We start from the raw sequence: 47,397 nt of genomic DNA, 5'->3' as shown, positions 1-47,397 counted from the left end.
CCCTGCGCGCCCTGCTGCCGGGCCGGCCGGCGATGCGGCTGCTGCTGGCCGGATCGATCATGGGGCGCGTCGGCGGCCATGCCCGGGGTTATGCGGCGGTCAACGCGGCGGCGGCGGAAGCCGCGGCCGAAGCGGCGGCGGCCGGGCAGCCCGTCTCCTACCTCGCCTTTTCCTCCTGGCTCGGAATCGGCATGAGCGAGGGCCGGACGACCCAGGCCCTGCTGCGCGCGGACGGCCTGCTGCCGCTGGATACGGAAGCCGGCCTGGCCGTCATCGAGGCTGCCCTATGGCGGCCCGGCAGCCAGTGGCTGGTCGGCCTGGACGACAGGCACCCGTCCCACGCCGCCTTCGCGCTGGGCACGGCGATGCCGCTGGTCACGCCGGTCGCCTGGGTCGCCGGCGGCGGGGCGGAGAGCATCGAGCGCCATGCCGATGCGCTGGGGCGGCCCGGCTGGGTGCTCGTCCGCCCGGTTCCGGCCATACCGCGCGACGCCCAGGGCGCGCCGGATGTCGCCCGTCTTCTCGCCGGCGACAGCGGCGGCCGCATCGCGCCGCGCGACGAGGCAGAGCGGCGCGTCGCCCAGATCGTCGCCGAGGTGCTGTCGGTCGAGAACCCGGCCGCGAACGACGATTTCTTCCTGGCCGGCGGCACCTCGCTGCTGGCGACCCGGCTGGCCGCGCGCCTGTCCAAGCGCTTCTTCGTCGACCTGCCTACTGGGGCCGTGTTCCGCAACCCGACCATCATTGGTCTGACGCAGCAGCTCCGCGCGCTCGAATCCAAGCCGGGCCTGGTCGATGCGGTCGCCCGGCAACTGGCCGCCCTGGAGGGCATGTCGGCGGACGAGCGCGAGGCCTTGCGCGCCCGCGCCAGCGCCTGACGGGGGATGCATGGGCACCGGCACGAGTGAATGGGGCGATGACGAACTGCTCGCCCGGCTGTTGCAGCAGCAAGGCTTCGCGGTCGATATCGCGGTCGGTCCGGAACCGCGCCCATCCGCCGAGCCGGCGGCGGCGGGACCGAGCCAGCGCCGCTTCTGGCTGCAGGAACGCGTCGAGGACGAACCAGGGCTCAACAATCTCGGTTGCCTGATCCGCTTCCCGGCCCCGCTGGCGCAACCGGCGCTGCTGCGGGCGCTGGACCGGCTGAGCGCGCGTCACGAATCGCTCCGCACCCGGTTTCTCGAAACCGACGGCGATCTGGTCGAATGGGTGGGGCAGCCCAGCCCCCCGCCACTGCACCGCCTGCCCGCGACCGGCGACGCGGCGGCCCTGCGCGGTTTCGTCGAGCAGCCGTTCAGGCTGGACCAGGCCCCGCTCTGGCGGATCGCCCTGTTCGACGCCGCGGGTGATGCCGACGCGCTGCTGCTGGCGTGCCATCACATCATTCTCGACTGGTCCGGCGCGCATCGCTTCGCCGAGGAGCTGGCGCTGCTCTACCAGGCCGAAAGCGGCGGCCATCCGGCGACCCTGCCGCCGCGACCGCTGCAACAGGCCGATTACAGCCACTGGCTGCGCGGAGAGGCCCGCGCGCGCCAGGCTGGGCGCGAGCGCGATCATTGGCGGCAGCGCTTCGCCACGGTCCCGCCGGCGCTGGCTTTGCCGGCGGCGGCGAAGCAGGGCGGCAATCGCTGCCATGCGGTGGAGCTGACGCTCGACCCGGCGCTCACCGCCGCCGTGCGGCGCTTCGCCGCCGCGCGCGGCACGACGCCCTTCACGGTGCTGCTGGCGGCCTATGCCGCCACGCTCGGCCGCTTCGCCCAGAGCGAGGATGTCTGCATCGGCACGGCGGTCGACAACCGGGACCATCCGGGCACCGAGGCGATTGTCGGCTGCCTGACCGACATGGTGCCCTTGCGCTGCGACCTGGCCGGCGAACCGGGTTTCGGGGCCTTGACCCAGCGCCTGCACGCCAGCGTCGCCGAGGATTTCCAGCACAAGGCGCTTGGCCTGGCCGAGATGGTCGCGCTTGCCGCCCCCGATAGGCGGTCCAAGGCAGCGCCGCTTTTCCAGGCGGTCTTCAACCTGCTGCCGGAAGCCGGCGCTAGCAGCCTGCGCCCGGTGCCGACGTCCTTCGCTCGCGCCGACCTGATGCTGGAGCTGCGCGACGAGGGCGTGCGCCTCGCCGGCCAGCTCGAATATCGCGACGGGCTGCTGCCCGACGCCGTGGCAAGGGCCATCGCCGCCGCCCTGCCCTGCCTGCTGCGCCACGGCATGGCGATGCCGGACCGGCCGGTGCCCCATCTGGCGCTGCTGGAGGAGCGGGAGGCCGCCGCGCAGTTCGCGCGGCTGAACCCGCCGCTGCCCGCACCCGACGAGGAGACGCTGGCCAGCCTGTTCCTCGCCCGCGCCCAGCGCCAGCCGGATGCCGTGGCGCTGATCGAAGGCGACCGGCGGATCACCTATGGCGCGCTGCTGGAACGATCCACCGCACTGGCCGAACGGCTGGTCGAGGCCGGATTGCGGCCCGAACAGCCGGTCGCCATCTGCCTGGAACGCTCCATCGACCTTGCCGTCGCCCTGGTGGCGGCCGTGCGGGCCGGCGGCGCGATCCTGCCGCTCGACCCCGGCTATCCGGCGGCCCGCCTTGGCGCCATCCTGGCCGACAGCGGCGCGCCGTTCCTGATCGCCCGGGAAACGCCGCCCTGGCTGCCCGACGCGCCCGGCTGCACGCTTATCCGGCCGGATTCCCGCCCGGGGCGTAGCATCGCGCTGCCCACGCCCCGGCCCCGGGATTGCGCCTATCTGATCTATACCTCCGGCTCCACCGGCCGGCCGAAGGGCGTTATCGGGCTGCACCGGGGGGCGGTGAACCGGCTGCGCTGGATGTGGCGGGACTTCCCGTTCCAGCCGGGCGAAATCTCCTGCCAGAAGACCTCCATCGCCTTCGTGGATTTCGTCTGGGAATTCTTCGGCCCGCTGCTGGCCGGCATCCCCTCGGTGATCGCCGATGCCGAGACGGCGCGCGATCCCCAGCTGCTGACGGCGCTGATCCGCGACCGGCGCGTCAGCCGCCTGGTGCTGGTGCCCTCGCTGCTGCGCGCCTGGCTGGACGGCGTGGCGGACCTGCCGGCCAGGCTGGCGTTCCTGCGTGTCTGCGTCAGCAGCGGCGAGGCGCTGCCGGTGGAAATCGCCGGCCGCTTCCGCGCCGCAGCACCCGGCTGCCGCCTGCTGAACCTGTACGGCTCCTCCGAAGTCTCGGCCGACGCCGCCTGGCACGAAATTGATGGTCGGGAAGCCGGGCGCATGCCGATCGGCCGGCCGATCCCCGGCAACCGCATCGCCATTCTGGATTCCGCCGGCCAGCCCCTGCCCATCGGCGCGCCGGGCGAGATCGCCATCCAGGGCGTCGGCGTCGCGCGCGGCTATCTGAACGATCCGGCGCAGACCGCCACCCGCTTCGCCGCCACCGAGGATGCGGCGCGGGCGCTGTTCCGCTCCGGCGATATCGGCTTCTGGGACGCGGAAGGCCGGCTGGTCTATCTCGGCCGCCGCGACCGGCAGGCGAAGATCGCTGGCGTCAGGATCGAGCCGGGCGAGATCGAGGCCGTCCTGGCCACCCATCCCGACGTGCGCGCCAGTCACGTCCTCGTGCGCCAGGACGAGAGCGGCACGCCGTCGCTGGCCGCCTATCTGGTCGGCCAGCCGGGCGTGAGCGTCGAGGATATCCGCGCCTTCCTGGCCGACCGCCTGCCCCGCGCCCTGCTACCGGACAGTGTGATGCTGCTCGACCGGCTGCCGCTTACGGCCAGCGGCAAGATCGACGCCGCCGCCCTGTCGCCGCCGCAGCACCCGCAAGCGACCGCGCCCGCCGGCCCACGCGCCGCGCTGGAGCCGATGGAGGCGATGGTGGCGGCGATCTGGTCCGACGCACTGGGCCGTGCGATCACCGGGCGGGATGCCGATTTCTTCGCCCTGGGCGGCAATTCGCTGCGCGCCATCCTCTGCATGGGGCGGCTGGGCGAGGCGCTGGGCCGCACCTTGCCAGTGGCCCTGCTGTTCGAGACGCCGCGCCTGGCCGATCTGGCCCGCCGGCTGGGTGAAGCGCCGGACCGGGCCGACCTGCCGCCGCCGCAACCCCGCACCGCTGAGGGGCCGCCTCCGGCGACCAGCAACCAGCTCTGGCTGTGGGACGAGTATCGGCGGGAACCGGGCGGCATCGCCTATAACCTGCCGCTGGCCTACCGCCTGGACGGGCCGCTGGACGACGCCGCGCTGGAGACGGCGCTGGGCGCGATCTTCGCCCGGCACGAGGCGCTGCGCACCCGGCTGGCCCCGACGCCCTCGGGCGTGGCGCAGATCGTCGATGCGCCGCCGGTCGAACCGATGCGCCGGCACGATCTTTCCGGCGAAGCGGATCCGGATTCCGCGCTGCAAGCCCTGCTCGATGCCGTCAGCCGCCAGCCCTTCGCTCTCGACCGCGACCTGCCGCTGCGGGCAATTCTGGCGCGCCTCGCGCCGGATCGGCACTGCATGGTGCTGGTCATGCACCATGTCGCCTGCGATGGCTGGTCCGGCCAGATTCTGGTGCAGGAGCTGGCGGCGCTCTATGCCGCCGACGCTCCGCCGCCCACGCCCACGCCGCCCCGCCTGCAATGCGGCGACATCGCGGACTGGCAGCAGCAGATACGCCCGTTACTGGTCGACCGGCTGGAAACCTATCGCCAGTCGCTCGCCGAGGCCGATGCTCCGCATGTCGCCGGACTGCGCGCCGACGCGCCCCAGGGCGGGCCGGTCGGGCTGGTGCCGGTCGAGATCGACGCGGCATTGCTGGCGCGTTTCCTCGAACTTCGGCCATCCCCGGCCGTCACACCTTTCCTGCTGATGCTGAGCGCCTGGGCGGCCCTGCTGTCCCGCTTCGGCGATTGCGAACAGCCGGTGCTGGCCACGCCGGTGGCCGGCCGCAACGCGCCCGGCCTGCTGTCGGCCGTGGGCTTCCTGGCCAATCCGGTGCTGCTGAAGATCGATCTTCGGGAGCAGCCAAGCTTCGCCGGGATCGTCCAGGCGGCCCGCGCCGGATTGCTGGCGGCCCTGCGCCATCAGGAGGTGCCCGTCGCCTGGGTGCATGATTTCTGGCCGCTGGGCGCTGCCCTGCGCAGCATGTTCGTGATGGAGGATGCCTCGGCCTGGGCCCTGCCGCTGCCGGGCATCGAGAGCCGCCTTCTTGCCACCCCGGCCTCGCTGGAGGCGCGGGTCGATGTGGCCCTGGTGGTCAGCCAGCAGGGCGGGGAGACACGGATTCGCCTGGAATATGCCGAACGCCGCATACCCGCCGACCTTGCCGCCAGGCTCGCCCGGGGGCTGGCGGCGCTGATCGCCGGCATGGCGGCCGATCCGGCAACGCCGCTCGACTGCCTGCCGCTCATGGATCAACCGCCCGCACTGGCCCAGGCGACGTTGCCGATGCCCGCCGCCCACCGCCTCGACGCGCTGTTGCGCCTGCGCGCCGATGGGACGCCGGACGCGCCGGCCGCCACCGACGGGCGCTTGACGCTGAGCTATGCCGATTTGCAGCGCCATAGCGACGGACTGGCCGGCCGGCTGCATGCGCGCGGCGTAACGCCCGGCGCGCGGGTCGGGCTGGTCGCCAATGCCTCCCCGCTGCAACTGGCCGGGCTGCTGGCGATCCTGCGCTGCGGCGCCACGGCGGTGCCGCTCGACCCGGCCTACCCGCCGGCCCGCCTGACCGCGACCCTGGCCGATTCCGGCGCGGTGGGCGTGCTTTCCGACCTGCCACTCGACTATCCCGCGCCGCGCATAGCCCTGGACGACATCGCCGGCAGCGCGCCGCCCGCCCCTGTCGAGACACAGGCGCCGGCGGCGGTGATCTATACCTCCGGCACCACCGGACAGCCCAAGGGCGTGCTGCTGGCGCATGACGCGCTGTGCCGGCTCGGCAGCGCGCTGGCGGAAGCCTATGGGATCAAGCCCGGCGACCGGGTGCTGCAGGTGGTGTCGCCTGCCTTCGACGTGGCGCTGTCGGACATCGCGATGGCGCTCAGCGCGGGGGCCATGCTGGTCATGCCGGGGCGCGAGGCGGTGATGCCCGGCCGCGCCCTGCTGGCGACGCTTCGGGATTTCGCGATCACCCACATGCAGGCCCCCGCCGCCGTTCTGGCGACCACCCTGCCGGAGAGGCTGCCCAGCTTGCGCGCCGTCGCGGTCGGCGGCGAGACCTGCCCGCCGCTCGCCGCCCGCCGTTGGGCGGATGGCCGGCGCTTGTTCGTTGCCTACGGCCCGACCGAGGCGACCGTCACTGCAGCACTGGCCGAATACGACCCCAACGCGCCCGCCGGCAGCATCGGCCGGCCGTTCGGCGGCGCGCGCCTGCAACTGCTCGACGCCGCCGGGGCGGCGGTGCCGATGGGTGTGCCGGGCGAACTCTATATCGCCGGGCCGGGCGTCGCGCGCGGCTATCTCGACCGGCCGGCGCTGACCGCAGAGCGCTTCCTGCCCGATCCCGACGGCCCGCCGGGCGCGTACCGCTACCGCACCGGAGACCGCGCGAGGCTGGAAACGGATGGCAGCCTGACCTTCCTCGGCCGGCTGGATCGCCAGGTGAAGCTGCGCGGCTTCCGCATCGAGCCGGGCGAGACCGAGGCCGCCTTGGCGGCGCTGCCCGGCGTGCTCCGCGCGCTGGCCGCGGTGCGCGACGATGCGCTGGGCGAACGCCGCCTCGTTGCCTGGGTGCTGCCGCAACCTGGGGCCCAGCTCGACATGGCGCGGCTGCGCCAGACGCTGCGACAGCATCTGCCCGACCATCTGGTGCCGGCGCTGATGGCGCAGATATCCGAGATTCCCTTGACGCTGAACGGCAAGATCGACTGGCGGGCGCTGCCCACCCCGGCCGCCCTGGTCACCCAGCCCCCGCCGGCCAGGCCGCCGGGTCCGTCGAGCGCGGCGGCGGTGCAGCGCGATCTGGCGGCGCTGTGGGGCGAGTTGCTGGGCTGCGCCGACATCGGCCCGGACGATAATTTCTTCGATCTGGGCGGCCATTCGCTGCTGCTGGTGCGCCTCCAGGAACGGCTGTCCGAGCGTTTCGGCGTGGACCTGCCGATCGGCGAGTTGTTCGCCCACCCGACCCTGCGCGCGCTCGCCGCCCGCCTGCATGCCGCGACCGCCGAGCCCGCAACGGAAGAATTCACCCTATGAAGCCGCTCCCTCTTCTGTTCGCGGAGCTGTCGCGTCTCGGCGTCACCCTGGAGGCCGATGCCGGCGCGCTGCGCGTGCGCGGCCCGGCCGGCGCCGTATCGCCCGAACTGCGGGCCGAAATGGCCGCGCGCAAGCCGGAAATCCTGGCCCGCCTGACCGGCGCGCCGACGCCGCTGACCTTCAACCAGCGCCGGCTCTGGTTCGTCGAGAAGCTGAGCGAGAGCGGCAGCGACTTCACCATGAGCGCCGCCTGGGAGCTGCGCGGCGCGCTCGACATTGCCGCCCTGCGGCGAGCGCTTGGGGCCATGACCCGCCGCCAGCAGATACTGCGCGCCCGCATCCTGGAGCAGGATGACGAGCCCTATCTGGACATCGCTCCCTGGTCGCCGGTCGAGCTGCCGGAGGAAACCACCGACGACGCGGCGGCGGCCCTCGCGGCCGAGGCGGCCGCGCCGTTCGATTTGGCTGACCGGCTGTTCCGCGCGCGGCTGTTCCGGCTGCCGCCGACCGACAGCGCGCCGTGCTGGCTGCTGACGATCTGCCTGCATCATCTGATCGCCGACCGCTGGTCCATGGGCATCCTGTTCCGCGAACTAGCCGCCCTGATGCGGGCCGAAATGGCGGGCACACCGGCCGACCTGCCGGATTTGCCGCTGCAATACGCCGATTTCGCCGCCTGGCAGCGCGCCGGACAGACCGAGGAGACGCTGGCGCGGCAGCTCGATTTCTGGCGCGCGCGGCTGGCCCATGCGCCGACCGACCTTGCCTTGCCGCTCGACCGGTCGCGACCGGCCGCGCGCGGTTCGGCCGGGGCGGCGCACAGCTTCCCGCTGCCGGCCGGCGACGATCTCAGCCGGCTCGCCGCACGCCAGGGGGTCACCGCCTTCATGGCCGGCCTCGCCGTCTATGCCGCCCTGCTGGCGCGCTGGACCGGGCAGGACGAGCTGGTCATCGGCTGCCCGCTGGGCAACCGGGAGATGCCGGAGACGCACGATCTGATCGGCTTCTTCGTGAATACCGTGGCGCTGCGGCTCGACCTGTCCGGCGATCCCGATTTCCCGACGTTGCTGGGCCGCGTGCGGGCGGCCAGCCTGGAGGCTTTCGCCCATCAGGACGTGCCGTTCGACCGCGTGGTGAACGCGCTGAAACCGACGCGCCATCTCAATCGCGGGCCGCTGTTCCAGGCGATGTTCGTGTTGCAGAACGCAGCCATGGCCCCGCTGGCCTGGCCCGGAATCGACTCGACGCCGCTGAGCCTGCCGCCGATGGCCCCGGAGGTCGATCTGAACCTGGCGTTGGAGCCGCCGCAGACGGCCGGCGCGCCCTACACCGGCTATCTGGAATATGACCCGGCGCTGTTCGACGCCGCCACCGCCGAGCGCTTCGGACGGCAATTCGCCGCCCTGGCCCAGGCCATCGCGGCCGCGCCCGAAACACCGCTGTCCCGCCTGCCGATCGAGGATGGGCCAGCGACGGGCTGGCCTGGCAAGCGCCAGACCCTGCCGGCAACGCGAATCGACGCCGCGATCCTCGACCGGCTGCGGGGCAACCCGGATTCGCCGGCGGTTCTAACGGCCAACGGCGAAACCGTCACGGCCGGCGAACTGGCGGCCCAGGCCCTGGCGCTGGCCGGGCAAATCGCGGCGCGCGGGCTGCCGGCGGATGCCGTCATCGGCGTCGCCCTGCCGCGCGGACCGGGGCTGATCGCCGCCCTGCTCGGCACGATGGCGGCAGGGGCTGCCTTCGCCGTGCTGCCGCCCGGCCCCGCCGGCCAGATCGAGTATATCGTGCGGCTGAGCGGTCTTACGGTGGCCATCGCCGATGCCGATAGCGCCGCCACGCTGCCGGACGGGGTGGAGCCGCTGTTCGCCGACCGGCAGGCCGAACCATTGGCTGAGCCGCGTTCCGGCACCGGCGTCGCCTATATCTGCTTCACCTCGGGCTCCAGCGGCGCGCCCAAGGGCATAATGGTCGGTCATGCGGCGCTGGCGAACCACGCCCAGGCAATCGCCGACGCCTTCGCGCTGACGGAATCCGACCGCGCGCTGCACTTCGCCGCGCCGGCCTTCGACGTGGCGCTGGAGGAAATCTTCCCCACCCTGCTGCGCGGCGGCATTGTCGTCATACCGCCGGCCGAGGCGCTGGAATCGCTGGAGGCGTTCGGGCGCTGCCTGCGGGCGGCTGAGGTCACAATCGCCAACCTGCCGGCCCCTTTCTGGCATGCCTGGGTGCGCGAGCTGGCGGAGACCGGCGGCGAAGCGCCGCCGACGCTGCGCCTGCTTGTCACCGGCAGCGACCGGGTGCATGTCGCCGCCGTGCGGCAATGGCAGCGCGTCGCCCCCGGCATCGCCTGGATGAGCGGCTATGGCCCTAGCGAGGCGACGGTCACCGCCAGCCTGTTCGATCCCCGCATCGACGATCTGCCGGCCGGGGCGGCCACGGTGCCGCTCGGACGGCCGCTCGCCAATGTCGACATCCATCTGGTCGATCCCCAGGGCGCGCCGGTGGCGACCGGCATCGTCGGCGAGATCGTCATCGAAGGCGCGGGCGTGGCCGAAGGCTATCTGAGCGCGGCGGAGCCTGGCGGCTTCCGTCCCCGCCGGCCGGGCGGGCCGCCGGCCTACTGGACCGGCGATCTGGGGCGGCGCACCAGCGACGGCGCGCTGGAATTCATCGGGCGGCGCGACGGGCAGCTGAAGATTCGCGGCGTGCGGGTCGAGCCGACCTCCATCGAGGCGGTCCTGGCCAGCCATCCGCAGGCCGGCGAGGTCGCGGTCACCGGGCGGCCGGATGGCGGCGGCACCCTGCTGCTGTGCGCCAGCGTCACCGGGCCGGTCGAACCGTCCCTGTTGCGCCAATGGGCCGCCGACCGGCTGCCGGCGGCGATGGTGCCCGCCCTGATCGAGCGGCTGGAGGCCCTGCCGCGCACCGCCAACGGCAAGCTGGACCGCCGCGCCCTCGCGGCCCGGCCGCTCCCGGCCGGCGACGATAGCGCCGCCAGGCCGCTGGCCGACGACCGGCAGAAGCTGCTGGCCGGTATTTTCGCCGAGGTGCTGGAATGCCGCGATGTTGGCCCGGACAGCAATTTCTTCGCGCTGGGCGGCGATTCGATACGCAGCCTGCAAATCGTTTCCCGCGCCCGGCGCGCCGGGCTGGCGCTGACCGCGCGGTCGATCTTCCAGCACCAGACCGTCGCCGCCATCGCCGCCGCCGCGCAGCCATTGCAGCAGGAGCCGGAAGGCCCGTCCGGCGCCGGCCCCCTGCCCCTGACGCCGATCTATGCCTGGTTCGGCGAGCAGATGACCGGCAATTGGCGGCATTTCAATCAGGCCGTCATGCTGGCGCTGCCGCAGCCGGTCGACAAGGCGGCGCTGGAGGCCGCGCTGACCGCGCTGGTCGATTGCCACGACATGCTGCGCCTGGTCGCCCGGCGCGAGGCGGGCGCGGTCGACTACACGATCCCGGAGAAGGGTGAGCCGCCCGTGCTGGCGATCCTCGACCTGGCCGGCCTGTCGCCGGAGGATCGCGCCCGGCGCAAGGCCGAGTACTTCGCCGGCGCGCAGCGCAGCCTGGACCCGGCGCAGGGCCGCAACCTGGCCGCCATCCTGCTGCCGGACGAGGCCCGGCTGATGCTGACCATCCATCATCTCTGCATCGACGTGCTGTCCTGGAGCGCGCTGCTCGACGATCTGCAGGCGGCCTACGAGGCAGCGCGCCAGGGCCGGCCGCCGCGCCTGCGGCGCGCGCCCACCTCTTTCCGGCTATGGGCCGAACGGCTGCGAGGGCTTGCCGAGCGCGGCGATATCGGCGATCTGCCCTACTGGATCGGCCTGCTGGGCCATCCGGCCGACCGGCTGCTGCCGCAGGCCGGCGACGCGCCGGGGATGGAGCATGACGTCGCCGCCACACGGCTGACGCTGAAGCGGCACGTCACCGCCGGCGTCTTGCGCGCGGCCCCGGCGGCGTTCGGCGTACGGCCCGATACGGTGATATTGGCCGCCCTGCTGCTGGCCCTGCATCGGCGCGGCGGCCGCCGGCTGCGCATCGATCTCGAACGCAATGGCCGGGTCGGCCCGTTCGAGGATCTCGATTTGTCGCGCACGGTCGGCTGGTTCACCGCCGTGCTGCCACTGCTGCTGGAGGCGGAGACGGATGACCCAACCGCCCTGCTGCGCGCGGCCGGCAAGGCTGTGGCCGAAAGCCCGCTCGACGGGTTGGGATTCGGCCTGCTGCGCCATGTCGTCGACGGTGCTGCGGGCGCGGTGCTGGGCGCATTGCCGCCGGCCGAAATTCTGCTGAATTTCGTCGGCACGCTGACCGGATGGGAAGAAGAGCCGTTCCGGCCGGTCGATGAGCCCTGCGGCCCGACCATAGCGCCCGACATGCAACGCCCGCATCTGCTGGAGCTGAATGCCGGCGCGGTCGAGGGCCGCCTGCGGATGGAACTGAGCTATCCCGGCGCGGCCGGATGCGATGCGGCGGCAAAACAGCTTCTGGACGATATCGCCGAGGCGCTGGCCGACATCGCCCGCGCGGCGCGCGCGTCCCAGGCCGGTCTAGAGATGCCGCCGGACGTGGAGGCGCTGCTGCCGCTGACGCCGTTGCAGCACGGCATCCTGCTGCACAGCCTGCGCGAACCGGAGACTTATTTCGACCAGCTTCGCCTCACCCTGCACGGCCCGCTGGACGCGGCGGCGATGCGGACCGCCTGGGAGAGGCTATCCGCCCGGCACCCGGCCTTGCGCGCCAGCTTCGGCTTCGGCGCGGACGGCGAGGCGCTGCAACTGATCCATGACTCCGCCGCACCGGAATGGCGCGATCTCGACTGGCGCGAGCTGGACGAAACCGCCCTGGCCGGCCGCCTGCATAGCCTGATGGCCGCCGACCGCGCCACCGGCTTCGACCTTGCCCGGCCGCCGCTGATGCGCCTGCACCTGGTCCGCAGCGGCGAGGCAAGGCACGAACTGGTATGGAGCGCGCATCATCTGCTGATGGATGGCTGGTCGGTCTCGGTATTGATGACGGAGCTTTGCGCCCTCTATCGCGAGGCTGCCGGCGGCGCGCCCGCCGGCCTTGCCCCCGCTCCTGACTTCGCCCGCTATCTGGACTGGCTGCAGGAGAGCGACAGGGACGCGGCGGCCGCTTTCTGGCGCGACGAATTGCGCCCGCTTTCCGAACCCAGCCTGCTCGCCGGGCCGGGCCTGACGCCGGAAGCGGCGGAAACCGCCGCGCCGCATGCTGCCCTGCCGCTATCGGCGGCGGAAACGCGCGGCATAGAGCGGCTGGCCCGCGCCAGCGGCGTTACCGTGGGCAGCGTCCTCCAGGGCGCCTGGGCCCTGCTGCTGCGCCGCTATACGGGGCTTAGCGAGGTTGCGTTCGGCCTGACCGTCTCCGGGCGTTCGGCCCCCGTCGACGGCATCGAAAACATGGTCGGCATGCTGATCAACACGGTGCCGGTGCGGGTCAGCCTGCCCGGCGACATGCCGGTCACCGCCTTTCTGGGCGAGATCGCGGAGCGGGCGGAGGCGCGCGAGGCGTTCGCCGCCACGCCGCTACCCGACGCGCTCGCCGCCGCCGGCCTGTCGGCCGGCGACATGCCGTTCGACAGCCTGGTGCTGATCCAGAACTATCCCCGGCCGAAACGGCTGCAGGCCGGCGCTGTCGAGATCGCGCTGGCGCAGGTGGCGGAGGCGACCAATTTCCCCCTGACGCTGGTTGCCGAATGGGGCGGCGCGGAGGATGAGTCCTGCCGGCTGGCGATGGTCTACGATCCCCGCCGGCTCGGACAGGCGACGGCGCGGCAATTGCTCGGCCATCTGCGGCATACCCTGCTGGCGATGGCCGACGATCCGGCCGCCAGGCTCGATTCCATCCCGCTCCACGACACTGCGGAGCGCGACAGGCTGCTCGCCCTGGGCCGCGGCCGGCCTGTGCCGGTGCCGCCCGCGCTGGCGCATGAGATACTGGGCGAATGGGCGCAGATCGCGCCCGGCGCGCCGGCGGTCGTGTCGCAGGACGGCACCCTCACCTACCGCGCCCTGGCGGAGCGCAGCGACGCGCTGGCGGCGCGCCTGGCCGCCGCCGGCATCGGCCCGGGCAGCCGGATCGTGCTCGCGGCTCCGCGTTCGAGCGCCCTGGTGGTCGGCTTCATGGCCATCCTGAAAGCCGGCGGGGCTGTGGTGCCGCTCGATATCGCCTATCCGCAGGAAAGGCTGCGCTTCGTCCTGGAGGATAGCGCCGCCGACCTGGTGCTGACCGACGGCGCTTACCTGCCCCGCCTGCCGCTGCGCCCGGACATGCCGGTGCTGCTGCTGGATGGGGCCGACGCCGATGCGCCGCTGCCCTGGAGCCCGCCGCCGGTCGATCCGGAAAGTCCGGCCTATGTGATCTACACCTCCGGCTCCACCGGCCAGCCGAAGGGCGTGTTGTCGCCACACCGGGGCCTGCGGGCGCTGATCGCCGCCCAGCGCGCGCTGTTCGGCTTGCAGCCCGGCGACCGGGTGCTGCAATTCGCCTCGCTCTCCTTCGACGCCTCGGTGTGGGAGATCGTCATGGCGCTGGGCGCGGGCGCGGCGCTGCACCTGCCGAGCAGGGAAGACGCGCTGGCCGGGCCGGAGCTGGGCGCCTATCTGCGCCAGCACCGCATCACGGCGGCCACCCTGCCGCCCTCCCTGCTGGCGGTGATCCCGGAAGGAGCCTATCCCGATCTGCGCATCCTCGCGGTCGCCGGGGAGGCCTGTCCGCCGGCATTGGCACAGCGCTGGGTCGGCGGCCGGCGCTTCTTCAACGCCTATGGCCCCAGCGAGGCGACGGTCTGCGCCACCATCTTCGAGGGCGGCGGCAACGGGCAGACGCTGCCCATCGGCTGGCCACTGCCCAACGTCTCCGCCCATGTGGTCGACGACCGGATGGAGCCGGTGCCGCCCGGCGGCACGGGCGAGTTGCTCGTCGGCGGGGCGGGCGTGGCGCTGGGCTATATCGGCCGGCCGGAACTGACCGCCGAACGCTTCGTACCCGACCGCTTCGGCCCGCCCGGCACGCGCCTCTACCGCACGGGCGATCGGGTCAGGCTGCGGCCCGACGGGGCGCTGATCTTCCTCGGTCGCATCGACCGGCAGGTGAAGCTGCGCGGATTCCGCATCGAGCCGGGCGAGATCGAGGCCGCCATCGCCGCCCAGCCCGGCATTGCGCAGGCGCTGGTCGCGGTGCGCGACGACAGGCTGCTTGCCTGGGCGCTGCCGAAGCCGGGCGTCGCCCTGGATCTGGACGGGCTGCGCACGGCGCTGAAGACCGCCCTGCCCGGCCATATGGTGCCCGCCCAGCTGCTGGCGCTCGACGCCGTGCCCTTGACCCGCAACGGCAAGATCGACTGGGCCGCCTTGCCCGATTCCGCCGCGCCCGCGGCGGAGGATGGGACGCAACAGCCCTCGGCCGCCCGTCCCGGCGATAACGGCGCACCTGACGTGGCGCAACGGCTGGCGGCGCTGTGGTGCGACGTGCTGGGCCGGCCGAGCGTCGGCCCGGACGATAATTTCTTCGATCTGGGCGGCCATTCGCTGCTGCTGGTGCAGGTGCAGGGCCTGATCAAGCGGGATTTCGCCATCGCCGTGCCGATGGCCGTGCTGTTCGCCCATCCCACGCTACGCGCGCTGACCCGGCACATGCTGGCGCAAGGCGCCGCGACCAAGCCGGCCGAGGCGGCAGAACCTGCCCCTGCACCCGAGCCCCCGCCGCCCCCCAAGACGGCCGGTGATCCCATCGCCGTGGTCGGCATGGCGGGCCGCTTCCCCGGGGCGGCGGATCTGGACGCGTTCTGGCGATTGCTGATCGAGGGCCGCGAAGGCATCGCCCGCCTCGACCGTGACACGCTGCGCCAGGCGGGCGTGCCGGAGGAAATCATCGACAATCCCGCCTTCGTGCCCGCCGGCGGCCTGCTGGACGAGGCGGATGGCTTCGACCCCGCCGTATTTGGCCTGGGGCCGCGCGACGCGCTGGTGCTCGACCCGCAGCACCGCGTGTTCCTGGAATGCGCCTGGCACGCGCTGGAGAATGCCGGCTATGCGCCGGGCGCCACCCGCGATGTCGTCGGCCTGTTCGCCGGCAGCGGCCACAATACCTGGCTGCGCGAAATGCTGTTGCCGGCCGGCGAGAGCCTTGAGGGGTCGAGCGGCTTTCACCTGATCACCGGCAACGACAAGGATTTCCTGGCCACGCAGACCGCCTACCGGCTGGATCTGACCGGCCCGGCGGTCGCCGTGCAGACCGCCTGCTCGACCTCGCTGGTCGCCGTCGCCATGGCGGTGGAGGCGCTGCGGGCCGGGCGCTGCGACATGGCGCTGGCCGGCGGCGTCTCGATCCGCTTCCCGCAGGGGCGCGGCTATCTGCACGAGCCGGACATGATCCTATCGCCCGACGGCCATTGCCGCAGCTTCGCGGCGGATGCCGCCGGCACCGTGCCGGGTTCCGGCGTCGGGCTGGTGCTGCTGAAGCCGCTGTCACGCGCCCAGGCCGATGGCGACCGGGTGCTGGCGGTGATTCGCGGGGCCGCGATCAATAATGACGGCGCGCGCAAGATGGGCTTCACCACGCCGGGCGTCGCCGGCCAGGCGGCGGTCATCCGGCTTGCCCTCGACTCGGCCGGCCTCGATCCGGCGGACATCGACTATGTCGAGGCGCACGGCACCGCCACGGCACTGGGCGACCCGGCGGAGGCGACGGCCCTGGCGCAGGTCTATGGCGGCCGCGCCACGCCGCTGCTGCTCGGCTCGGTGAAGAGCAATATCGGCCATGCCGACGCGGCGGCCGGCATCGCCGGGCTGATCAAGACGGTGCTGGCGCTGCATCACGGCCAATTGCCGCCCAGCCTGCACAGCCAGCCAGCCAACCCGCGTATCAACTTCGCCGCTGGGCCGTTCGAACTGGTCGACCGGCCCCGTCCCTGGCCGCGTCCTTGGCCTTCTGGCGCCGACCGGCCGGCGCGCGCCGGCGTCAGCTCCTTCGGCATCGGCGGCACCAACGCCCATGTGATCCTGGAAGCCGCCCCGCCGACGTCGCAAGCGCCGGCCTCCATCGGCTCCACGCCGCAGGCCCTACTGCTGTCGGCCCAGACGAAGACTGCGCTGCAAGCGCAGGCCGCCCTGCTGGCTGCGCATCTGCGGGCGCATCCGGCGGACCGGCTGGAGGATGTCGCCTTCACCCTGCAATGCGGGCGGGCTGCCCTGCGCCATCGCCGCGCCGTGGTGGCGCGCGGCACGGCCGAGGCCATCGCCCTGCTGGAAGCGCCAGAGGAAGCCAGGCGGGCACCGGCGCAACCGCCGGCCATCGCCCTGCTGCTGCCCGGCCAGGGCAGCCAGCATCCGCGCATGGGCCAGGCGCTCCATGCCGAAAACGGCATCTACCGGCGCGAATTCGACGCCCTGTCGGACAGGTTGAACCCGATGCTCGGCCTGTCGCTGAGCGAGATGCTCTACGGCCCCGTGGAACCGGACGCAGAGACCCTGCGCCGCACCGAGATCGCCCAGCCGGCAATCTTCGCCGTCAGCCTGGCGCTGGCGCGGCACTGGCAGGCGCTGGGCCTGCCGGTGGAGGGCATGCTGGGCCACTCGGTCGGCGAATATGCGGCGGCCTGCCTGGCCGGCGTCTTCACGGTCGAGGACGCCCTGGCGCTGGTGGTCGAGCGCGGCCGGCTGGTCGCGGCCCTGCCCGGCGGTGCCATGCTGGCGCTGGGCGAAAGCGAGGCCGAAACGCTGGCGCTGCTGGCGGATAGCGGCGGGGCGCTTGCCCTGGCCGCGGTGAATGGCGCGCGAAGCTGCGTCGTCTCCGGTCCCGAGCCGGCCATAGCCGCGCTGGAGGAACGGTTGGAGCGGCTGGGCCGTCCCGGCCGCCGGCTGCAAACCTCGCACGCCTTCCATTCGCCGATGCTGGCCCCGGCGGCCGAGGCGCTGGCCGAGGCGGTCGCCCGCTTCCGGCCGAAAGCGCCGTGCCAGCCTTTCATCTCCAATGTCACCGGCAGCTGGATCACCCCGGCGGAGGCGACCGACCCGGCCTATTGGGCGCGCCACCTGCTGGCCCCGGTGCGCTTCGCCGATGGCCTCGTCACCCTGCGCCAGGCCGGCATCGACCTGGCGGTGGAATGCGGCCCCGGCCAGAGCCTGAGCGCCCTCGCCCGAGCGGGCGGCATGACCGCGCTGCCGAGCCTCGCCCCGGCAGCCGAGACACCGCCGGGCGGCACGCGCCTTGCCGCCGCCGCATCCGGGCTGTGGCTGGAGGGCGTGACGATCGACTGGCCGGCGCTGCATCCGCACCCGCGCCGCCGGGTCGAGCTGCCGCTCTACCCATTCGAGCGCCGGCCCTACCGGCCTGAAAAAAAGCCCGAGGCGACGCCAAAGCCGGCCCCGGCCGGCAAACGTCCTTCTCAGTCGGAATGGTTCTACCGGCCCGGCTGGATCGCCGCCGAGACCGCAGCGGCCGATCTGGCCGGCCCCTGGCTGATCCTGGCCGATAGCGGCGGCGTCGGCGCTGCCCTGGCGGCCCGGCTGCAAGCCGCCGGCGAGGCCGTTCGCCTGGTCGAGGGCGGTGAGGAAGCGGATTACCGTGCGCTGCTGCAAGCCGAGCACACGCCGCCGCGCCGCATCCTGCATCTCCGCACGCTCGACGAGGCCGCGCCGGAAACGCTGGAAGAACGCGGCCTGCACGATTTGCTGGCGCTGATGCAGGGGATCGGTTCGGTGCTGCCGGGGGCTGCCCTGCGACTGGATATCGCCACCATCGGCGCCGCCGACGTGACCGGCGCGGAAGCGCTGCGCCCGGACGTGGCCGCCGCCGTGGGGGCGGCCAAGGTGCTGCCGTTCGAATATCCGGATGTCACGGTGCGAATCCTCGATCTCGACCCCGCCCCGGCCGAAGCGATGGCCGAGATGCTGATGCGGGAGCTGGCGCTGCTGCCCGCCGACACGGCAATCGCCCTGCGCGACGGCATGCGATGGCGGCAAACGGTTGCCCCCCTGCCGCTGTCGGCGCAGCCAGTGGCTCTGCGCCGCGAATCCGTCATTCTGATCACCGGCGGTTTCGGCGGCGTGGGCACCGCCATCGCCCGCGACATGGCGCGCGAACCCGGCATGCGGCTGATCCTCCTGGGCCGTCGCCCGCTTCCCGAACCGGCGGCGTGGGACGGGCTGATCGCGGCGGACGATCCGGTCGCACCTCGGCTCCGCCTAGTGCGCGAGCTGGAGGCGCTGGGGGCGCAGGTGATGACCGCCGCGCCCGACCTTTCGGATCCCAAAGCGCTGGCCACCACTGTGCGGGAAGCGGTGGCGCGTTTCGGGCCGATCACTGGCGCGGTGCATGCCGCCGGCCTGGCCGACCAGGCCGGCATCGTGCAGAACCGCACCCGCGCGCAGACGGAAACCGTGCTGGCCCCGAAGATCGCCGGCACCCGCGCTCTGGTGGACGCGCTTTCCGGCCAGCCGCTCGACTTCCTGGCGCTGTGCTCGACGCTGGGCTCCTTCCTGCCTGGCGCCAAGTTCGGCCAGGTGGCCTATGCCGCCGCCAACGATTATCTCGACCTCGCCGCCGCTGCCATCGCCCGGCGCACCGGATGGCGGGCCGTCGCCATCAATTGGGACGATTGGGTCGAGGCCGGCATGACGGTGGAAGCGCATAAAAACTGGGGCGTCGCCCCGCCGATCCCGGAGACCGGGCTGACCGCGCGGGAAGGGGCTGCCGTTCTGCGCCGCATTCTGGCGGCCGATCATCGCCGGGTCGCCGTCTCGGTGCGTGACCTGCCGGCGCTGATAAACCAAGCCGCCAGCCATTTCGAGACGCCGCCGCCGCGCCGGCAACCCCTGGACCAGCCTGCCCCCATGCTGCCGGTCGTCGACGCCGAAGCCGACCCGCTGGTCGCCGAACTGACCGCCGCCTTCCGGCAGGTGCTGGACGATCCCGATCTGGGCGGCGACGACAGCTTCTTCGAGCGCGGCGGCCATTCGCTGCTGGCGATGCGGGTCATTGGCAGGCTGCGCGAGCGTTTCGGGCTGCCGCTGGGCATTGCCGTCATCTTCGACCATCCCACCCCGCGCCGGCTCGCCGGCCATTTGCGCGGCAAGATCACCGTGACGCGGGAAGCCTCATGACCGCCCCGCTTTACTGTCTGCGCCCCGATGTTGCGGTAGAGCCGCTGATCGCGCGCTGGCATGCCTGGCCGCATCTTGTCTCCCCGGCCACGGCGGCGCTGAACGCCGCCAACCGCCATCTGAAGGCGATGGAATCCTATGTCGCCATGCCGCAGCTTCATATGGCGGCGCTGCGCGATCCGGCGCTGGCCGGCGGGCCTTTCATCGATCTGGCCGGCGGCAGGATCGAGGAGATTCGCGCGCTGATCGCCTGGACCCGACAGCGCCAAGCCCCGGGCCTGGCGTTGGCGGAGGCGCTGAACGCCGCCTGGAAGCTGCTGGCGGCCAGGGCGGACGGCCATGGCCTGGGGCCGCTCTACGCGGAATTGCCGGAAGCGCTGCGCGGCGCGGTGGAACTGGTCTATACCCCGGCCGGGGCCGCCGATATCCGCGTCAACGAGGCGCTGCTGTATCGCGGCCCGTGCTACGATCCGACGCTGCAAGGCGTGATGCTGCGCCGCATCACCGGCGACGAGCGCCCCTTCACCATGAGCACGCCGAGGCTGGACCAGCCGGACAGCCTGTATCTGGAAATCCCGTTCGCCGATCCGGCCTACGATCTGCTGGGCGCGCTGCGCTCCCGGCCCCAGCCGCTATCGCGGATCGCCGAGACGCTGGGCGTCGGCCCGGACCGGATGGCGCTGCTGGAGAGCCTGCTGACCCTGGAGACGCCCCCGCCGCCGAAGCCGGCCGGCATCACCCGCTGGCGGTATTTCGGCCATGCCTGCGTGCTGGTGGAGACGGCGGGCGGCAAGAGCGTGCTGGTCGATCCGGTCATCGCCTATGAAAGCGGGGCCGAGCCCGCCCGCTTCACGGTCGCCGACCTGCCGGAGCGGATCGACTATGTCGTCATAACCCATAATCACGCCGACCATGCGCTGCTGGAAACCCTGCTGGCGCTGCGCTGGAAAATCGGCACCATCCTGGTGCCCGCCAGCGGCGGCAGCCTGGTCGACCCCTGCCTGAAACAGGCGTTGCGGGCCATCGGCTTCACCGATGTGCGCGCGCTGTCGACGCTGGAGGAGATCGGCGATGGCGACCTCGGCATCACCGCCCTGCCCTTCCTGGGCGAACATGCCGATCTCGACATTCGCGCCAAGGCGGCCTGGCTGGTCGACGCCGCCGGGCTGCGGCTGATGTTCGCCGCCGATTCGAACAATATCGACCCGCTGCTCTATGACCGGCTGCGGCCCATCATCGGCCAAGTCGACACACTGTTCCTGGGCATGGAATGCAAGGGTGCGCCAATGAGCTGGCTGTATGGTTGCCTGCTGCCGACGCCGCTGGAACGCGGCCGGGACCAGTCCCGCCGGCTCGACGGCTCGGACAGCGCCCGCGCCCTGCCGGCGATCCGCAGCCTGCAAGCCAGGCAGGTCTTCATCTACGCGCTGGGGCTGGAACCCTGGCTGCGCTTCATCACCAGCCTGGCCCCCGACCCGGACAGCGCGCCGATGCGCGAATCCGACCGGCTGATCGCGCTCTGCCGCGATCTCGGCATTCCCGCCGCCCGTCTATATGGCCGCGCCGAGGCTAGCTGATCGATCGGTTGGGCCGTATCACACCCTCAAGAGAGCTGTTGCCGCCGCAGCGTCACCGTGACCAGCAGGCCGCCGGCCGGTGCATCACCCAGCTCAATGACGCCGCCCTGGGCCAGGATCACGTCGCGCGCGATGGTCAGGCCAAGGCCGGTGCCGCCGGTTTCGCGGTTGCGTGAAACCTCCAGCCGCGTAAAGGGGCGGAAAGCCTCCTCGCGCTGGGCCGCGGGAACGCCGGGCCCGTCATCGGCGATGGTGATGACGATGCTATCCGGCGTGTCGCGCAGCGTCACCTTCACCTCGCTGCCAAACTTGCAGCCATTGTCGATCAGATTGGCGAAGGCGCGGCGGATCGCCACAGGCCGGCAGACCAGGCCGGCATGATCGGGGCCTTCATAGGTCACGCGGCAGCCCGCATCGGCGGCGGTGTCGCACAGGCTGATCAGCAGCGAGCCCAGATCGACGGCGCTGTGCGCCTCATCCTTCAACTGGTTGCTGGCGTAGGTCAGCGTCGCGCTGACCATGGCCTCCATATCCTTGATATCCGACAGCACCTGACGCCGCTGGTCCGGGTCCGGCACATATTCGGCGAACAGCCGCAGCCGGGTGAGCGGCGTGCGCAAATCATGGCTGATGGCGGCGATCATGTGCAGGCGGTCGTCGACGAACTGCTTCAACCGCCGCTGCATGGCGTTGAAGGTCTCGCCGATGGCCCGCAGCTCCGGCGCATTGAAATTGCCGACAAGGCTAAGCTCGCGGTCGCGGCCCAGCTTTTCGGCCGCCGCCGCCAGATCGTCCAGCGGCCGCGCCACGCCGCGCGCCACCCAGACCGAGAACAGGATGATGAACAGTATCGCCGCGAGCGGCAGCAATACGTTACGGATCATCCGCGCGGTTTCCATGCCGTCGCTCTTGGGCGTCACGACCAGCCATTGCTGGGGGCCGATGCGGAAGCCGATGCGCAGGTCGCTGCTCATCATGTTGCGCTGCTGGTCATCGGCAACCTTGTTGAGCAGCGTCACCGGCAACTCCGGCAGAATGACGACAAGCGAGCGCACCGACTGGTCGGGGTCGTGCATCTCGCGCGCCATCAGCACGACATCCTGCGATTCCAGGCCGAGCGTGGCGGCGATCTGCTCGCGCAGATCGGTAAAGCCGCCACTCGGCGTCGGTTTGTGGAAGCCTGGATTCGTCTCCAGCACCGTCACGTCCAGCCAGCGCCGCGCCGGCAGTTCCTGCAGCACGGCTGCTCGCTCGGCCGCAGGCGCTTCAATGCTGCGATCCCGGATATCCCGCAGCGTGCCGATCAGCCAGTCGCGCTGAAACACGACGATTTCGCTCGGCCGGATCACCAGCGGGGCCACCTCGTCGACGAAGGTCATCGCCATCAAGCTGCAAAACACAACGAGGGCGATTCGCGGGGCGAGCCGCAGGCGGGACCAGAGGGGAAGTTTCACCCGTGTTTCCTCATCGCCGGATCCTGTTGCAGGGCAACCGGCGCAGCGAAGAAATAGCCTTCATTGCGGATCGTCTTGATGAAGGCCGGCTCCTGCGGGTCGGCTTCGATCTTGCGGCGCAACCGGCTGATCTGCACATCGATGCTGCGATCATAGGCCTCGCTCATGCGGCCATGCGCCAGATCCAGAAGCTGGTCGCGCGTCAGCACCCGCTGGGGGTGTTCCAGGAAGGCCGCCAGCAGGTCGAATTCGCCGCTGGTCAGGTCGGTGAGCTCGCCGGCTGGGGAGGTCAGGGTGCGCCGGCTGGAATTGAGCTGCCAGCCGGCGAACTCATAGAGGGTCGCAACCGGGCGTTCGGCATTGATGCTGGCGGCGCCCAGCCGTCGCGTGACGGCGCGGATGCGGGCCAGCAGCTCGCGTGGATTGAACGGCTTGACCACGTAATCGTCGGCGCCGATCTCCAGCCCGATGATCCGGTCGGTGTCGCCGCTCATCGCGGTCAGCAGGATGATCGGCACGCTGCTCTGCGCCCGCATCCGGCGGCAGAGCGACAGGCCGTCCTCGCCCGGCATCATGATATCCAGCACGATGACGTCGATACGCGCGGCCGCGCACAAGGCGAACATCGCCTGGCCATCGCCGGCCTGGCTCACTTTCAGGCCATGGTCGGACAGGAAGCGCGCCAGCATCGCGCGTATGCGGTGATCGTCATCGACGATCAGGACATGGGTGGTGGGTTTGACTGTCACATCTGCCTCCGGCTGCCGCCACTATATCAGCCAGCCCGGCCCCGTCGCATGCCCTGCAACATTCTGAAACATATTGATACCGTGCCGACACCCGCCGGCACGGCCCCGGCGGGTAGGGTGGCGCCATCCCACCCCTTAAAAGGGCCTTATCCCCGATGAAAAACACGATCCTTTCCCGCCTGTCGCCTGCCTTGCTTGCCGCCGTGGCGCTGTCCGCCCTGTCGTCCGTCGCCTTTGCCCAACAGCCAGGCCAGCAACCGCCGGGGAAAAGCAATTGGGACATCCGGCTGGGCGGCGGCGGGCTGGTCCAGCCGGATTACGAGGGCAGCGACGATTACGAGATCGAGCTGATCCCCCTGCTGATGGTGAATTACCGCGATCTGGTCTTCCTGCGCGGCCCGACGCTGGGCGCCAATGTCTTCACCCTGCAAGGCCCGGGACCGGGAGACGTCTTGCAGATCGGGCCGCTGGCCCACTATCGATCCGGCCGCGACCAGGACGATAATGACGATCTGCGCGGCATGGGCGATATCGACGGCGCCATCGAACTCGGCGGCTTCATCACCTACAGCACCGGCCCCTGGTCGGCCGGCCTCACCGTACTCAGCGATGTGAGCGATTCCCATGACGGGCTTATGGCGGAACTCTCGGCCGGCCATCGGCTGTCGCTGGGCCCGAAGCTGATGCTGCGCAGCGAAATTTCCGCCACCTGGGCGGACGATGATTACACGCAAGCCTTCTACGGCGTCACGGCCAGCCAGGCCATGCGGTCGGGAATGCCGCAATATCAGGCGGAAAGCGGCTTCAAGGATGCCGGCATCACCCTCGATCTCGATTATCGGGTGACGGAGAATTGGAGCGTCACCGGCCGGCTGGGCTACAAGCGCATACTGGGCGACGCCGCCGACAGCCCGCTGGTGCAGGATCGCGGCTCAGAGAATCAGTTTTCCACCGGCCTGTTCGTCAGCTACAGATTCTGAGCGACGATCATGCCCGTTCTTGCCGCCATAACCACCTTTACGGTCGCGAGCATCGTCTATGTCTATCGCTTTCGCGGCGAGGCCCGCTATAGCGGGCTGAACGAGTATTTCCGCAAGAGCTGGCCAATCTTCTCGCCGTTGAACTGCGTCCTCTACATGACGACGCAGCCACGCGGATCGAAAGCCAATCTCGACCCGGCCGACTTTCCGGAACTCGATCTTCTCCAGCAGAATTGGCAGATCATTCGCGAGGAAGGGCTGGCGCTGGTGCGTCAGAATTATTTCGAAGCCACCAAACGCCCGGGCACGGCGGGTTCCTACGATCTCGGCTTCAGGACATTCTTCAAATATGGCTGGAGCCGATTCTACCTGAACTGGTATGGCTACACCCACCATTCGGCCCAATCGCTCTGCCCCAGGACGGTGGAGATACTGGCCAGGGTGCCGGCGGTGCATGGCGCCATGTTCGCCTACCTGCCCCCGCGCTCGCAATTGACGCGGCACGCGGACCCCATCGCCATATCGCTGCGCTACCATCTGGGTCTGGCCACGCCCAATTCCGATGCCTGTTTCATCAATGTTGATGGTCAGAAGCGAAGCTGGCGCGATGGCGAAGTGATCCTCTTCGACGAGACCTATCTGCACTATGTCCGCAACGACACGGATTCCGACCGCCTCATTCTGATGTGCGATGTCAGGCGCCCGCTGAACCTGTTCGGGCGGCTGTTCAACGCGGCCTACCGAACGCTCGCACGCGCCTCGATAGTGCCAAACACGCTGGAAGACCAGCGCGGCCTGGCCAACAGAATATTCGCCGGCCTCGCGCCCGTGCTGGCGCGCGCTAAGGCGCTGAAATCGACGAACCGGCCGCTCTACCGCGTCGTCAAATGGTCGGTGAATATTTTGCTGGTGCTGGTGCCGATAGGCCTGGCCGCGGGCGTGGCGCAGTTGCTCGACCGGCTGTGATCTGCCCCCCGATCAGGACAGGCTTAAAGGCGGGCGACCCGCGCCCCGCCGCCGTCAGGTCGAGGTCGCAACCTGGCGGCTATGGCCAAAATCACGCTTCAGCGTGGCACGCAGCGCCGCGGCATCTTCGCTCGGCGTCAAGTTGAAGAGGCGGCGATAATCCCGGTTGAACTGCGATATGCTCTCATAGCCGACATCATAGGCCACCGCCGAGATGGTGCTGGCTTTCGACAGTCCGCGCCGGGCCTCCTGCAACCGAATCCGCTTCTGGAACTGGATCGGCGTCAGCGACGTCACCGCCTTGAAATGCCGGTGGAAGGTCGGCACGCTCATATTGGCCTTGGCGGCGAGCGTGCTCACGCACAGCGCCTCGGCGAAATGCTCCCTGAGCCAGGCGGTGGCCCGGCCTATGCGCGTGGCGTGGCCATTGGCAAAAGCAAGCTGGCTGAGCAGCGGGCCATGTTCCGTATGCAGCAGCTTCCAGACAATTTCGCGCCGAATCAGCGGCGCCATGACCGCAATGTCGTGCGGCCGGTCGAGCAGCGACAGCAAACGGATAAGCGGATCGAAAAGCGCCGGATCGAGCTTGTATTTACCGGCCACCAGATTATCCGACGCTTTTTGGATGGAACCCGTCTGCTCGCGCAGAAGATCCGCCACCACGGACGGATCGATCTCCAGATGAATGGCCAGATAGGGCGCGGAGGGGCTTGCCTCGGTGACCTGCGAGGTGACCGGGACATCCACGGCACAGAGCAAGGATTCTCCGGCTGCGTAACGAAACGGGGTCTCCCCAACCATCATCTCCTTTACGCCGCGCGCGACCAGCCCGAAGGATGGCTGGTAGATCGAGTGGCCAACCTCGGACGGCACATCCGTCCGGCCGACTTTGAGCCCGTCTATCGGCGTCACGTAATCCTCGCGCGCATGGCGCTCAATGACGCCCAGCAGGTCAGAAAAGTCTGGCTTCATTCGGGGGGCCCTTAACTCGCTTCTCACGACAACACATCGACCTTGATGTCGGGGGCTATGCATTGCCTATCAAGAGCGCGCCCCACTTCTCCAACGACCTGCTCCCGCCCAGGGCTATAGGGGCCGCCGGCGAATGAGAGAAGCAGGCAAGCTTCTGATAGTTTCTGCATAGGGGCCGGGAGGGCCCCATCCCTATGTTCCGGGCAGCGGTGCCAAATGGCAGCTGATTGCAAATACGGGAGCATGGTTAAATGGCGGATAGAAAAATTCGTATCGGAATAATCGGGGCCGATGCCAACGCCAGTTGGGCGGGCGCGTCGCACATACCGGCGCTGCAATCGCAGCCCTCGTTCGTGCTGGCCGCCGTGGCGACCCGCCGGGAAGCAAGCGCCAAGGCTGCCGCCGAGGCGTTCGGCGCCGAGCGTTGGTTTGCCGATCCCTATGCGATGATCCGGGACGAGAACATCGACCTCGTCACGGTCGCCGTGAAAGTGCCCGCGCACAAGGAGCTTGTGCTGGCCGCGCTCGCGGCCGGGAAAGCCGTGTACTGCGAATCCCCGCTTGGCGCGACACTGGCCGAAACCGAGGAGATGGCCGCTGCGGCAACGGGCCTGCATACCGCGATCGGCTTGCAGGGTCGGCACAATCCCGCCCTTCGCCGCGCCGCTGAACTGGTCGCCTCTGGCAAGATCGGCCGGCCGATGTCGGCCCGCGTCGCAGCGACGACATTCGGGTATGGCCCACAATCGCCCAGCGCCTATGACTATTTCAATAAGGCGGCCTCGGGAGCCAGCTTCCTGACCATCACGACGGGACATGTCCTGGACGTCATCGAGAAAGTGCTCGGCGCCATCACCGAGCTCGATGCCCGCACCGAGCTGCTCTGGCCCGAGATCGAGATCGTCGATACCGGTGAAATCTCCCGGCGGGAGATTCCCGATCATGTCGATCTGATCGCCAAAACCGCAAGCGGTGCACCGGTCTCGGTTCAGATTCTGGCCGGTGTGCCGGCCGAGGAGGCGAACTTCACCTTCGAAATCCGCGGGTCTGACGGCTGGCTGAAAATCACCGGCAACCACCTTGCCGGCGTGCAGGTCGGAGACCTCACCTTGTCGTCCAGCGCCGCGTTCGCTGCCCCGGACGCACCGGTAGCCACCGGCGTCGGTCCGATGGCCGCCGACTTCTGGAAGGGAGCCGCCATCAATGTCGGCGAGGTTTACGCCTCCCTGGCGCGCGATCTGGCGTCGGGCACCCATGAAACGCCCGGATTCGATCACGCATTGCACAATAGCCGCCTAGTGGCCGCGGTCGAACGCGCGGCGCTGACCGGCGAACGGCAGCGAAACCTCGCTTAACCGAAGCTTTATGAGGAGAAGTTCCACCATGCGGATGCGCAGGCTGGGAAATAGCGGATTGTTTGTGTCGGAGATGTGTTTCGGCGCCATGACCTTTGGCGGCGCCGAGGGTATCTGGGGGCAAGTCGGCAGGCTCGGGCAGGAGGAGGCCGATGGGTTGGTGAAGGCGGCCCTGGAGGCTGGCATCAACCTCTTCGATACGGCCAATGTCTATGCGAATGGGCGCAGCGAGGAAATCCTGGGGCAGTCGCTCAGGAATCTCGGCGTCGCGCGGGACGATGTGATTATCGCCAGCAAGGTTGGCTCGACGATGGGTGAAGGGCCGAACAGGCGCGGCGCGTCCCGGCGGCACATCATCAGCGAGTGCCGGGCCAGCCTCGCCCGGCTTGGCGTGGACCATATCGACCTCTACCAGATTCACGCCTTCGACCCGGCGACCCCGATGGAGGAAACGCTGGAGGCGCTCGACGCGCTCGTTCGCGCCGGCGACGTTCGCTATGTCGGACTGTCCAACTGGGCCGCCTGGCAGGTCATGAAGGCGATCGGCATAACGCGGGCGCGCACCCTTGCACCGATCGCCTCGCTGCAAGCCTATTACACGCTCGTCGGCCGCGATGCGGAACGCGAGATCGTCCCGCTGCTGACCTCGGAACAGGTCGGGCTGATGGTCTGGAGCCCGCTCGCGGGCGGCTATCTGAGCGGGAAATACTCGGCCGGGGGTAGCGGTGACGGAAGCGACGGCGAAGCGGGCCGGCAGACGACGCTGGACTTTCCGCCAATCGACCGCAGCCGTGGGGAACCGCTTATCGCCGTCCTAAGATCGGTGGGCGAAAAGCATGGCCGCCCTCCGGCGCAAATCGCCCTTGCCTGGTTGCTGAGGCAGCCAGCCGTGTCGACAATCATCCTCGGCGCGAAGCGTGTCGGGCAATTGACCGGGAACATCAAGGCGACCGAGATCGTGCTGGACGACGCCGACCTATCCGCGCTCGATGCCGTCAGCCGGCTGCCGGCCGAATATCCGGGCTGGCTGCTCAATGCCCCCGGCAGCCGCACCGCATAGACTCGGAAAAGCCTATGAGGCACCTAGTGGATGGTCGAGAGGAAGGCTTTCAGGCGCGGGCTCTGCCCTTCGCCGAAGAAGGCCTCGGGCGGGCCTTCATGCTGGATCATGCCGTCTTCCATCAGCACGATGCGGTCTGAGACCTGGCGCGCGAAACCCATCTCGTGGGTGACAATGATCATGGTCATGCCGGTCTTCGCCAACTCGCCGATCACGGCCAGCACCTCGCCCGTGGTTTCCGGGTCGAGCGCGCTGGTCGGCTCGTCGAACAGCATCAGCTCCGGATTCATCGCCAGCGCCCGGGCGATGGCGGCGCGCTGCTGCTGGCCGCCGGACAGCTTCATCGGATAGGCGTGCGCCTTCTCCGCCAGGCCGACGCGGGCCAGCAGCTCCATCGCCTTGGCGGTGGCCTGCTCGCGCGACTGGCCCAGCACCATGATCGGGGCCTCGACGATATTCTCCAGCACGGTCATGTGCCAGAACAGGTTGAACTGCTGGAACACCATGCCGATATGCCGGCGCTGGGCAACGATCTGCCGGTTGTTCAGCGCCACCAGCCTGCCGTTCTGCTCCTCATAGCCGATCAGCTGGTCACCGACATAGAGCCGGCCTTCCTGGTAGGTCTCAAGCTGGTTCACGCAGCGCAGGAATGTGCTCTTGCCGGAGCCGGACGGGCCGATGATGGAGACCACCTCGCCCTTCTCCACCGTCAGGCTGACGCCTTTCAGCACCTGGTGGCGGCCGAACCATTTATCGACCTTCTCGGCCCGGACCAGCGGTTTCGATGTACTCATGCTCTGCGATCCTCGGCGCCGGGACGGGCCAGCAGATAATAGCTGATGCTCTGCCCCCAGCCGCGCACCGGCGTATCCAGCTCATGCGCGCGCAGCTTAGTCTCGATGATGCCCTGGACAATATTCCAGATCGTCGTCAGCAGCAGGTAGTTGATCGAGACCAGGATCAGCAGCTCGAAGGTCTTGAAGGTGGCGGCCGACATGCTCTCGGTCAGCAGGAAGATTTCCTGCACGCCGATCACGCTGGCCAGCGAGGTCGTCTTCAGCATGTGGTTGAAGTCGTTGCCCAGCGGCGGAATGATCACCCGGCTGGCCTGCGGCAGCACGATGCGCCGCGTCACCATCCAGGCCCCCATGCCCAGCGATTTCGCCGCCTCGATCTGGCCGCGCGCCACGGCCTGGATGCCGTTGCGCACGATCTCCGCCATATAGGCGCCCTCATGGATGGCGAGCGCGATGACAGCGGCCTGGAAGGACGCGCCGATGGTGAAGCCCAGGATCGTGATGTCCGAAAACCGGAAGAACCCCGCCGCCGCCAGGCCGGAGAAAAAGAACACCAGCAGCACCAGCACGGGAATGCCGCGCACAAGCCAGACATAGAAGGCGCAGAGCCACGCAATCGGCTTGTAGCGCGACAGACGGCCGAACCCGACGACGATCCCGATCAACAGCCCCAGCGCCATCGCCAGGACCGCCATCGCTATGGTTCGGCCCAATGCAAGCAGATAGACGTCGCCGGGATTGATCAGCCGATCGAAAAAGAAGGACCAATCAAATCCCATCTCAGAGTTCCGAGCCCTGCATGCTCCACTTTTCGACCAGCGCCTTGTAGGTGCCGTCGGCCTTGATCGATTCCAGGCTCTTGGTGATGGCGTCGACCAGCGCCGTATCGCCCTTGCGGATGCCGATGCCGGTCAGGATCAGGCCGAACGGCTCGCCGACGACGCGGAACTCGTCCGGCTTCAGGCCGACGTAATAAGACGCCGCCGTGGTCGTGGTGCCCAGCACCTCGATCTGGCCGGTGGCGAGCTGGTGGAAGGTCTCCGTCGTGGTCGGCAGCACCACCAGATTGATTTCCGGCTTGCCGGCTGCCTTCAACTTCTCGTTCGCCTCGTTGGCGAGGTTGTGGATGGTGGTTCCGTTCGGCACGGCCATCTTCTTGCCCGACAGATCCTCCAGGCTGGTTGCCTTCAGCGGGCTGTTCTTCGCCGTCACGATGCGCTGGCCGGTGCGCGAGAACGGCACCATGTCGATGATCTCCAGCCGCTCCGGGCGGATGAACAGCTCCTGCATCAGTGCGTCGCACTGCTGCGCCTGCAGCGCCGGGATCAGGCCGACGAATTTAAGCTGCACCCAGTTCACCTTCAGGCCCATGCGGGCGGCGATCTCGGTGCCGAGTTCGACCTCGAAGCCGATCGGCTTCTGGCTCATGTCGTAATTGGCGCGCGGCGGGTTATCCAGGGTCGCGCAATAAGTGATCGTGCCCTTGGAGGCCAGCGCCGGCGGCGCGGCGACCTTGGTCTGGGCGGACGCGCCGGTGGCCACAAGCGCGCCCATCAGGCCGAGGGCGAAGGCCGCGCGGCGGCCGTGGAAGGCAAGTAAGGTCATGTCGGGTTCCCCTGCTCGATTATTGTTGGCGTATCATCTCAACACCGAAGCGATCACAGATCGAACATCGATGCCGATCATTCATGATCGAATATGTTGGATCAGTTTACAAATGCGATCAAGCATGACCGTCAGGTCATATAGACTCCGCCGGTGACGTTGATGCCCTGGCCGGTCATGAAGCGGGCCTGATCGGAGCACAGGAAGGCGACCACATCGGCCACGTCCTCCGGCTGTTCCAGCCGGCCCAGCGGCGTCTGGCCGACATAATCGGCGATCACCTGTTCCGGCGTCATGCCGCGCAGCTCGGCCTCCCACTCCACCTCGCGCGACTGCATGCCGGTCTTCACGAAGCCGGGGCAGACCGCGTTCACGCGGATGCCCTTGGGCGCCAGTTCGCGGGCCAGCGCCTGGGTCCAGCCCAGCACGGCGAATTTCGACGCGGAATAATGCGCCAGCAACGGCGCGCCCACCTTGGCCGCCAGCGAGGCGGTATTGACGATGCAGCCCTTGCCCTGGGCGCTGAAATGCCGGGCGGCGATCTGGTTGGTCAGGAATACGCCGCGGCTGTTCACCGCGAAATTGAAGTCCCAATCCTGGTCGGTCAGCTCCAGCGCCGGGCGCATGGTGGACACGCCGGCATTGGCGATCAGGATCTCGCAGCCGCCAATCCGCGTCAGCGCCTCGGTCCAGGCGGCCTCGACCGCCGCGCGTTCGCGTACGTCGATCTGCAGGCCGACGGCCCCGCCGCCCAGCGCCTCTGCCGCCAGCTTGGCGCCGTCCGCATCGAGGTCGGCGATGGCGACCCGCACCCCCTGTCGCGCCAGCGCCGTGGCGATGGCCTTGCCGATGCCCACGGCGCCGCCGGTGACGAAGGCGCGCTTGCCCTTCAATTCGGGATAGACGGGTGGCGCATCGGCCATGCGGGGCATCCTGTTCTGGTCACGGTTGAGATGGAGCTATAGCAAACAAAAACAAACATCAATGTGAAAAAATTTGTTTGATATATTCCCGGCAGGCTATAGTGGAGAGGCCATGTTGAACGACACCGACCCCTCAGATCGCACCGACCCCACCGCCCGCCGTGGCCGTTCCCGGCTGCTGACGCGCGACCGGCATGTGCGCATTCTAGGCCAGCTCTCGACCATGGGCTCGGTCAGGGTGTCGTCGCTGGCGGCCGAGCTGGACGTGTCGGACATGACCATCCGCCGCGACCTGGTGGAGCTGGAGCGCGAGGGCCGCCTGGTGCGCATCCATGGCGGCGCGCTGCCATCGGAAAGCCTGCCGCCGGTGGCCATGGACAGCGAGGAGCCCAGCTTCGAATCGCGCCTGCACCAGCGCCGCGAGGCAAAGCTGGCGATTGCCCGTCTGGCCGCCGAGATCATCTCGCGCTACCGCGCCATCGCCATCGATGTCGGCACCACCACCTATCTGCTGGCCAGCCAACTGCGCCATTTGCAGCACGCCAAGATCTTCACCAACAGCCTGCGCATCGCCACCCTGCTGGATGGCGCCGGGCCGGACGTCTATATCGCCGGCGGCCAGTTGCGCGGCGACGAGCTGTCGGTCTGCGGCCCCTCCGCCATCGCCCAGTTCGAGGCGCTGTGGTTCGACGTGGCGGTAATCGGCGTGTCCGGCGTGACGGCAGAGGGGCTGTTCGACTATTCCTTCGAGGAGGCGGACATGAAGCGCGTCTATCTGCGCCGCTCCGCCCTGAAGATAGCACTGTGCGATTCGGCCAAGTTCCAGCGCATGTCGCTGGTGAATGTAGCACCGCTGGCCGACATCGACATTCTGATCACCGACGCGGAGCCGCCCGCCAAGATCGCCGCGGTTCTGGCCGCGTCGGGCGTGGAACTGCGCGTCGCCGGTTCTTCCGCGGCGTCCTGACGCCGCATTCTCAAACGTCAGCCTTCGTTTCCTGAGGAGAGGGGTTAAATGGTTTTCGAGTGCTTCGGCAGCAAGAAGAAGGTCGTCATCTCGATGGCGCATATCGGGGCCTTGCCGGGGACGCCGCTCTACGATGCCGACGGCGGCATGGAAAAGCTGGTCGAGGGCGTTCTGGCCGATGTGGAGAAGCTGCAGGCCGGCGGTGTGGACGCCATCATGTTCGGCAACGAGAATGATCGCCCCTACGTGTTCAAGGCGTCGAACGAAGGCATCGCGGCGATGACCGCCATCGTGCAGGCGGTGAAGCCGGTGCTGAAGGTGCCGTTCGGCGTGAATTATCTATGGGACCCGCAGGCCAGCGTCGCCATCGGCGCGGTCACCGGGGCCAGCTTCGTGCGGGAGATCTTCACCGGCCTGTTCGCCTCCGACATGGGGCTGTGGGAGCCGGATTGCGCGGCGGCCTCCCGGCTGCGCCGCAATCTCGGCCGCAGCGACATGAAGATGCTGTTCAACATCAACGCCGAATTTGCCCATACGCTCGACCAGCGGCCGATCGAGCTGCGGGCCAAGAGCGCCGTCTTCTCCTCGATGGCCGACGCCATCCTGGTTTCCGGGCCGATCACCGGGCAACCGGCGGAGCAGTCGCAGTTGCGCAGCGTGTGCGAGACCATCAAGGACGTGCCGGTCTTCGCCAATACCGGCGTGAATATCGACAATATCCGCGACATCTTCTCGATGGCCAGCGGCGTGGTCATCGGCACCCATTTCAAGGTCGACGGCAATACCTGGAACGCGGTCGACGGGGCGCGGGTGAAGCGCTTCATGGACGTCGTCGAAACGCTGCGCTGACGCCATGGCCTATGTCCTCGGCCTCGATATCGGCACAACCTCCACCATCGGCATCCTGATCCGCCTGCCGGATCAGGTGCTGGGCATCGTCTCGCGCCCGGTCACCCTGCGCTCGCCGCAGGCCGGCTGGGCCGAGGAAGACCCGGCGCAATGGTGGGGCAATGTGCGCGAGATCGCGGCCGAACTGCTGGCCACCAGCGGCGTCGATGCCGGGGAGATAGCCGCCATCGGCGCCACCGGCATGCTGCCCGCCGTGGTGCTGCTGGACGAGGCGGGCGTGCTGCTGCGCCCCAGCATCCAGCAGAGCGACGGGCGCTGCGCCGCCGAGGTGACGCAGCTGCGCGCGGAATATGACGAGGCGGATTTCATCGCCAAGGCCGGCAACGGTATCAACCAGCAGCTCGTCACCGCCAAGCTGCGCTGGATAGAGACGCATGAGCCGGACGTGTTCCGGCGCATCGCCACCGTGTTCGGCAGCTACGATTACATCAACTGGCGGCTGACCGGCGTGCGCGCGGTGGAACAGAACTGGGCGCTGGAAGCCGGCTTCGTCGATATCGCCCGGCACGAGATCGATGACGACCTGGTAGCGCTGGCGCATATCCCCCGCGCCGCCGTGCCGCCGAAATCCGCCTCGCACGCGGTGATCGGCACGCTTACGGACGAGGCGGCGCGCGAGACCGGCCTGAAGCCCGGCACCCCCGTGGTGGGCGGAGCCGCGGACATGATCGCCTCCGCGCTCGCCGCCGGCGTTACCCGACCGGGCGACGTGCTGCTGAAATTCGGCGGCTCGGTCGATATTCTGGTGGCGACCGACACGGTGGCCCCCGATCCCCGCCTGTATCTCGATTATCATCTGGTGCCCGGCCTGTTCATGCCGAATGGCTGCATGGCCACCGGCGGCTCAGCCCTGAACTGGTTCGTGGAGAATTTCGCCGGCGGCCAGAAGGCGGCGGCGGATGCGGCCGGCCTGCCCCTGCACCAGCAGCTCGACCGTCTGGCGGCCCAAAAGCCGGCCGGGGCGGACGGGCTGACCATCCTGCCCTACTTCCTGGGCGAGAAGACGCCGATCCACGATCCCGCGGCGCGCGGGCTGATCGACGGGCTGACGCTTTCCCACGATATCGGCCATCTGTGGCGTGCCCTGCTGGAATCCTACGCCTTTGCGCTGGCGCATCACCTAGAGGTGCTGCGCGACATGGGCCATAAGCCGGCGCGCTATCTCGCCTCCGACGGCGGCTCGAACAGCCTAGTCTGGATGCAGATCGTCGCCGACGTGCTGCAGGCCCCGGTGCAGCGCCTGTCCGGCCACCCCGGATCGTGCATCGGCGCCGCCTGGACGGCGGCCATCGGCGTCGGGCTGACCGACGACTGGGCCGGCATCGCCCGCTTCGTCAGCTATGCCGACCGCGTGGAGCCGAACCCGGCGCATGCCGCCGCCTATGCGGCCGGCTATCGCCGCTACCGCGATCTCTACGCCAAGGTGGCGGAGCTGCCGCGATGATCGTGCAAGCCGTGGCCTGGGATATCGACGGCACCCTGCTCGACAGCGAACCCCGGCACCACCGCGCCCTGGTCGGCGCCTCGCGCCTGTGGAACGTCGATTTGAGCGATCTGCCGAACCTGCCGTTTCGCGGCGTTCATATGCAGGATGTCTGGGCCATCCTGCGTGAGCGCTACCCGGCCAGCCTGCAGTGGCACGAATGGATGGCGGCGATCAACGCCCATTATGTCGAGGATACGGCCCCCATGAACGCGATGCCGCAAGCGGTGGAGACGATCCGCGCCCTGGCGGCGCAAGGCGTGCCGCAAATCTGCGTGTCGAATTCCGGGCGGCTGATCGTCGATGCGAACATCCGCGCGCTCGGCATCGCCGACTGCCTGGTCGCCAGCATCAGCCTGGACGATGTGAGCGCCGGCAAGCCGGACCCTGCCCCCTACCGCGACGCTTGCCGGCTGCTGGGCCTGCCGCCGCGCCAGGTGGCCGCCGTGGAGGACAGCGCCACCGGCCTGGCCTCGGCCAAGATGGCCGGGCTGTACACCATCGCCTATCGCATCGAGGATGCCACCGCCGACAGGCGCATCGCCAGGCTGGACGAGGTGCTGGCGCTGTGACGCGGGTGCCCGCCCGATACGCTTTGCATCGGCGCTGACCGGGAGCCACACGACAAAACGGCTGCTTTGCTGTAAGAACATAAAAAACAGCAAGCATCTGGACGTATGAAGCAACCACGAAAGCACGGAAAGCCTCCCACGCTGGAGGATGTGGCGCAGTATGCCGGCGTGGCGAAGTCGACGATTTCGCGGGTCATGAGCAATGATCCCAGCCTGAATATCCGCCAGGACACGCGCGACCGCATTCGCCAGGCCGTCGAACACCTGCGTTACGTGCCGAACTCAAGCGCCCGCAACCTGCGCACGGCGCGTTCCTGGTCGACCGCCTTCGTGGTGCCGGAGCTGGATAACCCGATCTTCATCCAGACCATGCAGGGCGCGCAGGCGGCGCTGATCGAGCGGCATTATTCCATGCTGATCGCCCATATCGACGTGAATCGGCCGGACCGCGAATTGTACCGGCGCATGGTATCCGGCAACCGGGTCGAGGGGCTGCTGGTCAACACCATCCAGGATGCCGAGCTGCTGGCCGATCTGCGCCGGCTGAACACGCAATACATCCTGGTGAACCGCCATACCGACCAGGACGAGCATTACGTCATCCTGGACAATGAGGGCGGCGTGGGCATGGCGATGGATTACCTGGTCGCCCTGGGCCACCGGCGTATCGGCTATATTTCCGGCCCGACGCAGCAATATGCCAGCGAGCGGCGCTATGCCGGCTATCTGGCGGCGCTGGAGGCGCACAATATCGCTTATGATCCCGGGATCTTCGGCGTCTGCCAATATGACCGCGACGGCGCCGAGGCGGAGGCGCACCGCATGCTGGCACAGCCCGACCGGCCGACCGCGATTGTCGCCAGCAATCTGGTGATCGCCTCGGGCATCACCACGGCAGCGAACGCGCTGGGCCTCGGCGTGCCGGAGAAGCTGTCGATCGTCGCGCTGAATGACGGCCCGTCCGCCGTCATGATGACGCCGCAGATCACCGCCGTGCGCTTCCCGCTGTTCGAACTGGGCTGGACCGCCGCCACCGAGCTGATCTCGCTGATCGAGGGCAAGGTGGCGGAGCCGATCCGCCGGGTGCTGCCGGCCGAGAAGATCGTCATCCGCCAGTCGACGGCGCCCGCCCCGCAAACGCGCCGGCGCAAGGCGGGCTGAGCCGCCCGGCGACCGGCTTTCAGGCGCGGCGTTCGAGCGGCTCCAGCACGGATTCGTAACCGCTCAGCTCCTCCAGCGGGATGTGGCAGAGGATTTCGTGCCCCTCCGCCGAGCTGCGCGCCGGCGGCGTCACCGTCTCGCAGATGCCGCCCAGCTTGCGCGGGCAGCGGTCCTGGAACCGGCAACCGACGATCTGCTCCGTGCTGCCGGTCACCGATCCGGCCAGGCGGATGCGCTCGCGCTGTCGCGCGCCCTTCTCGATGAAGGGCACGGCGGACAGCAGGGCCTCGGTATAAGGGTGATAAGGCGGCTGCAGGATGCGCTCCGTCGGCCCCAGCTCGACGATGCCGCCGCGATACATCACGCAGATGCGGTCGGCGATGTGGCTGATCACCGACAGATCGTGCGAGATGAACAGATAGGCCACGTTCAACTCGTCGCGAAGATCGGCCAGCAGGTTCAGGATCGAGGCCTGCACCGATACGTCGAGCGCCGAGACGGCTTCGTCGCAGACGATGAATTTCGGCTTGCTGGCCAGGGCCCGCGCGATGCCGACGCGCTGCTTCTCGCCGCCGCTCATCTGGTGCGGGTAGCGGCTGGCATAACGCGGCGACAGGCGCACCATGTCTAGCAGCTCATCGACTTTCCGGTCGACCTCCGCGCCCTCGGCGATGCCGAACAGGCGGATCGGCCGGGCCAGGATCTCGCGCACCGTCTTGCGCGGGTTGAGCGACGAATCCGGGTTCTGGAAGATGATCTGCGCTTCCTGCATCAGCGCACGATGGCGCCCCGGGGAGGCCGACAGAATATCCTCGCCGCGCAGCAGCACCTCGCCGCCCTGCGGCTCGATCAGCCGGATCAGGCAGCGCCCGAAGGTCGACTTGCCGCAGCCGCTCTCGCCCACCAGGCCGACGGTCTCGCCCTGGCGGATCGACAGGGTGACCCGGTCGACCGCGCGCAGCGACACCGGCTCGTAGCGCAAGGGGAAGCCACCGCCGCTGGCGTCGAACTTCAGCGCCGGCAGGCCGCTGACGACAGTGAACCGCTTCACCACGTCCCGGGCTTCCAGCAGCATCTCGCCGCCCGGCTGATGTTCGCGCGTGGAATGGGCGGCGACGCCGCCTTCGGCATCATCGGCGCGCCAGGGCACATCGGCCAACTCCAGGGACCGCCAGCAGCGGCTGACATGATCCGCACCGACCGCCTGCAAGGGCTGCGGCTGGCCGCAGCCCTTGCAGGCGAAGGGGCAGCGCGCCTCGAAGATGCAGCCGGGGATGGTCTGCGACAAATCCGGCAGGCGGCCGGGAATCGGGAACAGCCGGTCGCGCCGGTCGGTCAGCTTCGGCAGCGAGGCGAGCAGCCCCTTGGTGTAGGGGTGGCGATGCCCCGGCCCCAGCACGGTCTCCTTCGGCCCATACTCCACCACGTCGCCGGCATAGAGCACACAGACCTCGTCCGCCAACCGCGCGATGACGCCCAGATTGTGGCTGATGAACATCATCGACAGGTTGCGCTTAACCCGCAGCGCTTCCAGCAGATCCAGGATCTGCGCCTCGATGGTCACGTCCAGCGCCGTGGTCGGCTCGTCCAGGATCATCAGCTCAGGGTCGCAGGCCAGCGCGGTGGCGATCAGCGCGCGCTGCTTCATGCCGCCGGATAGCTGGTGCGGATAAGCCTTGGCGGTGCGCGCGGGGTCGGTGATGCCGACCTCGCGCAGCAGGTTTTCGGCCTCCTGCAGCGCCGCCTTCTCCTCCATCCCCTTGTGCAGGATCAGCGGTTCGGCGATCTGCCGGCCCACCTGGATCGACGGATTCAGGGAGGTGAAGGGATCCTGGAAGACGATGCTGATCTCCCGCCCGCGCAGGGCGCGGCGTTCCTCCGGCGATTTGGCGTAGATGTCCTGGCCCTTGAACAGCACCTGGCCGGACGGTTTCGCCCCGCCGGGCAGCAGCCCCAGCACCGCCATCGCCGCCGTGCTCTTGCCCGAGCCGGATTCGCCGACGATGCCCAGCACCTTGCCGCGTTCGATGCGGAAGCTGATGTCGTTCAGCGCCCGCGAGGACCGCCCGCCGCCCTCATAGGCGACGGTCAGGTTTTTGACGTCGAGAATAGCCTCGCTCATAGCCGGTCCCGTTTCATGCGTGGATCGAGAATTTCGCGCAGCCCGTCGCCGAGCAGGTTGATGGCGATAACGGTGATGACCAGCGCGATGCCCGGCGCGACGGCGATCCAGGGCGCCTGGTGAATGAAGGGCCGCGCCTCGGCGATCATCAGCCCCCAGTCGGAGGCCGGCGGCTGCACGCCCAGGCCGAGGAAGCTGAGGGCCGCCCCCAGCATGATCGCGAAGGTGACGCGCAGCGCCGTCTCCACGATGATCGGCGGCCAGGCGTTCGGCAGGATTTCCGAGAACAGGATGTACCAGCCGCGCTCGCCGCGGGCCTTGGCGGCCTCGACGAATTCCTCGCCCATCACCTCCAGGCACACGCTGCGGGTCAGCCGCACCATGATCGGCACGTAGATGACGCCGACCGCCAGCGCGCTTTTCCACACGCTGGGGGTGGTAACCGCCAGGATCAGCAGCCCCAGCATGATCGGCGGAATGGAGATCAGCACATCGACGCCGCGCATGATCGCCTCTTCCGGCCAACCCCGGTAATAGCCGGCGATCAGCCCCAGCGGCACGCCGATGGCGAGGCTGATCATGGTCGCCCCGATGCCCATGGCGATGGACAGGCGGGCGCCGTACAGCACCCGGCTGAACACATCGCGGCCGAACTCGTCGGTGCCGAACCAATGCACCGCGCTGGGCGCCTGCATGCGCTTGAGGATGTTCATCTGGTCATAGTCGAACGGCGCCAGAAACGGCCCCGCCACCGCGATGAACAGGACGAACGCGAAGATACCGGCCCCCCATACCAGGGAAGCAGGCAGCGGCCGCCGGCGCGGCGCGCTAGCCATTGACGGAAGAGCCATAGCGAATCCTCGGATTGAGGAAAGTGTACAGGATGTCGGCGAGCAGATTCGCCACGGCATAGACGATGGTGACCACGATCAGGCAGGCCTGGATCAGCGGCACGTCCATCTGCTGGATCGCGAAGATCAGCAGCCGGCCGAGGCCGGGATAGGAGAAGATCGTCTCCACCACCACGATCCCGCCCATCAGCACGCCGACATCAATGGCCAGCACCGTGATGGTCGGCAGCAGGGCGTTGCGCAGCGCGTGGCGGCGGATCACCAGCCCTTCCGGCACGCCCTTGGCGCGCGCGGCCAGCACATACTGGCTGTGCATCACCTCCAGCATGCTGGAGCGGGTCAGGCGCGAGACATGCGCCATCAGCCCCATCACCAGCGCCACAACCGGCAGGATCAGGTGCTGCGCCCAGACGAAGAAGCCTTCGCTGAGCGAGGTGTAGCCGGTGGCCGGGAACCAGCCCAGATAGCCGACGAACAGGATGATCAGCAGCACGCACCAGAAGAATTCCGGCACCGCCAGCGTGACATAGGTGGCCAGCGAGACGATATGGTCGCCCGCCTTGCCGTGATGGATCGCCGAATAGACGCCAAGCCAGATGCCGACCAGCGCCACCAGGCCGATGGAGGACAGCGCCAGGATGGCCGAATTGCCGATGGCGTCGAACAGGATCGGCGCAATCGGCCGCTCCATGATCAGCGAATCGCCAAGATCGAACTGCAACAGCCCCTGCGCCCAGCGCCAATATTGCACATGGATAGGGTCATGCAGGCCGAGCTTTTGCTCCAGCGCCAGGATCTGATCCATGCCCGCGAAATCGCCCAGGATCATATAGGCGACGTTGCCCGGCATGATCTGGGTGATCCAGAAGATCAGAACCGACATCACCGCCACGATGACGAAGATGTAGAGCAGCCTCTGTAACAGGTAACCGAACATAGCCCCTCCAATCCGCGGCCGCGGAGACGGGTCGTCAATGAGCGCGGCATCCCTTCCCCCGTCGAAAGGGGGAAGGGAGCGTTATCCGGCCGTATGCGCGCTTACTCGAAATGCGCGGTGCGCAGATCCATCCAGAGGTAGGGATGGGTCGTGTAGCCCTTAAGCTTGTCCTTATAGGCCGTCACGAAATTCTGCGAGTACATGACCACGCCGGGCACTTCCTCGACCACCACCTTCTGGAATTCGGTATAGAGCTTCTTCTGCTCTTCCGGGTCCACGGTGCCGCGCGCCTTGTCCAGGATCGCGTCCATCCGCTCGCTCTTATAGTGCCACATGCGGGTGTTCCAGGAACCCTGGCTGTGGAACCACGGATAGGTCGAGGTATCCAGCGTCGGACGGGCGAAATAGCCATCCATGTAGAACGGCACCTTGCCGGAGATGGTCGCGCCCCACCGGTTGTACGGGATGCGCTCGACCTGGGCGTCGATGCCCACATTCTTCAGCATCTGCTGCAAGGCCACGGCGGACCGCTCGCGCGTCGGGCGGCCGGCGGGCGCGTGGATGGTGATCTTGAAGCCCTTCGGATAGCCGGCCTCGGCCAGCAGCTTCTTGGCGCCGGCGATGTCCGGCTCGAAGCTGATATCCTTGTTGAAGAAGGGATGCGTCGGCGGGATCGGCGAATGGGTCGGCGCGCCATGGCCGAACACCGCGAACTCCACCAGCTGGCGCTTGTCGATGGCCTTGTAGACCGCCTGGCGCACGCGCATGTCGTTGAACGGCGGGATCGAGTTGTTCAGCACGAAGCCGTCCCAGGTCGCCGTCGGCTTCTGGTCGACGGTGATTCCCTTGGTGTCCTTGAACTGTTCGATAGCTTCGAGCGGCAGGTTCCACACCAGATCGACGTCGCCGGCCTGCAGCGCCGCGATCTTCACCGCGTCTTCCGGCATGATGCGCAGGGTGATCCGGTCGAGCTTCGGCAGGCCCTTTTCGAAATAGTCCGGGTTCTTCTCCAGCACGACCTTGTCGCCCGGCTGGTAGGAGACAAACTTGAACGGCCCGGTGCCGATCGGCTCGTTGGTCAACTGCTCCAGCGTGCGGTCGCTCGGCACCATCTTCAACTGGCGCTCGATCATCAGCTCGGCCCAGCCGCCATAGGGCTCTGTCAGGGTGAAGCGCACGGTATAGTCGTCCGGCGCTTCCATCTTGGCGATCAGGTCGGTGTGCGACTTGGCGCGGGAGGCGACTTCCTTGCTGCCGATCAGCTCGAAGGTCTTGATGACGTCCTCGGCCTTGAACTCCTTGCCGTGATGGAACTTCACGCCCTTACGCAGCTTGAAGGTCCAGACGGTGGCGTCCTCGTTCGATTCCCAGCTCTCGGCCAGGTCAGGTTCGAATTTCAGGTCCGGGGTGATGCGAACCAGGCCGTTATAGACCAGCACGGCGATGTTGTATTCCTCGCCGATGGTGGCCTTGGCCGGCCACAGATTATTCGGGTTGGCGTTGATCGTGGCGACCAGGCTGTTCTGGGCCAGGACCGTCGGCGCAGCGCCGCCCATAAGGGCGACGGAAAGCGCCGCCGTGAGAAAGAGTTTACGCATTACTGCCTCCTAAAGCGTTTAAGCTGTTGTTTTTATTATTATTTCCCTGTACGAGCCGATATGGCCGTTACTTGGTGGCGTCAGGCGCTACCGCGCGCCCTACATAGAGATCGAGGAAGGGGACATAGGTCTCCCAAAGAAACCGGAGCTGCCCGAGCGCGTCCCGGTCGTAATCGACCCTGAGATCGACGAGCGGGAAGGATTGCTCGTGCACGACCAGCAGGGCGGCGGATTTCTCCTGTCGGAACTCCCCGCCTTCCGCCTTACCCGCCTCGATGGCGGTCATCAGCCGTTCGGCCAGATGATCGTCGGGACGGGCCTGGAAAGCGCCAATCATCGCATCGGTGACCGACGGCTTGCGGATGATGTTGCCGATGGCGACACAGCCATCGCCCTCGGATGCGTTGTGGACCGAGTGGATCTTGTCGCCGTGATACCAGGCGGTGCGTCCCTCCCGGTCGATCACCGCGAGCTGGCGGTGGCCGATGCTCTCGTCCGCCGAGGTCAGCGCGAAGACGACCTCCGAGGCGCTCTTGCCGCGTTCCAGCAGCGCCAGGCCGCGCGGCCCGAGGCGTGGGTCGGTGCGATGCTGCGTCAGCACCGCGCCAACGCCGGCCTGGGCGAAGGAACAGCGGCTGCCCACCGCGATCGACGAGGTGGTGATGGCGACGCCGAACATGCCGGTTCGTCGGCACATGCCCGCGATGGAATAAGTCATCGCCCGTTCCCCCCTAGGCCGACAGATAGTCGAAAGCGGCCAGCGCGTGGGTTTTCACCACATGCAGGAAATCGGCGATGGCCACGCTTTCATCGGCCATGCTCATATTCCCCGGCGGCACGCCATACACGTAAGCCGGCACGCCATGGTAGCGAAAATGTTTGCAGTCGGTCGCGCCAAGGCTGCAGATCACTTCCGGGCGCGGGCGGCCCAGCTCGCTCGCCGCCTGCTGCACAAGGGCGATCATTTCGTGCGTCGGGTCGCTGTGCGAGGTCGGATTGCTGGCCGCCTCCTGCACCGCGACACTGGCTTCCGGGAAATCGGCCAGGATGGTTTCGATCTCCGCCATCACCGTCTCGCGGGTGGTGCCGACCGGCAGGCGGATATCCGCCTCCATCACGCAGGTGCCGGGCAGCATGTTCACCTTCAGCCCGCCGCGCAGCACCCCGTAATTCACCGTCACCTTGTTGATGATGGTCGAAGTGCCCTCGCCCATCGCCTGGTCGGCAGCGGCCAGGGATTCCGGCCGGTTCACCACCGCCGCCACCGATTCCGGCATGGCGGGCGGAATATCGACCAGCTTATCCAGCCGGTCCATCAGATGGCCGGCGATGCGGTTGGCGTTCTTGCTGCGGTGGGTATAGGCGCCGTGCGCGCCCGGCGTGCGGATGGTGAAGGTCAGCCGCAGCGTGCCCTTCTCGGCGAAGCGGACCGCGCAGGGGTCGCTCGGCTCGCCATTCAGCACGCAATCGCCCTTCGCCTCGTCGGCATGGTTCTCCAGCAGATAGCGCGTGCCCCACTTGCCGCCAGTCTCCTCGTCGGAAACGGCGGTCAGCGTCAGCTTGCCCTTCAGATGCTCGCGGAACCGGTAGAGATAGGCATAGGTCATGATCGAGGCAGTAGTGCCCGCCTTCATGTCGGTCGCGCCGCGGCCCCAGACACGGCCATCGACGATCTTGCCGCTCCACGGATCATGCTGCCAGTCGGCCGGGTCGCCGGCCGGGAACACGTCGATATGGCCGTTCAGTACCAGATGCTTGCCTGCCCCGGCCGCCTCGAAGGTGCCCAGGATATTGGGCATCTCCGGCTGCGGGTCGACGATACGGAACGGCACCTGCTCGGCCTTCAGGAAGTCGGCGACGAAAGCCGTCGCCTCGCGCGTGTCGCCCGGCGGATTGGCCGAGGGCTTGGCGAGAAACTCGCTGAGGAACCGCACCATGCGCTCGGCATCGCGATCCAGCAGCTCGATCAATTGTTGGCGCGGCGTGGTCATCTCTCCGCCCTCCCCTCAGCGCCCGGCATAGGCGCAGATGGCCTGCGCGAGCTGGTCGAGATGGCCGCGGATTTCGGCGAAGCGCGGGCTGCGGATGAATTTCCGCTCGTCCATATAGATGCCGCGCTTGATCTCAATCTGCAGGCTGTGGATGCCGTTCGCCGGGTCGGCATGCTTATGGATCGATTCCGCGCCGGCATAATGCTTGTTCACGGTCACCTGATGACCGAAGCCGCGCAGCGTCTCCACCACCAGCTCGACGAATTCCGGCTTGCAGGTCTTGCCGTTGCCGTCGCCGATGTCGAACTCGGAACGTTCGGAACCGTGGTCGATGGTCGCGTGGCCGCCGATGGACGCCATCGAATGGCAGCTCACGTGATAGGCCACGCCCTTCGCGGCGCGGTGCCGCTTCAGAATGTCCGACAGCTCGTTATGGTACGGCCAGTAATAGGCGTCGAGCCGGTGCTGAACATCCTCGACCGCCAGCTTCGAGCTATAAAGCGGCAGGTCGCCGGTGCGGCAGACGCTGTGGATCAGGCCGATGCCCAGCTCCGACTTGCGGGTCGGCTTCAGCGGCTCCGGCCACTCGCCGTCGATCAGCTTGGGGTCGATATCGAGCTGGTGGCGGTTGGCGTCGATGTAGGAATTCGGGAATTCGGCGAACAGCCAGTTGGCCCCGGCGGCCGGCGCGCCGCCATACAGCTCCTCGACATACATCGACACGCCGCGCTGCACATCGACGAACTGGGCATCGGGCTGGAAGTCGCGCGGATAGGTGAAGCCGCTGCGCGGAATGTCGAACACCACCGGGGCGGCGTTCACCCCCGGATCGCGCCGCACCAGCACATTGGGAATCGAGCGCCCGATCTCGCCCGTCAAGGCCAACGCTGCTTTCGACATGGAACCCCTGTTTGCGAATTTAGGAAAACGATTTACTTTCGGCGTATGATTTTCGAAACTGACACCGGAGTCAATCGTCGTCGGTCATAAATTTTTCATCTCGACTGTCGACCGCGACAGCCGCGCCGGAAAAATGTCGGGCGCGGCATCGACGGCCGAATGTCGAAGATCGATCAGTTTTTGCCAAAAAGCAAACGATTTACTAAAGATTTCTAACAAGGAGATTACAATGGGCTGGGATGCGCTTTGGACCAATGTGAAGCTGGCGACGATGGCGGAGGCCGGTTATGGCGCGATCCGCGACGGTGCCATAGCCGTCGCCGATGGCCGCATCGCCTGGATCGGCCAGCGCGGCGATTTGCCGGCGCCGTTGGCGCGCACGGTGCGGGTGTTGCACGATGCCGGCGGGTTGTGGCTGACGCCGGGGCTGATCGATTCGCACACCCATATCGTCTTCGCCGGCAACCGGGCGATGGATTTCGAGATGCGGCTGAACGGCGCGGACCGTGCGGCGATCTATGCGGCCGGCGGCGGCATCCCCTCCACCGTGCTGAAGACCCGCGCCGCCAGCTTCGAGACGCTGCTGGCCGAGGCCCTGCCCCGGATCGACAGCTTGCAGGCCGAAGGCGTGACCACGGTGGAGATCAAATCCGGATACGGGCTGGACATGGAGACCGAGCTGCGGCAGCTGCGCGTCGCCCGGCGCATCGGCGAGACGCGGCCGCTCAGCGTCGTCACCTCCTTCCTCGGCACTCACGGCATGCCGCCGGGCTGGGCGGGCACGCAGGATTCCTACATCGATTTCGTCTGCGCCGAATCCTTGCCCGAGGCGGTGCGCCAGGGGCTGGTCGACATTGTCGATGGCGGGCTGGAGAAGCTGGCCTTCGACCATGCCCAGATGCGCCGCGTCTGGGACGTGGCCCAGCGCCTCGGCAAGCCGATCAAGGCGCATACCGACCAATATTCCGACGCCGGCGGCGGCAAGGTGGTGGCGGAGGTCGGCGGCCTGTCGGCCGATCACCTGGAATGCGTGTCGCGCCCCAGCGTCGACGCGATGGCCCGCGCCGGTACGGTGGCGACGGTGCTGCCGGGGGCGAACTACACGCTGCGCGACGAGAACAAGCCGCCGATCGGCTGGTTCCGCGAGCTGGGCGTGCCGATGGCGCTGTCGACCAACTGCAATCCCGGCAGCTCGCCCACCGCCTCGCCGCTCTTGATGATGAACATGGCCTGCACCCTATTCATGATGACGCCGGAGGAAGCGCTGGCCGGCTTCACCCGCAACGCCGCCAGGGCGCTGGGCCTTCAGGACAGCCACGGCACGCTGGAGGTCGGCAAGGCCGCCGACTTCGCCCTGTGGCGCGTCGGCGACCTGGCCGAACTGTCCTACTGGCTGCAGACCGGCCGGCTCTGCGCCGGCATCGTGAAAGGCGGCCGGTCGGTGCCGTTTCAGCCGGCCATCAGATAATCATAGGCCGACAGGACATGGGTGCGGACGATGTGCAGGAATTCCTCGATCTCCACATGCTCGCCGCGCCGCCCCATGGTCTTCGGCGACGGGCCGTACAGATAGGCGTTCACCCCGGCCCAGCGCCAGTAGCGACCGTCCGAGCCGCCCAGCGAGACAATGGCCGGCGGGCGGATGCCGATCAGCTGCTCGACATTGTTGCGCAGGATGGAGACCATCTCGCCTTCCGGGTCGCACACGCTGGAGGGGTAGCTGTGATAGACATGCTCCTCCATCGTGACCTGCGGATAGCGCTTCAGGATATCCTCGATGGCGGCGTAGATGCGCACCTTGTCGATGCCGACCGGCATGCGGATATCGACCTGCATCTCGCATAGATCGGGCAGCACATTCACCTTCACGCCGCCCTTCAGCACGCCGACATTGACCGTGACCTTGGTCGCCACCTTCGACGCCCCCTCGCCCAGGCTGGCATCGAACGCCGCAATCACGTCCGGCTGCTCCAGCGCCGCGCGGATATGGGCGGGAACGTCCGGCTCCAACGCTTCCAGCGCCTCAAGATCGACCGCCAGATGGGCCATGATCTTAGTCGCACTCTCGCTCAGATGCGGATAGGCCCCGTGCGCACCCGCCGTCTTGGCGGTGAAAGTCAGACGCAGCGTGCCCTTCTCGCCGAAGCGGATGGTGTGTACGCCGCTGGGCTCGCCATTCAGGCAGCAA

At 68.4% G+C, this 47,397-nt stretch carries 29 protein-coding genes; 14 read left to right on the top strand and 15 right to left on the bottom strand.

The genetic code is table 11. The features are described from left to right. The 4 genes from AUP43_RS07860 to AUP43_RS07845 form a co-directional block, all read left to right on the top strand. Positions 1–878, top strand: an 878-nt coding sequence (locus AUP43_RS07860; protein WP_232314917.1) for a phosphopantetheine-binding protein, incomplete at its 5' end; no start/stop codon positions are given. 10 nt (positions 879–888) lie between these two features. Then, entirely contained in the window at positions 889–7,149 is a 6,261-nt protein-coding gene (locus AUP43_RS07855) for a non-ribosomal peptide synthetase (RefSeq protein WP_067554796.1), read from the top strand. Then, entirely contained in the window at positions 7,146–19,280 is a 12,135-nt protein-coding gene (locus AUP43_RS07850; RefSeq protein WP_067554793.1) for a hybrid non-ribosomal peptide synthetase/type I polyketide synthase, read from the top strand. The genes AUP43_RS07855 and AUP43_RS07850 overlap by 4 nt, the downstream gene beginning before the upstream one ends. Then, positions 19,277–20,857: an MBL fold metallo-hydrolase gene (locus tag AUP43_RS07845; RefSeq protein ID WP_067554790.1), complete on the top strand. Its 1,581-nt coding sequence runs from the start codon at positions 19,277–19,279 to the stop codon at positions 20,855–20,857. Before AUP43_RS07850 ends, AUP43_RS07845 begins: the two co-directional genes overlap by 4 nt. Positions 20,858–20,883: 26 nt before the next feature. On the opposite strand, the gene AUP43_RS07840 is transcribed toward AUP43_RS07845, so the two are convergent. Both AUP43_RS07840 and AUP43_RS07835 read right to left on the bottom strand, forming a co-directional pair. Further along, entirely contained in the window at positions 20,884–22,311 is a 1,428-nt protein-coding gene (locus AUP43_RS07840; RefSeq protein WP_157089273.1) for an ATP-binding protein, read from the bottom strand. After that, positions 22,308–23,060: a response regulator gene (locus AUP43_RS07835; protein WP_084462644.1), complete on the bottom strand. Its 753-nt coding sequence runs from the start codon at positions 23,058–23,060 to the stop codon at positions 22,308–22,310. Before AUP43_RS07835 ends, AUP43_RS07840 begins: the two co-directional genes overlap by 4 nt. 155 nt (positions 23,061–23,215) lie before the next feature. Here AUP43_RS07835 and AUP43_RS07830 point away from each other — a divergent pair, with 155 nt between their 5' ends. Together AUP43_RS07830 and AUP43_RS07825 are read left to right on the top strand one after the other, a co-directional pair. Next, positions 23,216–24,040, top strand: a complete 825-nt coding sequence (locus AUP43_RS07830; RefSeq protein WP_067554784.1) for a MipA/OmpV family protein — start codon at positions 23,216–23,218, stop codon at positions 24,038–24,040. Between the two features lie 9 nt (positions 24,041–24,049). Beyond that, positions 24,050–25,006 (top strand): aspartyl/asparaginyl beta-hydroxylase domain-containing protein, encoded by a 957-nt coding sequence (locus AUP43_RS07825; protein WP_067554781.1) that lies wholly within the window; start codon positions 24,050–24,052, stop codon positions 25,004–25,006. A 54-nt stretch (positions 25,007–25,060) separates the two neighbouring features. Here AUP43_RS07825 and AUP43_RS07820 read toward each other — a convergent pair whose 3' ends face one another. Then, positions 25,061–25,978 carry an AraC family transcriptional regulator gene (locus tag AUP43_RS07820; protein ID WP_067554777.1) on the bottom strand — a complete coding sequence of 306 codons (918 nt, stop codon included), beginning with the start codon at positions 25,976–25,978 and terminating at the stop codon, positions 25,061–25,063. Between the two features lie 251 nt (positions 25,979–26,229). On the opposite strand from AUP43_RS07820, the gene AUP43_RS07815 reads away from it, so the two are divergent. Beyond that, positions 26,230–27,333 (top strand): Gfo/Idh/MocA family protein, encoded by a 1,104-nt coding sequence (locus AUP43_RS07815; protein WP_067554774.1) that lies wholly within the window; start codon positions 26,230–26,232, stop codon positions 27,331–27,333. A 28-nt stretch (positions 27,334–27,361) separates the two neighbouring features. Then, positions 27,362–28,393, top strand: a complete 1,032-nt coding sequence (locus AUP43_RS07810; protein ID WP_067554771.1) for an aldo/keto reductase — start codon at positions 27,362–27,364, stop codon at positions 28,391–28,393. 23 nt (positions 28,394–28,416) lie between these two features. Here AUP43_RS07810 and AUP43_RS07805 read toward each other — a convergent pair whose 3' ends face one another. The 4 genes from AUP43_RS07805 to AUP43_RS07790 form a co-directional block, all read right to left on the bottom strand. Beyond that, a complete protein-coding gene (locus AUP43_RS07805) occupies positions 28,417–29,187 on the bottom strand; it encodes an amino acid ABC transporter ATP-binding protein (RefSeq protein WP_067554768.1) in 771 nt (256 codons plus the stop codon). Continuing rightward, positions 29,184–29,969 (bottom strand): amino acid ABC transporter permease, encoded by a 786-nt coding sequence (locus tag AUP43_RS07800; protein WP_067554765.1) that lies wholly within the window; start codon positions 29,967–29,969, stop codon positions 29,184–29,186. Before AUP43_RS07800 ends, AUP43_RS07805 begins: the two co-directional genes overlap by 4 nt. A gap of 1 nt (position 29,970) precedes the next feature. Further along, the gene (locus tag AUP43_RS07795; protein ID WP_067554762.1) at positions 29,971–30,795 is read right to left on the bottom strand and encodes an ABC transporter substrate-binding protein; all 825 of its coding nucleotides are present in this window, start codon (positions 30,793–30,795) and stop codon (positions 29,971–29,973) included. Between the two features lie 131 nt (positions 30,796–30,926). Continuing rightward, on the bottom strand, positions 30,927–31,718 hold the full coding sequence (locus AUP43_RS07790; RefSeq protein ID WP_198154848.1) for an SDR family NAD(P)-dependent oxidoreductase: 792 nt from the start codon (positions 31,716–31,718) through the stop codon (positions 30,927–30,929). Between the two features lie 112 nt (positions 31,719–31,830). Between AUP43_RS07790 and AUP43_RS07785 the strand changes: the two genes are divergently transcribed. The 5 genes from AUP43_RS07785 (at position 31,831) to AUP43_RS07765 (ending at position 36,810) form a co-directional block, all read left to right on the top strand. After that, positions 31,831–32,685, top strand: a complete 855-nt coding sequence (locus AUP43_RS07785; protein ID WP_067554756.1) for a DeoR/GlpR family DNA-binding transcription regulator — start codon at positions 31,831–31,833, stop codon at positions 32,683–32,685. 48 nt (positions 32,686–32,733) lie between these two features. Next, positions 32,734–33,534: a BtpA/SgcQ family protein gene (locus AUP43_RS07780; RefSeq protein WP_067554754.1), complete on the top strand. Its 801-nt coding sequence runs from the start codon at positions 32,734–32,736 to the stop codon at positions 33,532–33,534. A 4-nt stretch (positions 33,535–33,538) separates the two neighbouring features. Further along, positions 33,539–35,038: an FGGY-family carbohydrate kinase gene (locus AUP43_RS07775; protein WP_067554751.1), complete on the top strand. Its 1,500-nt coding sequence runs from the start codon at positions 33,539–33,541 to the stop codon at positions 35,036–35,038. Continuing rightward, positions 35,035–35,649: an HAD family hydrolase gene (locus tag AUP43_RS07770; RefSeq protein ID WP_067554748.1), complete on the top strand. Its 615-nt coding sequence runs from the start codon at positions 35,035–35,037 to the stop codon at positions 35,647–35,649. Before AUP43_RS07775 ends, AUP43_RS07770 begins: the two co-directional genes overlap by 4 nt. A 105-nt stretch (positions 35,650–35,754) precedes the next feature. Further along, a complete protein-coding gene (locus tag AUP43_RS07765) occupies positions 35,755–36,810 on the top strand; it encodes a LacI family DNA-binding transcriptional regulator (protein ID WP_084462643.1) in 1,056 nt (351 codons plus the stop codon). A gap of 19 nt (positions 36,811–36,829) precedes the next feature. Here AUP43_RS07765 and AUP43_RS07760 read toward each other — a convergent pair whose 3' ends face one another. The 7 genes from AUP43_RS07760 to AUP43_RS07730 all read right to left on the bottom strand — a co-directional run bounded on the left by AUP43_RS07760 (position 36,830) and on the right by AUP43_RS07730 (position 45,209). Continuing rightward, the gene (locus tag AUP43_RS07760) at positions 36,830–38,932 is read right to left on the bottom strand and encodes a dipeptide ABC transporter ATP-binding protein (protein ID WP_067554740.1); all 2,103 of its coding nucleotides are present in this window, start codon (positions 38,930–38,932) and stop codon (positions 36,830–36,832) included. After that, positions 38,929–39,768, bottom strand: a complete 840-nt coding sequence (locus tag AUP43_RS07755; protein ID WP_232314915.1) for an ABC transporter permease — start codon at positions 39,766–39,768, stop codon at positions 38,929–38,931. Before AUP43_RS07755 ends, AUP43_RS07760 begins: the two co-directional genes overlap by 4 nt. Continuing rightward, entirely contained in the window at positions 39,761–40,720 is a 960-nt protein-coding gene (locus AUP43_RS07750; protein ID WP_067554734.1) for an ABC transporter permease, read from the bottom strand. Before AUP43_RS07750 ends, AUP43_RS07755 begins: the two co-directional genes overlap by 8 nt. A 101-nt stretch (positions 40,721–40,821) precedes the next feature. Continuing rightward, positions 40,822–42,318, bottom strand: a complete 1,497-nt coding sequence (locus tag AUP43_RS07745; protein WP_084462642.1) for an ABC transporter substrate-binding protein — start codon at positions 42,316–42,318, stop codon at positions 40,822–40,824. Between the two features lie 67 nt (positions 42,319–42,385). After that, positions 42,386–43,036: a DUF1028 domain-containing protein gene (locus tag AUP43_RS07740; RefSeq protein WP_067554728.1), complete on the bottom strand. Its 651-nt coding sequence runs from the start codon at positions 43,034–43,036 to the stop codon at positions 42,386–42,388. A 13-nt stretch (positions 43,037–43,049) separates the two neighbouring features. After that, on the bottom strand, positions 43,050–44,309 hold the full coding sequence (locus AUP43_RS07735) for a M20/M25/M40 family metallo-hydrolase (protein WP_157089272.1): 1,260 nt from the start codon (positions 44,307–44,309) through the stop codon (positions 43,050–43,052). A 15-nt stretch (positions 44,310–44,324) separates the two neighbouring features. Next, positions 44,325–45,209 (bottom strand): N-formylglutamate amidohydrolase, encoded by an 885-nt coding sequence (locus AUP43_RS07730; RefSeq protein WP_084462641.1) that lies wholly within the window; start codon positions 45,207–45,209, stop codon positions 44,325–44,327. Positions 45,210–45,438: 229 nt separating this feature from the next. Between AUP43_RS07730 and hutI the strand changes: the two genes are divergently transcribed. After that, positions 45,439–46,677, top strand: a complete 1,239-nt coding sequence (hutI, locus tag AUP43_RS07725; protein WP_067554721.1) for an imidazolonepropionase — start codon at positions 45,439–45,441, stop codon at positions 46,675–46,677. Here hutI and AUP43_RS07720 read toward each other — a convergent pair. Next, positions 46,659–47,397: M20/M25/M40 family metallo-hydrolase (locus AUP43_RS07720; protein ID WP_157089271.1), on the bottom strand; the 739-nt coding region annotated here is incomplete at its 5' end. The genes hutI and AUP43_RS07720 overlap by 19 nt on opposite strands.

Origin of the sequence: Oceanibaculum pacificum, assembly GCF_001618175.1 — a bacterium.
GTDB classification, from domain to species: Bacteria; Pseudomonadota; Alphaproteobacteria; order Oceanibaculales; family Oceanibaculaceae; genus Oceanibaculum; species Oceanibaculum pacificum.
Note: the sequence above shows the minus strand (reverse complement) of the source record. Positions and strands in the feature narration are given on the sequence as shown.

Bases quoted from the DNA above. Each gene is read 5' to 3' on its own strand.
- AUP43_RS07855 (WP_067554796.1), top strand. From the start codon at position 889: ATGGGCACCGGCACGAGTGAATGGGGCGATGACGAACTGCTCGCCCGG.
- AUP43_RS07850 (WP_067554793.1), top strand. From the start codon at position 7,146: ATGAAGCCGCTCCCTCTTCTGTTCGCGGAGCTGTCGCGTCTCGGCGTC.
- AUP43_RS07845 (WP_067554790.1), top strand. From the start codon at position 19,277: ATGACCGCCCCGCTTTACTGTCTGCGCCCCGATGTTGCGGTAGAGCCG.
- AUP43_RS07830 (WP_067554784.1), top strand. From the start codon at position 23,216: ATGAAAAACACGATCCTTTCCCGCCTGTCGCCTGCCTTGCTTGCCGCC.
- AUP43_RS07825 (WP_067554781.1), top strand. From the start codon at position 24,050: ATGCCCGTTCTTGCCGCCATAACCACCTTTACGGTCGCGAGCATCGTC.
- AUP43_RS07820 (WP_067554777.1), bottom strand. From the start codon at position 25,978: ATGAAGCCAGACTTTTCTGACCTGCTGGGCGTCATTGAGCGCCATGCG.
- AUP43_RS07815 (WP_067554774.1), top strand. From the start codon at position 26,230: ATGGCGGATAGAAAAATTCGTATCGGAATAATCGGGGCCGATGCCAAC.
- AUP43_RS07810 (WP_067554771.1), top strand. From the start codon at position 27,362: ATGCGGATGCGCAGGCTGGGAAATAGCGGATTGTTTGTGTCGGAGATG.
- AUP43_RS07805 (WP_067554768.1), bottom strand. From the start codon at position 29,187: ATGAGTACATCGAAACCGCTGGTCCGGGCCGAGAAGGTCGATAAATGG.
- AUP43_RS07800 (WP_067554765.1), bottom strand. From the start codon at position 29,969: ATGGGATTTGATTGGTCCTTCTTTTTCGATCGGCTGATCAATCCCGGC.
- AUP43_RS07795 (WP_067554762.1), bottom strand. From the start codon at position 30,795: ATGACCTTACTTGCCTTCCACGGCCGCCGCGCGGCCTTCGCCCTCGGC.
- AUP43_RS07790 (WP_198154848.1), bottom strand. From the start codon at position 31,718: ATGGCCGATGCGCCACCCGTCTATCCCGAATTGAAGGGCAAGCGCGCC.
- AUP43_RS07785 (WP_067554756.1), top strand. From the start codon at position 31,831: ATGTTGAACGACACCGACCCCTCAGATCGCACCGACCCCACCGCCCGC.
- AUP43_RS07780 (WP_067554754.1), top strand. From the start codon at position 32,734: ATGGTTTTCGAGTGCTTCGGCAGCAAGAAGAAGGTCGTCATCTCGATG.
- AUP43_RS07775 (WP_067554751.1), top strand. From the start codon at position 33,539: ATGGCCTATGTCCTCGGCCTCGATATCGGCACAACCTCCACCATCGGC.
- AUP43_RS07770 (WP_067554748.1), top strand. From the start codon at position 35,035: ATGATCGTGCAAGCCGTGGCCTGGGATATCGACGGCACCCTGCTCGAC.
- AUP43_RS07765 (WP_084462643.1), top strand. From the start codon at position 35,755: ATGAAGCAACCACGAAAGCACGGAAAGCCTCCCACGCTGGAGGATGTG.
- AUP43_RS07760 (WP_067554740.1), bottom strand. From the start codon at position 38,932: ATGAGCGAGGCTATTCTCGACGTCAAAAACCTGACCGTCGCCTATGAG.
- AUP43_RS07755 (WP_232314915.1), bottom strand. From the start codon at position 39,768: ATGGCTAGCGCGCCGCGCCGGCGGCCGCTGCCTGCTTCCCTGGTATGG.
- AUP43_RS07750 (WP_067554734.1), bottom strand. From the start codon at position 40,720: ATGTTCGGTTACCTGTTACAGAGGCTGCTCTACATCTTCGTCATCGTG.
- AUP43_RS07745 (WP_084462642.1), bottom strand. From the start codon at position 42,318: ATGCGTAAACTCTTTCTCACGGCGGCGCTTTCCGTCGCCCTTATGGGC.
- AUP43_RS07740 (WP_067554728.1), bottom strand. From the start codon at position 43,036: ATGACTTATTCCATCGCGGGCATGTGCCGACGAACCGGCATGTTCGGC.
- AUP43_RS07735 (WP_157089272.1), bottom strand. From the start codon at position 44,309: ATGACCACGCCGCGCCAACAATTGATCGAGCTGCTGGATCGCGATGCC.
- AUP43_RS07730 (WP_084462641.1), bottom strand. From the start codon at position 45,209: ATGTCGAAAGCAGCGTTGGCCTTGACGGGCGAGATCGGGCGCTCGATT.
- hutI (WP_067554721.1), top strand. From the start codon at position 45,439: ATGGGCTGGGATGCGCTTTGGACCAATGTGAAGCTGGCGACGATGGCG.